Source organism: Limisphaera ngatamarikiensis (assembly GCF_011044775.1).
Taxonomy (GTDB): Bacteria; Verrucomicrobiota; Verrucomicrobiia; order Limisphaerales; family Limisphaeraceae; genus Limisphaera; species Limisphaera ngatamarikiensis.
Genome location: NZ_JAAKYA010000096.1, coordinates 57672 through 115342, shown reverse-complemented (window position 1 = coordinate 115342; position 57671 = coordinate 57672). Strand labels below are relative to the sequence as shown.

Below are 57671 nucleotides of genomic sequence, written 5' to 3'. Positions count from 1 at the left end.
GCCCCAGGAACAGTAGATCCGGCCGCTGGGATGCCGGCAGGATCCAGAGGGCCGTACCGGGATCTCCGAGGAACGCAAATGCAGGGGCCGAGGGAACCGCGGTGCGAGCCGAAGCCGCGACCTTTAGCCACACTTCGTCCGGGTGGAACTCACCCCATTCGTCATGATGAACATGCATTTCCAGCTCACCGTCGGAGAATGCGACGCCCACGTCGGCATGTCCCGTGGCCAACCGTGGCATTTCGGAGGCCTGAAGCACGCCGGCAGCGGCCAGAGACCCTGCCAGTGTCCAGAGCCCACGTAGCGGCCGTGGGCGGCTTCGGGAGATCCCGGGGCCCGTATCCATGCCGGCTTGCGAACGATGGCAGGGTGGAAGGTTCGTTCCAGTTTGTGCTTTGGGGTTTGCGCTGTGTGTTGTTTTTGATGTCCTCATGGATTCTCTCGTGGTTGCTGGGTTTGATGACTTGGAACCCGGACGGGGATGAACCGGCTGCTTCGGGCCGTTGGGGAAGGGCAACCGCCCCCTCACGGCAGCCAAAGCCGGGTTCAAACCCGCCCGGAAAGTGAGTGTGGAGGCTTGCATACGTGACATTTATTGCGGTGGCCGTGCAAAGTTGTCTCCGGCCTCGATGCGCATCCGGAGTACTCGTGCCGGAATGGTCTCCACATGACCGTCGGCAAACAGATAGTTTGCCGACGCACCGTGGCGGTCGGGTTGGATATCGGCGAGGACGTTGCTCCAGGAGCGCCAGTTGCGGGAGTGGGTGTGGTCGTTGTAGATGCTGATGCCGGCCGAATTGGCGATCTCAAAAACGGTGATGGTCTGGGCGGGTTTCGGCAGAGCGTCCAGTTTGCGGAAGCTTTCGACAATGGCTCCAAAGGGGTCTCGCAGATCCACCGCGATGAACTCGTTGAGGGTGTAACTGGTGGTGCGGTTGGCGAGCCGCGGAGCGGCTTTGGGATCTGCCGGGCAAATGCGGATGGCATCCACACGGGCGACGTAGTCGGACAGTTGGTAGATCCAGCAGGCGTTGGTCCCCGATCCGTGGGTGGTCGTGGGCCCGTAGCCGCCGTGGTCATCGGCATACATGCGCAGGGCCAGACCCAGTTGGCGGAGATTGCTGGTGCAGGCGACGCGGTGGGCTCTGGATTTGGCGCGCGCGACGGCAGGCAGGAGCAGTCCGGCCAGGATTGCGAGGATCGCAATCACGACCAGCAGTTCGATCAACGTAAATGCTCGGCGGCTTGGCGACATTGTTTGCATGGACTGTTTGCCAACGGTTGTGACGGGTTGGCCCGTGCGGGGATCGGCGTGCGGTCGGAACCCATACCGGCACGGTTGTGTGCCGGCGGGGAACGGATCGACCGCCGGACGCGGACCCGCCGCGGCTGGTGATGGTTGGCCGGCGGAGGGTGGCCGTGGAGGGTTCAGCGGGGGGATACCGGTGGGGCCCGGTTCCGATGCCGTCCCTTCCACGAGCGGGCGGGAGGAGCTGGATGTGGGGGCGGCGAGGCGGAGAAGTGGTGGGGCGGAGATGGGGCGGCGACGAGGGTGAAGGTGGTCTCGATACCGCCTTGTGACAAAAGGGTGGCCAGGCAGTGATGGTCCGGCGAGAGGGCCCCGGCGCCGTGAAGGTCGTGGTGGAGGACCGGCGAGGCGGCGACGAGCAGGGCCCAGAGCAGGCAGGCCACTGCCGCGAGGGTGGCCGTGTGCGTCCCGGTCAGGGCGTACCCCGGGGCGCTGGTGCAGCGGCCCGGCCGGGCCGTTGTCGCGGGTTGCCACCCGGCATGTTGCAAATGCAACTGCATTGCATTAGCAATAAAGCAGAGGTCGGTCGGAAACGCAAGCCCCGAACAAGAAACCCGTGTGGAGCATCCGCACCGGGCCGAAACGGCGGAATCGGGAGGACCGGGATTCGCCGGCCCGGGGCCGGGCGTTCAGATCGGCCGGCTTTCATATGGGACCGCCGGCCGGCATCTGCACAATGGCGAAGGGAGGTTCCGGCTTTGCCCTCAGTTTCGGGAATCACCGTCGTTTCGTTTGGCCGAAAGTCCAGAAGCGGTGGGAACAGACCGGCGATGGTCAAGCGGTGGGTGGCCGGCTGTTTGGGCGACTCGGGTCGCGACCGGGTCCGGTGGTGCAGAAGTGGGAGGGGATCATTCGGTTCTGACTACTGAGCAGGGCGGCGGCGATCCGGGCGGACCATGGTACCGGGACTGTGCTGCGGAGAGCCCGCTGTGCGGGTGCTTTGACACCGCGGGCAGATCCCGAAAAACTCCAGCCGGTGTTCGATTTCGGTGTAGCCGTGGTCGCGGGCGAGAGAAGCCTCAAAGCGGGAGAGTTCACAACCCTCAACCTTGAGGATACGGCCGCAGCGTTTGCAAAAGAGATGATGGTGGTGATGCGTGTGCTGATCGTCCCCGGCGAGTTCAAATCGGGTTTGACCGTCGCCCAGTTCGACGCGGCGCACCAGGCCCATGTTTTCGAACAGTGCGATGGAGCGGTAGACAGTGGCCAGGTTGCATGCGCGGCGGCCCAGCGACCGGGCGATTTCTTGCGCTGTCGAGGGGCGGCCCAGTTGCGCCATGGCTTCCAGGACGCGCTGTCGGGAACGGGTGACACGTCCCCCCTGGCTGCGCAGGAGGTCCATCCAGTGGGCCGGCAGAGTTTGGGCGCAACAGGTCTGCGGGTCCGGTTCCATAGACAATGCCAGCTTACGTTGGGAGGGAAACCTTTCCAAGAGGCAACCTGCATGCGACGCGCGCCTTTTTGCCGGGTCGGAGTGGTGGGGTGTGAAGGAGTGGCCCCCGGGACACCTCCTGGTCGTCGGTCGACGTAAGGTCCGGCCCTTGGGGAGGGGCGGCGCGAAATGCGCGAGCACTTGTGGCGGTGCAAGCTCGGGCCGGCATTTCCGGGAGAATCAACGGTGTTACGTCAGAACCTGCACGGGTGGCGGGCGCGACCCGGATCGGCGGGGCGCTCAAGGTGGGGCCCCGGTGCAAGCCCTGCCGGAGTCCCACCTTGAACTTGTGCGCCATCCTTTCTGTGAGTTTAATCCCACCGTGTGGTTGGGAGGGGTTGCCGGGCCACCGACTGCGGCGCGTGGCTTTTGAGGTCGGTGCCCGGCAGCCGGCCGCGTGATCATGAGGCCATGAAGATCTGCAGGTGGCTCGTGTGGGATTTTTCGAGAATTCTGCAAGGAGAGTTTTGCCGGCCGCTACTTCAGGCGACCGATGTGAAAGGCGAGTGACAGTGTGTCTGTCGCTCTTCGGCGCTCTGCTCGGCAGCCCCTGCCGCCGCAAGCGGCATTCCATTGCGTTGCTCAAGACAGCGGGCAATGGCGTCATGACATCGCTCCGCCAGCGCTCGCCGCGTTGCCGTTTGGGCAGCGATCGGCGGCAGCACGCAGAGTTCGGCCGTCAGCCCTGACGTGCGAGCGATCGCCCACAGGGACTGCCACAGCGTGATCTCGCCGTCGTAAGCCGGTGCGCGGCTGGGATGGCCCCGCCGGTCGACATAACGCAACATGAGCGGCACGACCGGCGCGGCGGCATCGACCGCGCTCTGGAACAACGCGGCATGAAACGGCAAGACACGGCCGCCGCGGCTGGTTGTACCCTCGGGGAATACTGCAACGGAACCGCCGGCCCGCAGGCGGTCGCTAATCTCTTCACGCGTACGCTGCGCGGCGGCGCGCGAGCCGCGTTTGAGAAAGATCGTCTCGGTATGCGCACACAGCCAGCCGATCAGTGGCCACCGCTTCACATCGTCTTTCGCGACGAAGGCCGCCGGCGCCAGAGCATTGATGACAAAGATGTCGAGCCAGGAGATATGGTTGGACACCAGCAGCCCGCCGGGGAGCGAGGTCTCCCGGTTGACGCTGAGTCTCACCCCCAGTATTTGGAGCAGCTGGCGCGACCAGCACTGTTTGAGCCAGCGCTTCAAGCGCAGGTCTATCCACGGATAGACGAGCGCGACCATCGCCACGCCCCACACCAAGTGCAGACCCACGCGCGTGAGCCGGAAGGCGGCGCGCACCTCCGCGCAAAGCGTCTTCATTTTTGCCGCTCCACGAAATGTTTCGCATAGCGCGCATCGACCCTGCTTATCGGCAGCAAGATCAGCAGGTCGGCCGTGTTGAAGTCGGGATCCCACGCGGGTTCGCCGCAAATCCAGGCCCCGGCGTGCATATAACCCTTGATCAACGGCGGGATGTTGGGATTCGGCGTTCCCACGATGTGATCCAGCGGGAGCGGGTGGCGCGGGAAGACCCGGTATTCGGGCGGCGCACGGTGCGCCGCCAACGCATGATAGACGCCTACAGCATTATGGCCGCCGTCCTTCATGCTGATGCTGGCGCAGCCGATCAGGTATTGATGGCCGTTCTCGCGCATGTAGCGCGCCAACCCCGCCCAGAGCAGGCTGATGGTCGCGCCGGTGCGGTAGTCCGGGTCGATGCAGGAACGGCCGACTTCGACCATATGGGGGCGCAAGGGGGCCAGGTTTGTGAGATCGAACTCGTTTTCCGAATAGTAGCCAACCTTACGTGCCGCCTGCGGCGGCAGGATGCGGTAGGTGCCAACGATGCGGCCATTGGCTTCGTCGCGCACGATCAGATGATCGCAGTAGGGGTCGTAAAAATCCTGGTCGACGCCAGGGGTGCGGCTGGTCAGCTTGGCACCGAGCTCTTCGACAAAGACGCGCCAGCGCAGCTTTTGCGCGGCGAGGATTTCGGAGGCACCCCTCGCCAACGTGACACGCAGATTCGCGCGCGGAAGTCGCTGCAGGCAGGTTTGAACTTGGGTTTCCATGTCCGGTCTCATCTCCGTGGTTAGGGTCTGCCGCAGTGTAGGCCACAGCTGTTACAACGCTGTTACATTCAGGGGTTTTTACGGAGCCGGCCGGGAAAAGAGGAAGAGAAGTCACCAATACGAACCTCTTTGCTTGCTCCTCCCTCCCTTCACCCAAGCGCACTCCGGGTGGTTGGCGGTGCCATGGCATGGTCTGGCATTCCCCGACACCATGGGCAGGCAATGCGCCCTGGCGGTCATGGCAAACCGCCATCTGTTTCCTCGATTGTGCAACCCCTTTTCTTGAATTGTCACGGCAGGTGTCATGACGCCGGGGTTACGTGTTGAGGTTCAGATAGACCTTGCCGGTCATCCATTCGTCGTCGAGCTCAGCAAGCAAGGCGGAAACGAGCTGCAGGCCCGACTCTGGATTGGGAACGATGCTCTCGCCACCCGGGTGCGACGTCGGAGCTCGCGGCTGATCCGCTTCAGGCCGTTGGTGGTGCGCAACCGCACGAGGTGAGAGGCCGGAAAGTGGAAGACGGTCAGGCTCTCGGGAATCGCCTCCTCGGCCCGTTGGGCAAGCTTGGGGTGTTCCTTGTGCCACGCCTCCAGAGCGGTTCGCAAGAGTCGTTCGGCTTCCCTCTTGTCCGGGGTATTGAAGATGGCTCGCATCCGGGCAGCAGCCGTCTTTCGGGTCTCCTTGCGGGTAACGAACTGACCGGCGTTTTGTTGCAGGTGGAACTGGCAGTGCAGTCAGGCACCGCGGGCAACACCGCCCGCCGGGGGGCCTTGAGTCCGGCTGGTCGACGGAAATGATGAGCTTCACCCCCTTCAAGCCACGGGCAAGAAGGCTTTGAAGAAACCGTCGTCAAGTGATTTCCGCTTCGGATGTGACAATCTCGCACCCTACCACGCGGCGCTTACCCGAGGTTTCGATCCCGACGGCAATCAGGACGGCGCAATCGACGATTCTTCCCTCCATGCGCACCTTCTCGTAGCGGGCGCCCAAGAAGAGATAGTGCAGCTTGCCCAAAGGCGGCTCGCGCCAGGCTTTGAGCCCCTCACCGAGCCGGGCGGCGGCGGGGCTGACCCGGGCTGAGGAGAGCTTGACCTTCGACCCCAAGAGCCGCTGTAACTCCTCGATCATCCGCCGGGTGGAGACCCCTTGGACGTACATCTCGGCAAGCGTGGGAGTGGCGAATGGCGAGTGGCGAATGGCGAGTGGCGAATGGCGAATGGTGAATGGCGAATGGTGAATGGCGAATGGTGAATGGCGAATGGTGAATGGCGAATGGTGAATGGCGAATGGTGGAGAAGATTCACCGCCTGATCGGTGCGGGTGCCTTTCTCGAGCGCAGAAGGGTAGAAGTCGCCGGATCGGACTTGCGGCACCTCGAAGGTCAGCTCGCCCAGCTTGGTCAGAACCGTTTTGGGCTTGTAGCCGTTGGCGTAGTCACGCCGGCTTGCTGTGCGGTGGTAGGGTTGGGTGCCGAGGAACTCGCTTCGCTCGATCTTGGAGGCTTCATTGACCACAATGCGCGAGGCTTCGCCCGCGCCATCGAGTTCATGCTCAAGCAACACGGCATAAGCGGCTTCGGGGGTGGTTTCAACTCGCATCGCCATGGGTATGCTCCTTTCTCCAAATCATGGCCTCAGGATCCCACCCCCGGCTGCTGGGCCCCCGACCTCAAACGCTACGCGCCTCGGTCGTTTGCCCAGCAACCCCTCCCAGCCATATGGCAGGAGCGAATTTCCAGAAGAGATGATGCACAACTTCAAGGTGGGGGCCCGGGCAGGGCATGCACCGGGGCCGGACGGGGACAAGGCCACTTGCACTTGACCGGTTCTGCTCCTGATGGGAGTGATAGTTGCATGGATGCACGGGCTGTCTTGGCGCGATTGGAGTTGGTGCAGGGGGACATCACGCGCCAGGAGGTGGACGCGATTGTCAATGCGGCCAATGAGACGCTCCTGGGCGGCGGAGGTGTGGATGGAGCGATTCACCGGGCGGCCGGGCCGGAGCTCCTGGAAGAGTGTCGCAAGCTGGGCGGTTGTCCCACGGGTCAGGCCAAAATCACCCGCGGGTACCGGTTGCCGGCACGGTACGTGATCCATGCCGTGGGCCCGGTATGGCGGGGCGGCGGGCAGAACGAGGACGAACTGCTGGCGGGTTGTTACCGGAACGCGCTACGGCTGGCGGTGGAGCATGGGTGCCGATCCGTTGCATTTCCGGCCATCAGCACGGGTGCCTACCGCTTTCCGATGGAACGAGCGGCGCGGATCGCGCTGCGTGAGATCTGCAATTTTCTGGCACAGGAGCCGAGGCTGGAAAAGGTGCGGGTGGTGTTGTTCAGCCCGGACGCTTTGGAGGTGTATCGGAGGGTTCTTTCCGAGCTGGCCGGACAGCCGCCGGGACGGTCCGGAGAGGGCACGGCTTAAGGGGCGGTTGCGTGCCGGGGCGCCGGGCGCAGGAGGTACTGATCAAACCAATCGGCAAACCGGCGGATGTCCCATGGGAGGGTCCACCAGCCGTGACCGGCGCCGTGCCGGACGATGACCTTCACCGTGGCTCCGAGCCGGGTTGCCTCCTGTTGGAAGCGCAGGGACTGATCCAGGGGCACCAGGGTGTCGGCGTCGCCGTGAATGATGAGCACCGGGGGCATGCCGGGGTGAACGTGGTAGATGGGTGAGACGCTGCGTCCGATCCCGCGCCAGACGGTCAGGTTGGTGGCCTGCGGGCCGAAAGCGCGCACGAAACTCCTGGGCGGCCCGCCGTCGCCGGGGTTCTCCGTGGAATCGCCCAGGTTGAGCAGGTCGGTGACCGGAAAGAAAACCGCCGCGGCGGCAATGGTGGGCGTTGCGTGCCCGGCCCGGGTTGATGCGGCTTCGGCGTTGCCTTCCGGACTGCAGGCGAGCATCAACGCCAGGTGTCCACCGGAACTACCGCCGGTTACGCCCAGGCGGCGGGGGTCTACGCCGTATTCGGCAGCGTGTTCATACACGTGCTGCAGTGCATGCCGGACATCTTCGACGATCTCCATCACCGTGGCTTCCGGCTGGGGCACGTGGTACACGGCGAACACGGTGTATCCGCGCCGCAGCAGGGGTGCGACCAGCCAGGGACGGAAGCTGCCCGGCCGGGATTGCCAGCCACCGCTCATCATCAGGAGCACGCCGCAGCCGTTGGGATGCGCCGGGCGGGCGACGTCGAGGGTGAGCGTATGGCCGTTGCGGGAGCCGTACGGGACACCGCGCTGCAGCTGCACCGGAGGGTGGAAATAGAGCCACAGGAGACCCGAAATGCACGTCAACAGGGCGGCACAGGTGGTTGCGACCCGGAACGCGATTCTGAGAACACTGCGAGGTTTCATGATTCGTGGGATTTCGGGTGGTTGTCCGCCGGAGCAGCCCGGGTGTCCCGGAGGTGAACCTCCGGGCTCAGCCGGGATCTGAGGTTCAGTCGGTGAATGCGGGGTTGTGTTCCGGCCGGGGTGGAGGAGGGAAAGACCACCCATGCGTCGCCGGTGGTCGGGACGAGACAGGCGAGGACGGTCAGGTCGTCCGCAGGGGTGGGCCGGTGAGGGTTGGACAGGAGCGCCTCCACCGTGGGCAGGGGCTCAACCCCGGCAGGGCCCGGGGTGGAGAGACCTGCGTTTTTGAGGGGTTGCCATACGATCGAGCCCGCCAAGGACAGGTCACGGGATGCGTCGAGCGGCCGGACCTCGACCCCGGTACGGTCTGCCGGGCAATCGACAAGGACCGCCGACCCGCTCCGGCCATCGACAAGCACGAAGGTGGAACCTCGGGCCCATGCGGCTGTGCGAAGTTGGTCCATGGCCTCGTCGCAGGTGGCGCAGCTCTCCAGCAACCGTCCCAAGGGCAAGGCCATCGGGGCACGCTGTGACGCGGGCGCCGGCCCGGTTACCCACAGCGCTGCCAGTTGCCGTTCGTTGATGCCCAATCGCCCTGCCCATAGACCGGTCAGTGCGGGGCTGGCCCATGCGAAACCCTGTTCCGGACGGTGCACCAGCCAGGTCAATCTATCGACGGGCACGAAACCGCCGGCATCTTGGAACGCGATCCCGACACACCAGACCTGTCGTCCTTCATGCTCAACAGGGGAGATCCATGGTCGTACCGGCAGTTGGTTGGCCAGTAGTTGCGCTGCGTACACCTCGGCCTCCTGCAACCCTGTGGAGAGGGACAATTCATGGACAACGGCTCCGGCTACGGAGTGCTGCGGATCCTCGCGGCCGGGTTCGAAACCGGCCACAAGGCCGGGCCACCAATGGCCGGTGACCAGCGATTGCTGAATGGCCCAGCCGTACAGCAAGGCACGAAAAGTGGACCGAGCCTGTGCGGTTCCTGCACGTGCCAGGGCCCGGGCGCGCTGTCTGGTGTCCCCTTCCAGCGCCAGGACGCATTCTTCGGCGGGGGAGTCAACGGTTCCCTGGACGGTTTGTGCCGGGGGCCATGCCGTGGGTGGCCGGCGGTGTTCCTCGAGGCCGAAGGGTTTGCCGGAGGGTGTTGTCTCCCACCACCAGTTCCAGTGTTCGGCCAAAATCCGCAGTGGTACGTCCCGGACGTGATGGCTCGGGGGCGCGTGCAGATCCGCTTCCTGTGGGGGTGCCGGGGACCGGATCCACCATTCGCTGCATTGCAGAAGGGCCCGGGCGGATTCATGCGGTGCGATGATTTCGACGCGCTCCGGCAGGCCGTCCAGGCGTCTCAGCCAGAGGCGGACTTCGCCGTCGGGCAGCGCGCCGGCGCGCACGACGCGGGGTTGGGGCCGCACCCGCAGTGCAAGGAGATCGGACGGGGTGTTGGTGATCTCGTGGATGGGGTCCACTTGGAGGGTGAGCACGGCCATCCAGACCTTGCCCGGCGGGACGGGGGAGCGGATGGGTGAAAGTCCAACTGCGGCGGTTGTGTCGGGGGGTGACGGCGGCCATGGGATTTCCTGTCGACCGCGGAATCCCCATCCATGGGTGAGGTTGTGGACTTCGAGCCGGTTACCCTCGCGCAACCACAGGATGTTGGCTCCGCCGGGACCTCGCCCTTCGAGGCGGATTTGGTCGGGTGGCTGAAAGGTCAGTCGGAGATCGGCTCCCTGCCATGGTTTCCAGTGGCCGTGTGCTTCGGGCACCTGGATGCGGCAGGAGATGGTGATGGCGTTGGTGCCGGGGCCGGACTCGAGGAGGCCGACCCATTGGACCATGGCGCCGGCCAGGCGCCGACGCGGCTCCGGAAAGAGCAGGAGGTACAGTGTCAGGGCGAGGATGGCGGCAACGCCGAAAGCCAGGCACACCCAGCCCCAGAGAATCCCGCTTCCAGGGTGTCGTGAGGGTGTGGGCGGCGCTGGTTCGGGACCGTTCTGCGGGGTCATTCGAGGCGCAGTTCGGCACTGCGGGCGTGGGCGGAAAGGCCTTCACGACGGGCCATCTCCTGAACCGTGGGGAGCGCCTTGCGGAGGGCGGTCCGGTCATACGTGACCATGCTGGTACGGCGCTGGAACTGGTCCACGGTCAATCCCGCAAAGGACAGTCCGGCTCCGCCCGTCGGCAACGTATGACTGGGCCCCGCCACGTAATCGCCCAGGACCGTGGGTGACCACGGACCGAGAAACAGAGCCCCGGCCGTGCGGATGCCCTCGGCGACGCGGGCCGGCTGCCGGGTGTGCACCTCGCAATGTTCGGGTGCCAGGCGGTTGGCCACCGCCACCGCCGACTCCAGGTCCCGCACCTGGATCAGCCAGGTGTTCTTTTCCAGCACCTTTTCGATCCATTCGCGGCGTTCCAGGGCCTTGACCTGTTTGCGCAGTTCCCGTTCCACCGCCCGCAAAACCCGGCCGGAAGTGGTCACCAGCCACACCCGCTCTTCTCCCGAGCCGTGTTCGGCCTGGGCCAGCATGTCGGCCGCGGCCAGGCGCGGATCGGCTGAATCATCCGCCACCACCAGCACCTCGCTGGGGCCCGGCAGAAGGTCAATGGCGACCTGGCCGACCAGCAACCGCTTGGCCATGACCACGTAGGCGTTGCCCGGTCCGAAGATCTTTTGGACGGGCCGGAGGGTGGCGGTGCCGTATGCCATGGCCGCGATGGCCTGGGCGCCGCCCACCCGATAGATCTCGGTGGCGCCCGCCACGGTGGCAGCGTACAGCAGGGCCGGATCAATCACGCCCTCCCGATTGCACGGGGTGCACACCACAATTTCGGGGCAACCCGCCACTTTGGCCAGGGGGATGGTCATCAGGGCCGTGGAGATCAGTGGCGCCCTGCCCCCGGGGATGTAAATGCCCACCCGCTGGAAAGGGTCAAACTTTTCACCGACGACCGCGCCATGCGAGTTGCGCATTTGCCAGTTGCGCCGCTTGGAACGGCGTGCAAAGGCGGTGACATTGCGGAGCACCTCCCGCACGGCATTGCGCAGGGCTGGATCGGCTTGGAGGGCGGCGGTCATGCGCTCGGCATCGGTCACGGCCAGTTGGTCCGCCCTCAACCGGGCGCCGTCGAACCGCTCGGTAAATTCCAGCAGGGCAGCGTCGCCGCGGTCCCGAACCGCGTCGAGGATCTCGCGGGTTCGCCGTTCGATTTCAGGGTCAAACAGGCTGGATGCCGCGCAGGCTTCGGCCAGGCGCAGGGCAAAGTCCGGGTCCCGATCTCGAATGATTTGCATCGCCGGACAGCCTAAGGGAATCCATGGCAGCGAGTCAAAACGACATGCCGGCCGGCCGTTTCACTTGGGGACTTGCTTGCAGGGCAAGAGCGCCCAAACGCAGGGCCGGCAGAGCCTTGGGAGGATGTGCCCGGGAAGCTCCGGGCCATCGACTTTTCATGGACAGGGCGATGCGTTCCACAGGTGGTGTGCCAGGGTGGCTTTTGCGTGAAACTGACGCCGCTGGCGCGAATTTTTTGCATGGGAACGACGTGGGGTGGGGTGGCGCGGTGGGGAAAACCTGCGAAAACAGGCTGAAACCTGCGATTTGGGCATGGGAATGGAAGTTGGCCCGGGATTTGCTATGTATGGAGGTGCTTGGTGATTGGTTGGGTTTACAACCCGGCCGATGACCGAGCCAGGGTTGGTTGTTGAGGTGCTCTTTGAGTGCTGCCACGGAGGAATGGTGGGGTAAGGAGCACAGGCGGGCGGATGGTTTCAGTCGGGTTTTCCATCGTCAGCCCGCCGCCGGGTCGGCGGTCGTCGAACCGACTTGCTCGGGGCTGACGCCGCCGGCCCGAACTCCTCCGCCGGATTTGTTGGTGGGGAGCCACGGGTCGGTCCGCGGGGATGACCCGTCCGCGCAAAGCAGTGGGCTCGAAGGAACAGGTTGCCGATTGCGCTTTCGCGCGCTGACACGCCTGCTGCAATCCCCGCGCAATGACGGGGAGCCCAAATCTGGGTGCAATGCCCTTGGGTTCCCCGTCTTTTTTTGAGACGCGCAGTCAGCGGGTGCTGCCCGGATTTGCACCTCCACAGACGCGTTTTTGCTCCCTTTTCGTTCCGGAGGCTGGCCGGGGCTTTGGGCCGGGAGGAGGTGTGCGTGGCGGATTCGGATTTGCCATTCCGGCAGTTGTCTGGCACATGAAGGCCCGTTTATGCACCGGTACATCTGCATCGGGCTTGCACTTCTCGGGTTGAGCGGGTGCGGCAAGCGGGACGAGGTCAAACCAACCCGGGTACTCGTGCACTGGCATTTTGCCGGCCCGCAAACCCTCCAAACCCTGCAACCGACCGAGTCCGCCCGGTTGTGGGCTCAACCGGAGACCCGGGCGCTGTGGAACCAGACGTTGGACAAGCTGGCGCGTGCGCCACGTCGCTGGGGGCTGGATCCGGATCAATCGGCGGAGTTGGTCCGGCCTCTGATGGCGGATCTGTTCCGGACGGAACATGCTTTCCAGTGGCAGGAGACCGGCGGCACGACCACCGAATGGATTCTTGCAGTTCGTCTGGAGCCGGGCTCGATGGGGCTTTGGCAGACCAACCTGCATCGCCTGTTCCTGGGTTGGACCCGCCAGGAACCCGTGCCCGAGCCTGAGTGGGGCGGTGTTCGGTGGCCGGCGCCCGCCGGCACCGGTATCCGGCAGATTTTGCTGGCCCGGGGCGATGGCTGGCTGGTTTTGGCCGGCGGCCCGGACGAGCTGCCGTTGGCCCGCGGCTGGCTGCGCGAGATTCAAACCAGGCATCGGCCACTGCCACAGGCCACTCAACACTGGGCGCGATTGCGGGTGGACTGGCCCGCGCTCGAGCGGCGACTGCCCGCTTGGTTGAAGGAGTTGGGGCTGCCTTTGACCGACACGTTGGCGACGGTCTCGGGCCAACAGATTCAATTCCGGACGGAACTGCAGTTCTCCAAACCGCACGGTTGGGAGCCGGTGCCATGGTTGTTCCCGTCCAACCTCATTCGCGAGCCGTTGGTTGGTTTCTGTGCGGCGCGCGGGCTTGCGCCGCGGCTTCGACCCTGGTTGGAACGGGCCGGCCTCAAGCTGTCGCCGGTGCCCAACCAGGTTTGTGCCTGGTCACTGGGGGCCGCACCTTTCCAAATCTTCCTGAGCGTGCCGGTCAGCGACGCCACCAACACCATGCGCGAGCTGTGCCGGGTTCTGCCCCCCTGGTTCAACACCAACAGCCAGGGCCGCGCCCTCGGTTGGTGGGTGGTTCCCACCAACCTGCCGGCCATCACCTGGGAAGGCATGCCCTTCTTTGGCGCGTTTTGTCGGCCGGCATTCGAGGAGCCGCGCCAGGGCTTCATTTTTGCCGGCTTGTTTCCCAACAGCCCGGCCCGGCAATCCCCGCCGCCCGAGCTTTATCACCAGATCCTCAGCCGAACGAACCTGGTCTATTATGACTGGGAACTGGGCGGGGAACGGGTGAGGAGCTGGCAACTGTTGAGCCAGGTGGTCCTCCTCTTGGCGGACCGCCGCCAGCTGGATCCCTCCACGCCCGGGGCCCGCTGGATGAGCATGCTCAGCACCAATGTCGGAAACGTGGGAACCTCCCTGGTCGTCACGGGCCCCGACCGGATGTTGCTGACCCGCACGGCTCCCCTGGGCCTGACGGGATTGGAGACGGTTCTGTTGGCCCATTGGTTGGAGGCACCGGGTTTTCCTTGGGGTTGGGATTGGCCGCCCATGCCGCAACCCCGGCGGCACCCCGCTGCGACGGGCCCGCAAAAGGGATCGTGAGACCATGCTGAAGCTCGGCGTCAACATTGATCACGTGGCCACCTTGCGTCAGGCCCGGTATCGAGGGCGCGACCACGGCGAACCCGATCCCGTGGAGGCTGCGCGCATTTGTGAAGAGGCCGGCGCCCACGGGATCACCTGTCACCTGCGGGAAGACCGTCGGCATATCGTCGACCGGGATGTGTACGCCCTCCGACGGGTCGTTCGAACCCGGTTGAACCTCGAGATGGCCAACACACCGGAGATCGTGGCCATCGCGCTGAATGTCAAACCGGACATCGTTTGCATCGTGCCCGAACGGCGCGAGGAGGTGACCACCGAGGGCGGCCTGGACGTGGTGGCCCAGGAACCCGTCCTCACGGAGACCCGGCGCCGAATGAACGATGCGGGGATCGAGGTGAGTCTCTTCATCGCGCCGGATCCGCGTCAGATCGAGGCCGCGGCGCGCGTTGGTGCCCAGTTTGTGGAATTGCACACCGGACAGTTTGCCGAGGCATTCGCCGATCCGCACCGACGCGAGGTGGAACTGGCCCGGCTGATCGAGGGGGCCCGCATGGCCCATCAGTTGGGCTTGCGGGTGAACGCCGGCCATGGACTGAACTACGAAAACGTGCGCGCCCTTTATCGCGTGCCGTACCTGGTCGAGCTGAACATCGGCCACAGCATCATCAGCCGGGCGGTGTTCACCGGTCTGGCCCGGGCCGTGCGCGACATGCTGGAGGCGATGGCCGGCTATCCGGAGCACAACCCTGAAACCTCGTGACCCGTCGCAATGGCCCTTCGAGCACAGCCATGATTCTGGGCGTTGGCATTGACCTGATTGAAGTGGACCGCATCCGTGCCAGCCAGGCCCGGTTCGGCGACCGGTTTTTGCGCCGGATTCTGTTGCCCGACGAGATTGATTATTGCCTGGCGCAGCGTGATCCCGGGCCTTTCCTGGCCGCGCGCTTTGCTGCCAAGGAGGCCATCTCGAAGGCTTTCGGCACCGGCATCGGCGCGCAGTTGGGATGGCTCGACATGGAGGTGCGGCATCGCGACAGTGGCGAGCCCTTTGTGGTCCTGCATGGCAAGGCCGTTTCCCTGCTGGAGCGGCGCGGCGGCACGGCGGTGCTCCTGAGCATCAGTCACACCCGGCAACATGCCACCGCCGTGGCCGTGCTGATCCGTGAATGACAAGGCCGGCCGACTCCCTCACCGACCCTGCTCGAACCGCACCTGATCCAGTTGCCGGAGCACACGGCACAGCGCATCCAGGTGGGGGGTGGGAATGCCGGCCTGCCGGGCCAGGCGTCCGGGTTCCTCGAACAGGCTTTCCAGCTCCAGTGGCAGGCCCTTCTCGAAATCCAGCAACGTGGACGCCTTGTACGGGCCCATCGCCCGGGTCCGGCTGATCATCTCTTCCACCAGAGAATCCTCGAGCGGGTGCCCCAGCGCGCGCGCCACCGCGATGACCTCCCTCATGAGTTGCTGCACGCGTTCGAGCCCCACCGGATTCGACAGCAACTCCTCCGTGGTGACACAATCCCGCCGCTGCAAGGCCACCGGCCCGCGGTATCCGGGTTCCAATGCTTTCCATCCCGCCGCTGCCGCCACCCCCAGCCCGTTGAACGGGATATTCCAGACCAGCTTCTCCCAGTGGGCACGGTCGAGGTCATCCGTCACCCGGCAGGGCACGCCCACCATGCCCCAACGGTGGGCCAGGGCGTGAAGGCGCGGTCCTGCGGGTCGGCGGTATTCCCCCAGCACGACAAGGCCGTGGGCGATGTGTCGTATCACGCCCGGTTCGATGCGGTTGAGACAGACGAAACACAGCCCGCCCAGGACCTGTTCCGGCTTGAAAAGCCGGGCCAGGGCCTCCTCATTCCCCAGGCCGTTCTGCAGGGTCAAGATCGCCGTCTCCGGTCCCACCAGAGGGGGCAACAAGCGCGCAAACTGATCGTTGGCGGTCGTTTTCAACCCAATCAGCACGAGGTCCACCACGCCGATCTCGGCCGGATCCCGCGCGCACAACGGTCGCGCTGTGAAGTCCCCCAGGGGGCTGAGGATTCGGACGCCGCGGGCGCGGACCACCTCGTAATCCGATCGCAGCAAAAAGTGCACTTCCGCACCCGTTTGCCACAGACGCGCCCCGTAGTAGCTCCCCACGGCCCCGCAGCCCACAACCGCCACTTTCCAGGCCCGATTAAGTCCGCCGCGCTCCGACATGGTCCTTCACTGCGCCGCAAAAACAAAAAGGCACTCTGAAGATCCAGAGTGCCCGCGCAACATGTTCCCCAAAACCTTACTTGGCCCCCAGAATCGCGTCCTTGGCTGCCTTGGAAACCCGGAACTTCACCACGCGCTTGGCCGGGATGTTGATGATTTCGCCCGTGGCAGGGTTGCGGCCCTTGCGAGCCTTTCGGTGGACCAGCACCAGCTTGCCCAAGCCCGGCAGCGTGAAGGAATTCTTCGCCTGCTTGTAGGCCAGTTGAGCCAGTTCATCCAAAAACAGCGCGGCCTGCTTCTTGGTGATTCCGACCTTTTCGGCCAAGGTGGCTGCGATCTGGGATTTCGTGAGTGCCTTTGCCATATGAATCTTCCCGTGTTGTTTGTTCGGTTGACGATGTGTCCGACTTGCGCGGCCTATTAAAACCCGTCTGCCGGGTCCTGCAAGAGGAAAATGCGCGAAAAACCGCGTTTTTGGGGCGTTTCATGGATGCCAACACCGCCTACCAGCGTTGGACCGTGAAGAATCTCCGGTCGTCCAGCCTGGGCAATGTAACCTCCGACCAGGCCCCCTGACCGAACGCGAATTGTTCCAATCTCCATGCGCGGGAGCCAAGGTCCGCAGAGCCCAGGATCGCGTAGCGGGCCCCGGTGCAGGCCGGAAAGCGCAAGACCAGCTCCCCTGCCCGCAACGTTGCCGTGACGGGTACCGGTGGCGCCGGCTGGGGTACGCATTCCAGGTTGTCCCATAGCACGCCACCGGTGCCTGCCGCGGGGCGGGTCAGAACCACTCGAATCCTCAGGCTTTCAGCCCCTGTCGGCGCCTCCGGTTCTTCCTCCACGGCCGTGACCGCGCCGGACAAAGGGTCCACCCGGTTCGTCACCTCCAGTCGCATCCAACGGCCGTTGGTGGCGCCGGCATCGAGGAACGCCGAACGGTAAACCGCCAGCACACTGCCGGCGGCGTCTCCAAACTGCGCCTCCAACCATGTCCGTTGCCCCGACGTGAGGCCGCCCTGGGTCGGGGTCATCACCCAGCCGGCAATCCGGAACCGCCGGCCCGATGTCACGGCGAACTCCTGAAAAGCCCCTTCGGTCGCAAACGCGCCCCCGGCGGACGCCGTCAAACGGAGGGCATACGCGCCCACATGGGCCTCGGGGGACGGCCCCACCACGGAAATGTTTCCGCTCGTGGCCACCCAACCGGTGAGACGACCCTCCTCGAACCCGCCGTTCCAGAGCACGTCACCGCCGCAGCCGGCCCGAGCCGGATCCTCCCGTTGGTAGACCCGTACGTAGTCCACCAGCATGGCTTGGGGGAACACGGTGGTTTCGTCGGGACTGCCCGGCCAGTTGCCGCCCACCGCCACGTTCAGGATGAGGAAGAACGGCTGGTCGAACACCCAGGATCGCCCCGATGGCAACGAGGCCGGCGTCACACTGAAAAACAGCGTGTTGTCCACGAACCAGCGGATCCGTCCCGGGTCCCATTCCACACCGTACACATGAAAATCGTCCGCCAGTGCGCCACCGCCGGGCAGGACGTACCGGCCACTGATTCCGTTTGCGCCCGAGTAACCCGGCCCGTGGATGGTTCCATGTACCGTGTCCGGTTCCCGGCCGATGTTCTCCATGATGTCAATCTCGCCGCAGGCCGGCCAACCCACGACGGGAAAGTTGGTCCCCAGCATCCAGAACGCGGGCCACAAACCCTGACCCCGCGGCAACCGGATTCGGGCCTCGATGCGCCCGTATTGCCAGGACAGCCGCCCCTGCGTCTTCAAGCGGGCCGAGGTGTAGTTCCGCCGAGTACCGTCCGTGCCCGTGTACGTCTCCCGATGCGCCTCGATCACGAGGCAACCGTTTTCGATCCGGCAATTGTTCGTGCGATCCGTGTAGGTTTGCAGTTCGTTGTTGCCCCAGCCTCCGCCGCCCAGGTCGTACGTCCACCAGGCCGGATCCGGTCGGCTTCCCGGGGGGCCGTCAAACTCGTCCGCCCAGACCAGTCGCCAACCGGGCTTTGTCTGGGCCCACAGATCTTTGTTGCCGGGCCCGATCCAAAGCAGGGCGAGCAGGCCCGCGGCAGCCCACCGCAGGAGTCGTCGCGCAGACCTGCCCGCCCTGTGCATTCGCTCCACCGAATCGGCCGGGCTCAGAGGGTCAGGACCATGAAGAATCGGGGCTGCGACCCCAGCGGCACGGTGACAGTGCGGACCGAGCCGTCGCCCTCCAGAGGTTCACCCACCGGTGTCCATGCCGGCTGACCCAGGTCCTCCGTCGCAATGATCTGGTACTGCGTTGCGCCCTGAGTGGGCCACGACAGTTCCACTTGATTCCCCACCCGCCGCGCCGTGATGCGGACCCGTTCCTTCTTCATCAGGCGCAATGCGTCGGCGTAAACGTTGCCGGTGCCACCACCCTGATTGTGCAGCGTCAGTTGGAACCGGACTGTTTCGGTGCCCGGAGGCGCCACCAGGTACCGCGCGTTTTCGGTGCTGATCTGCGTCCAACCCGCCGGCACGCCGTTGGTGACCTCGAGGAACAGCCACTGGTCCTTGGGCGAATCCGGTGTTACCGGAGAGGAAACCCACATGGCCAGGGGGGTCGGACCGGCCCGGAACTGGACTTCAATCTGCAGGCTGGTGTTTCCTTCCAGCGCATCTGCGCTCGACAGCCAGAACCATCCGTCGGCGGTGAAGATGTCACCCGGGGCGGCGGGTTGATCCTGGAACACGCCGTTCCACTCCCCGGCGTTGTAGATACGGACCACGTTGGTTCCTTCGCGGGCCTGCACCGGGTAATCCCACTGGTTTCCGTAGAAATCGTTGGTGCTGGCCAGGGCCGCCCCCGAGAAATTGAACCATGGTGGCGGCACCCGGGTGGGCAACTCCACGTCGAGTTCAAACCCGGGGTTGTCCAGCCAGTTGGCATATTCGGCGGGCGCCAGCACCCGCAGCCGGGCCGGTTGGGAGTCTTTCGACCCTGCGGCGGAACTGACGGTGACGTTGTACAGCCCCGCGTCCTCCGGCTGCGCATTCACAATGGTCAGCGTGGCCGTGCGAACCCCCTGGAATCGCCCGCCCTCGCTCAACGGCACGCCGTCCCGGTTCCATTGATAACTCAGCGGCGAGGAACTGACCGCCGTTACCGAGAAACGCGCCGTGCTGCCGATCAGCACCCGTTGGGGTTGCGGTTCTGCCGTGATGGAAGGATCCTCGTTATCCACCACGATGCTCACCCCCGCCCCGGCCTCGGGGGATCCGGGCGCGGCATTCGGCCCGTACAGGAGGAAACCGTACTGGGTAATGTTGCCCGGGCGGATGTACCGCGTGACGGAAAACTGCCAGCCCTCATACAGCTCGGCCCGGGTGTCCCCGAGGTAGGCGTAACCGGGGGCGAACTCCTTGATCACCGCCACGGCCGTCCAGCCCGCAGGGAGCGAGTTCGACTCCACAAAGCCCGTGAAGGTCACGTCCTGCCCGCCGTACTGCGTGCCCACGTCCACGTAAAAATTCGCTTCCAACAGCTTGTTGGGCGTGCCGTCCGGCAGGTTCCAGTAGCCGTCGGTGTTGAACGTGTTGGTGTTGATTCGCAACACCACCCGGGTGGCATTGCTGCGGGCCGGTTCAAACGCCGCCCGCAGGTCTGCCGGTGCCCACGCCTGGCCGAAGGCGTAGCTGTTGTCCATGTTGAACACGTTCATCCAGCCCAGCCAGTTCTTGGTGGAATCCACCTTGACGGTGATCTGAGCGGGTGCCATCGGGCTGGCGACCAACCAGGTAATGCCCGCCAGGATGAGTGCGGTGTATTGAGGACTGCGTTTCATGGCGATGTCTCGTGCATGGTCCTGCCCGGCCGACTCCCGGCTCCGCCCCTTCCCGGAGCCTGTCCCTGCGAGGAGGTCGGCACCGACCTGACCAAGTGTCCCATTGTGTCGCAGCATAGAGTCGGATGCGGTGACTTGTCAAACCCGTGGCCGGGAGTTCCTCCGCCCGTATCAATCCCGCAAGTTGCCGGAGGTTCACAAGGCGTCCGGTTGGGGCCGTTGTGGGCGCCTGATCTCCCATATGGTCCCAAAAGCGATCTGCGGGTGGGGGCCGGGCGACCGAAAGCGCAGGGAGCCATCGTTTGAACGGCCGGATGGGGCTTCGGGGCACGTGAGATGGAACCCAGCTTCGCCGTGGCGGATGCGGCCTCAATCTGTTTCCGGGGCGTGGAGCTGAGAGGATCGTTGATGCGGAGAGGGCCGGGCGGACAAGGTATCGCAACCGGCGATGATGCGGTTTCCCTTGCCAAGCGACGGCGCCTGTGTGTATGACAAAATGCATGCAACGTATGACACCATCAGGCACTGCAGCCCGCCCACAGAGAGTGGGGCGGGTGAACGGGGACGGTGAAGCGACCGGTACCCTTCCACCTCAACCCTTGCGCAGGAGCCGGGCCTGGCTTCTCCGTCGCGCCCGGGCGTTCTTGTGCGCCACTCTGGGTGTCGGCCTGGCCGGTGGATGGGCGCGGGGCCAGGCCGCGCCGCCCGCGGTCACATTGCCGCCGGTGGTGGTCATGGGTCGGGCGGAAGACCTGGTGGGCACGGCCGATGCCGCGAGTGTGGGTTATGTGGGTGCTGCGCAGCTGGAGTTGCGGCCCAAGCTGCGGCCCGGCGAGGTGCTCGAGACGGTCCCGGGGCTGATCGCCACCCAGCACAGTGGTGCGGGCAAGGCCAATCAGTATTATCTGCGCGGATTCAACCTGGACCATGGCACGGACTTCGCCGTGAACCTGGAGGGTATCCCGTTGAACCTGCCCACTCATGCGCATGGCCAGGGCTATCTGGACATGAACCCCGTTATCCCCGAGCTGATCGAGTCCATGGAGTTCCGGAAAGGGCCGTATTATGCGGAGCTGGGCGATTTTTCCTCGGCTGGTGCCGCGGAGATCCGGTATTCTCGGCGGTTACCCGGGGCGATGGCGCGTGTGGAGGCCGGCAGCTTCAATTATTGGCGGGGGCTGTGGGCCGATTCGATGGCCGTGGGTTCCGGGCACTTGTTGTACGCCATGGAAGGCCTGTACAACGACGGGCCCTGGACGGAGGCGGAACATTTTCGCAGGGGCAACGCCGTGGTGCGGTGGTCGGATCAGAGGGAGGGCACCCAATGGAGTGTGATGGCCACGGCATATGCCGGCGATTGGGATGCCACGGATCAGATCCCGGCCCGGGCCGTAGGACCCGAATTCAGTGTTTGGAATTCCATGGATCCGACCACCGGCGGGGAATCGCAACGGTTGAATCTGGTGGCCGGCTGGCAGAGGGACGGGTTCCAGAGTCGCACGCGGGCCAGCCTGTTTGCCTCCTACTACAAACTCGACCTGTTTTCGAACTTCACCTATTTCCTGGACCATCCGGACCTGGGGGATCAGTTTGAGCAGGTCGACCAGCGCCGGATCCTGGGAGGAAAGATCGAACATACCCGGCTGTGGTCCGACACGGAACTGGGCTTGGGTCTGGATGTCAGGGCCGACTGGATTCGGAACGGATTGCATCGGACCCAAGCCCGAACGCGCTGGGACACCGTGCGCACGGACCGGGTGAATCAACTGATGGTGGGCACGTATACCCATGTCCGTCACCAGTGGTCTGACTGGTTTCGCAGTTATGCCGGACTGCGCATGGACTCCGCATGGTATGATGTGCACAGTGACAGGCCTGAAAACAGTGGGTCCGAGTCGGATGCTCTTCTGAGTCCGAAAGCGGGGCTGGTGTTTGGCCCTTGGGCACGCACGGAGTTTTATCTTAACGCGGGGTTCGGCTTTCACAGTAATGACGGCCGGGGCGCGACCACCCGGGTGGATCCCGTCACGGGCGAGCCCGTGCAACGGGTCGATCCGCTCGTGCCCACCAAGGGAGCCGAACTGGGTGTGCGAACGACCTGGATCCCAGGGCTCCAAAGTTCGGTATCCTTCTGGTGGCTGGATATTGACAGTGAGTTGTTGTTCCTGGGAGATGCCGGGACCACCGAGGCCAGCCGGCCGAGCCGGCGTTATGGAGTTGAATGGGCGAACTATTACGTCATGACTTCCTGGCTGGTGTGGGACCTGGACGTGGCATGGTCGCACGCCCGGTTCCGGGATGGCGATCCCGCGGGGGATCACATTCCGGGGGCACCCGAATGGGTACTCGCAGCAGGTGTGACGGTTCCCCGGATGGGCCCGTTCTACGGCAGTGTGCGGTTCCGATACTTTGGTCCCCGACCGCTGACGGAGGATGGCTCGGTGCGCTCGGATGGCACGGCTCTGGTCAATGTGGAGGTGGGCTGGCGAATCAACCCACGCTGGAATCTGGCCCTGCAGTGCTTCAACCTTCTCGACCGCCGGGATCATGACATCGATTACTATTACGTCTCGCGCCTGCCGGGTGAACCGGCGGAAGGGGTCGCGGACGTTCACTTTCATCCGATGGAGCCTCTTGCCATCCGGGTGGTATTGACGGGCCGATTCTGAAGGGCGGTGGAGAATGACTGTAGTCCCCGATGAGGAACCGCTCCGGCTCGGGTTTGTTGTTGGAAGCCCTGCCCCGGTGGAGGCCGGTTGAGATGACGCGGGCACGTATTTGAGCCCAAGGAACCCTTCGGGAGTGTGCATCGGAAATCCCAGCTGAGCTGACTGCCTAGCGATGGCCGGACGAAGCTTCCGCCCGGAACTATTGGGTGCTGTGGAGCGGTGTCTGGTTGAACGGTTTCTTTACCGGGGCCTGATGGATCGGTGAGGAGGATTAGACGGGAGCACACGCAGCAGCGAGAGAGGGGCTCGGGCGGTCACGGGCCCGGGTTCGTGTTGCCGATGTCCGCCTCGAAGATCCTCGGGCCACTCCGGGCTGTGGCAGCCGATCTGCCAATGTCTGACCCTTGAACCTGCAGGGGGGACCGGCGAGCGTCGACCGGATCTTTCCACTCCGGGAAGTCAGGGGTCGGAGAAAACTTGCCGGGTAGGGAGTGTTGAGTGTCTTCCTGCGTGTGTTTACGGAGGGTCAATGATGCCGAGGGCTGGTTGACTCGGGGACCACCCGGGGTAAATTGAGGCCGGTGGTTGGTTTGAGAGCCATTGGGTTACTGGGATTGCTGCTGGCCTGGTTGTCCGCCACGGCCCATTGTGCGCTGGAGCGGGTTTTGGAGCCGGTGGACGAGGGCTGTTGTTGTGCTGTGGACGATGGTCTGCCCGGCCCGGCCAACTGCCCGCGACCTGTTTGCAGCCATTTGGAATCGGGTACATCGCTTCCGCCCGGGTCCCGTGACATTGACCTTCATTTTCCGCTGCTGTTGGTTTGCGCGGACACTGAGAGGCCGGAGGCCGGGGTCAACCGGACGCGGGTTTTCTATTTGGCCACGGTGCGACCCTGGGTTTCGGTCTGGCAGTTTCTTCATCGGGCCACGGGTGAACCAAGGGCTCCTTCCCTAGCTTCCTGATTCTTCCGGTTCGGTGCTGCGGGACGGGCTTCGTCCCGGCGGCGAAGGTTTGCATTCCAGGTTGTAGTAGGTAGCACCCGCTTGCAGGGTGCCGGCCGATTCATTTCCGAGCGGTGCAGTCTTGGGGGGACGAATCATGAGATGGAGGTGCATTGGAGCGCTGGGGTTTTTGACGTCCATGGGGATGGCGTTGGTGGCCGTGGGAGAGGAAGTGGTGGATTCGGCGGATTCCGATGTTTCGCCGGCGGGAGTTGTTCTGACGCTGGAGGAGGCTCTGCGTTGGGCGTGCAAGCACGGGGCCGAGGTGCGGTTGGCCATGGCCCGATTGCAGGAGGCGCAAGCCCGATGGGGCGAGGCGCGGTTGTGGCCGGATCCGGCGTTGGAAGTGGCGGTCGAGGACGGGCCCGTGGATCGTGGTCGGTGGGGTGAGGAATCGAAGCAGACCGTGGGTGTATCCCAGACCATACCTCTGGGTGGTAAGAAACGGCTCGATGTGACCCTGGGGAGGGTGGGCGTGGAACTGGCCGAGCAGGAACGGCGAATGGCAGTGCGTGCGCTGGTGCGGGAGGTGAAGCTTGCATGGGTCCGAGCGCTGGGATCGGAGGAGGTGCTGGCGGCGGCGGCCGAGACCGTCCGGGTGGCCGAGGCCGTGGTGAAGGCGGTGGGCGAGCAGGTACGGGCCGGCGCGGTGGGGGAGACGGACCTGGTCAGGGCGGAAATGCAACTGGAGCGGGCACGGATGGAGCTGGAGGAGGCCCGGCGCGAGAGGTCCCGAGCCCGAGCGGTGCTGGCCATTCTTGTGGGTGGGCCCGGCCAGGGGGAGTTTCGATTGGTTGGAGAGCTTCGGGATGGCCCGGATGCGGCTCTCCTGGCTTGTGCGCCGGATGAATGGCTCGAGCAGCACCCGTTGATGCAGCGGGTGAAACTGGAGGTTCGGCGGGCGCAGGTGGCGACCGCACGCGCCGCCCGGGAGAAATGGCCGGATGTGACCCTTTGGGTCAGGGGCGGTCGTGCCGGGCCGGCGGATGAGAGGTTGTTGGAGGCCGGGGTTACCGTGCCGGTGCCGTTGTGGGGGCTCACGCGTTGGCGGATCGAGCAGGCCCGCGCCCGGGAGCTGGCAGCCGGGTTGGAATGGGAGGTGCAACGCCGGCAATTGCTGCTGCGGTGGGAGCAGGAATGCCGTCGGGTGGAGGGAGCGAGCGAACGGTTGGAACGTCTGCGCCGCGAGATGATGCCGCGGGCCGAGCGGGCGGTTTGGCAGGTGCGCATGGCTTACGAGGCGGGCAAGTTGGACCTGCTGGCTCTTCTGGACGTGCAGAGAACCCTGGCGGAGACGCGGCTGGCCGTGGCCCGGGCCCGCCTTGAGTTGAATGAGGCGCATGTAGAGCTGGAGGATTTGGCCGGTGCCATACCGGTGCCGGAGGTTGAAGCGCCGGGGTACGAGGCGGGTGCCGGGCGGAACGGAGATGGGAGGTGATTGGGACCATGAGAGCGGTGAGGGAGCCAAGGAATGTGTCGCAAGGTGTGTGGTTGGTCCGGGTGAGTTTGCTGGCTCTGGGCCTGTGGCTGTTGTGCGGTTGTGGTCCGGGGGAAAGCTTGAGAGAGCCCGGCGTGTCGTCTGACGGAGGGGCGCAGCCGATGGGTCATTCTCAGGATGGGGCCCGATGCACACGTCATGGTGCACCGGTTGCGTTGTGTTTCCTCTGTGAGCCGGGGCTGCGTCAGGCGGGGCGGCTCTGGTGTTCGGAGCATGAACGGTATGAGGATCGGTGTTGGTGGTGTCATCCGGAGCTGCGGGAAGAGGGGCGGGATTACTGCGAGTCGCATGGTTTGTACGTGGACGAATGTTTTTTGTGTCTGCCGGAGCTCGTGCGGTCGGACGGACCCGGTCCGGGGGATGGCGTGGAGGCCCTGATGTGTGGTGAGCATGGCGTGCCGGAAGTCGAGTGCGGGATTTGTCGTCCGGCCATGTTGCGCGAGTTGGGGCCGGGGGCGTCCTTGAAGGTACGTTTGCCGGCGTCGGACTCGGCTCTGCGGGCGGGCGTACGTACGGCTCCGGTGGAAGAGGGACCGGTGGTGGAGCGGATTGCCTGTGTGGGCGAACTGCGGTTTGATCCGCTGCGGCAGTTCCGGGTGGTGGCTCCGGTGGATGGGATTGTGAAGGAGGTTCGGGTCGGTTGGGGTGACCGGGTGGAGGCGGGTCAACCGCTGCTACGGATCTGGTCCGCGGCTATGGAGGAGGCTCTGGCCCGGGCGGTGCTGAGTTATCAGGCGTTGGAGCGGGAACGGAAGTTGCGCGGGGCGGGCGTGGGTGCGGCGCGTGATTTGCAGCAGGCCGAGGCGGAGCATCGGGCGGCCTGCCGGCACGCGATGAGTTTCGGTTTCACCGAGGCTGAGATTCATGAGCTGGCGAATCGGGGGGATGCAGCCGTGAGCCTGGAGTTGCGCGCGCCGTTTGGGGGGATTGTGTTGGAGCAGAAGGCGGTTGTGGGGGCGCGGGTGATCCATGGGGAGGAGCTTTGCAAGGTGGTGGATCCCTCCGAGTTGCGGGGCTGGTTGTATGTGCCGGAGTCCGTGGTGGACCAGGTGAGGCCGGGCCTGCGGGTGGAATTGCAAAGTGAGCCGGGTTCCGGCCGGACGTTTGCGGGGCGTGTGGCGTGGGTGAGTCCGGAGGTGGACGAACGGACCCGGCAGGTGCGTGTGATGGTGGTGGTGGAGAATCCGGAGGGTCGGCTGCGCGCCAACGGATTTGTGCGGGCGTGGATTGTGGTGTCCGGGAGTGGCCCCGGGGTCCGGGTACCGGAATCAGCGGTGCAATGGGTGGAGGGGCGTTCGATTGTGTTTGTGGAGCGTAGTGCGGATCTGTACGAGGCCCGGGTGGTGGCGTTGGGCGGGCGTTCGGAGGGATGGTGGCGGGTGTTGGATGGGCTGGACGTGGGGGAACCCGTGGTGGTGGAGGGCGGATTTGCGTTGAAATCCCAGCTTTTGATTTCGCGGTTGGGCGCGGCTTGTGTGGATGAGTAGAAAGGGTCGCTCATGCTGGGCTGGATCATCGAAGCATCTTTGCGGCACCGTTGGGTGGTGTGTCTACTGACGGGGGTTTGGGTGGTGGCGGGTGCGAGCGCGTTGTGGCGACTCCCGGTGGATGCATTCCCGGACACCACGCCGGTGCAGGTGCAGATCAACACCGTGGCGCCCGGACTCAATCCGGTGGAGGTGGAGCATCAGGTGACGCAACCGATTGAGCTGGCCCTGGGAGGCCTGCCGGGGCTGCAAAACGTCCGGTCGGTGTCGCGGTTTGGGCTTTCGCAGGTGGTGGTGACATTTGGGGACGCGGTGCCGGTGTCTTTGGCCCGCCAGGTGGTGTCCGAGCGATTGCAGGCGGTGGAACTGCCCGAAGAGGTGGGCCGGCCCGAGCTTGGGCCGATGTCCACCGGCTTGGGTGAAGTGTTGCAGTACGTGGTGTACTCGACGGATCCGGGTCGGAGTTTGACCGATTTGTGGGAGTGGCACGAGTGGGTCCTCAAGCCGGAGTTGCGCAAGGTGCCGGGCGTGGCCGAGATCAACACCTGGGGCGGTTTGGCGAAGCGTTATGAGGTGGTGGTGGATCCGGAGCGGTTGTTGCGGTATGGCCTGACCTTGCGGGACGTGGTGGAGGCATTGCGGGCCAATAATCGGAACGTGGGTGGGGGGCGGGTGGATCGTTCGGGCGAATCGCTGCTGGTGCACGGGGTTGGCGTGTTGACCTGCGCGGAGCAGGTGGCCGGTGTGGTCATGGAGAGTCGGGGCGGTGTGCCGATCCGGGTTGGAGATGTGGCGGTGGTGCGCCCGGGGCATGACATTCGGCTGGGAGCGGCGTCGGCGGATGGTCGGGGCGAAGTGGTTCTCGGGCTGGGTTTCGTGTTGATGGGCGAAAACAGCGCCGCCGTGACGCGGGCCTTGAAGTCCCGGTTGACGGAGGTTTGCCGGAACCTGCCGCCCGACCTACGGGTGGAGGTGGTGTATGACCGGACGGAGTTGGTGGACCACGTGCTGCGGACGGTGCGGCACAATTTGTGGGCGGGCGCGTTGCTGGTGATTGCGGTGTTGTTTGCACTCCTGGGCAATCTGCGTGCGGGATTGATCGTGGCGCTGGCGATCCCCCTGTCTCTGTTGTTTGCGGGTCAGATGATGTTACAGGCGGGCATTGCAGCCAGTTTGCTGAGCCTGGGCGCGCTGGACTTCGGGCTCATTGTGGACAGTTCGGTGGTCATGGTGGAGAACTGCGTCCGACGCGCGGCGGAACGCGGTGACCGGCCATGGCTGGATCAGATCCGGGATGCGGCCCTGGAGGTGCGCAAGCCCACGATGTTCGGGGAGTTGATCATCCTGATCGTATTTCTACCCGTGCTGACCCTGGAGGGGGTGGAGGGGAAGTTGTTCCGGCCGATGGCGTTGACGATGATCTTTGCCCTGCTGGGGTCGTTGGTGTTGTCGCTGACGGTGATGCCGGCGCTGGCGAGTCTGGTGCTGGTGAGGGGGCGCACCCCGCATGGGGATCCGTGGCCCATTGTGCGGCTGCGTCGGGCTTACGAGCCGTTGCTGTGCCTGGCACTTCGGCATCGTGCGGCGGTCCTGTGGGCTGCGGTGATCCTGGTCTGCGCGGCCGGTTGGTTGGTGACACGCCTCGGGGGCGAGTTTGTGCCCCGGTTGAGTGAGGGGGCGTTGGCGATCAGCACGGTGCGCCTGGCGGGTGTGTCGGTGGAGGAGGCTGTGGCATGGAACCGGCGGATTGAGCGGCAGTTACAGGCTGCATTTCCGGATGAGATTGCGCGGGTGTGGTGTCGATTGGGCACGGCCGAGGTGGCCACGGACCCCATGGGAATCGAGGTCACGGACGTTTTCGTGACCTTGCGTCCGCGAGAGCAGTGGCGACAGGCCCGGACCCAGGCCGAGCTGACGGAGCGGATCCGGGAGGAGCTGGCCCGTCAGCCCGGGATGTCGGCGACGTTCAGTCAACCCATCGAGATGCGGGTGAACGAGATGACGGCCGGGGTGCGGAGCGACGTGGCGGTGAAGATATACGGGGACGACCTGGTGGTGTTGGGAGAGCTGGCCCGGCAGGTGCAATCCGTGCTGGCACGGATTCCGGGGGCGGCGGATGTGACCGTGGAACAGCTGACCGGCCAACCTGTGCTTGAGGTGCGGGTGGCTCCCGAGGTGGCCGGTCGGTACGGGATTTCGGTTCAGGAGGTGCTGGACTGGGTGCGAACGATTGGGGGCCTGCGGGTGGGGGAGGTGCGGGAAGGCCAGCGCCGGTTTCCCCTGGTGGTTTGTCTGCCGGACTCTCATCGTCGGGAGGTTGAGGTGTTGAGAGAAACCCCGCTTCCGACGGTTGGCGGGGCGGTGATTCGCATGGGAGAGGTGGCACAAGTGGTTGAGACCGAGGGGCCGGCTGCCATCCAGCGCGAATGGGCGCGCCGGCGGGTGACGGTTCAGGTGAATGTACAGGGTCGTGACACGGCAGGGTTTGTGGACGAGGCGCGGCGTCGGATCGCCGAGAGCGTGGTGCTGCCGCCGGGTTACACGATGGAGTGGGGCGGCCGGTTCGAGCATATGGAGAGGGCGCGGCGGCGTTTGATGGTGGTTGTACCGGTTGCGTTGGGTTTGGTCCTGGGTCTGTTGTATTTGAGTTTGGGCTCGGTGCGGGACGTAGCCATCGTGGCCACGGGAATCCCACTGGGGGCCGTGGGAGGCGTGGCGGCGCTCTGGTTGCGGGGGATGCCCATGACAGTGAGCGCCGGTATCGGTTTTGTGGCCTTGAGCGGCGTGGCGGTCTTGAATGGGCTGGTGCTGGTGACGTTCATCCGGCAGCTGCGGGAACGCGGCCGTGCGCTGGAGGAGGCAGTGCGAGAAGGATGTTTGGTTCGATTGCGGCCGGTGTTGATGACCGGGTTGGTGGCGGCGCTGGGTTTTGTGCCGATGGCCCTGAGCACCGGCGTGGGTGCCGAGGTGCAGCGTCCGCTGGCCACCGTGGTGGTGGGCGGGGTGCTGACCAACATGACCCTCACGTTGGTGGTCCTGCCGGCCCTGTACACGCTCTGGCATGGGAGAGGAGAGGTCCGCGCCGGTGCACGCGCCGTTCAGAACGGGACCGGGGGATGACCGGTGCCGGCCGGGCGGCGGCTCCGGGGGTGACAGCGCTCAATTGCGCTGCGCCGGAAACAATTGGGGATCCATCAGGACCCGGAGGAACTCCTGGCGGCAGGCCGGGATGTCGGTGGCGTCTTTGGGGATCACAAGAAGGTCGGCTTCTTGAGGAGTGGAAACGGACTCGAACGCGACGGAGGGATGGGTGCCTTCGACATAGACGGCGCGGCGTGGTTCGGCGCGTCGCCAGCAGCTGTGTTGGAAGAGCCAGACCAGCGGCGCGCCGTCGCCGAGCTGGTTGGCTCGGCCAAGGTCCGTTCGGATGAATCGTTTCATTTCGCGGGTCATGGGATTGTCCGGCAGGGGGTCGAAATCGGCGGGGCGAAACACGGAGTCGGGGTCCCAAAAGGCTCCGCCGCCCCAGTCCACGTAGCGGGCCAGCTTGCACACGATGTAGACGGACCATGCGTCCTTGCCGTTGTAGCCGCCGTTGACGGTGAGGTTGAAGACGAGGATGCGGTCGGCGATGTCCGGGTCGAGCAGGAGGGCGTTGGCCACGGTGGTGAGGGGGCCACCGCAAATGATGAGCAGGGGTTTTTGGGGGGTGGCCCGTCGGGCCGCTTCGATGATGAGCCGGGTGCCGGGGGAAGTTTGCGGCACGGTTTCGTGGATTCGGCGGGAAGCGGGAGGTTGCAAGGCGCGGTCGGCGCCGCGGACGGGTTCGGGTATGTTGCGGAGTCCGGCTGCGCGGGCGCGGTCGATGGCTTTGCGGGCGTCCTCCCAGCATTGTTCGAATGTGTAGAGGTAGCCCTTTTGCCAGTCCCACATGTCCCGGGTGACGATGAGTCCCTGGAGGCGGATGGTGCCGAGGCTGGCACGGGCGAAGAGGTAGTCCTTGTCGAAGACGTCCGACCACCAGTCGTTGTCGTAGATGATCGGATTGTCCGGTCCCACGCCTTCCAGGTGGACGGCGTTGGTGATGAGGTGGAAGGCGGGCGCGCGGGCGGTGGCCTGCTCGAAAGTGCCGGCCCCGAAGAGCAGGACGAATGCGAGGATGCGGTTGCGGCTCATGGTTGTCCCGGGGGCGGATAGTTTTTACTGGCGTCGTCGAGGACGAGGATCCAGTCGAGGTGTTCGCCGGGATCGGGCGGTGTGAAGGTCTGTTCACCCCTGGCGGGGAATTGGCCCGCGGGTTGGGCCTGACCGGTTCGGGGATTGAACCACCAGGCACGGATTTCCCGGGCCTCTAGGGTGTTCAGGCGCACACGGAAGGGCCGTCCCACGGGGGCATAGACCATGCCGTACGAGCCGGCGGAGTCGCGTGTGGCGACGAACCGGTAACGCCCCGCACCGGGGACGCTGGTGGGGACCCGGTCCGGAACGAGGAGTGCGTCATCCGGGACGCGGGTGAGGAAGGGACGGGACAGCAGCAGTCGTTTGGCATGGACCATCTGGCGGGCGCCGGGTTGTTGGAGGGCTTCGCGCCACGGGAGCAGCGGATGGTTGATGGGCTCGCGGTTCGGTGCCCACATTTGCCAGACGGAGTGGTGCCCGTAGGTGTGACCGAAGGCGCCGCTGAACAGGTCCCAGTAGGCGGCCCGGCGGACATCGGCGGCGATGGAGTGGCCCTGGCGGGCGGGGTCGAAATGGACCGGGTGATCTTCGTAGATCGGCTCGCCGTCGAGGACGGGTTTGACGGGTGTGCGGTTGTAATCGGCGCGGGTGAGTTCGTAGCGGCCGTTGTATTCGGTGCCGTGGCCGTTTTGGCGCATGTTGAAGTCCAGCCAGGGTTCGTCGTGGAACCACTGGGCCGAGCCGGCTCCTCCGACGGGGTGGAAGGTGATGAGATGGGCGCCGCCGTCGCCACGGCGCAGGCCGCGGGCCATGGCGCGGATGATTTCGCGGTGGGCATCCGTTTCGATGGGGCGATCGCCTCCCAGGATCCAGACGACGGCTGCGTTGCGGTATCTACGCCCCAGCCATTCGCCGTAGACCTCGGCATTTTGGGGTGTGAAAATCTCGGGTCCGGTGCCCCACTTTTTGTTCCATTTGTCGCCCCAGGTGGGCAGCAGACCGATGTAGAGACCCCGCTGGTTTGCCGCCTGCACAATGAAGTCCACATGGTCCCAATAATCGTTGTCGGGGCCGGGTTTTTCGTCGGGGCGGGTGGGATCGTTGTCCAGCAGGGGCCGATGACCGTAGGGGTTGGGGGTGTTCAGGCCATCGAGTTCGGCCAGGGCGACCGCCTGGATGAGGGTGAACCCTTGTTGGGCGCGGGTATCGAGGTAGTGGAGTGCTTCTTCGCGGTTGAGTCGGTGAAAGAGTTCCCAGGCGGTGTCGCCGAGCCAGAAGAAAGGTTGACCGGCTTCGGTGACCAGGAATCTTTTATTCTCGCTGACCCGGAGTTTCGGAGGGGCGGCGGCGTGTGCGTCCGGGGTTTGGGCAAGGGACAGGAGCCAGAGGACGAGGCCCAACGGGACTAATGTGCCGGCGGACGGGCGGCGGCTGAGGAGGGTCGGTGATCGCGTCTTCATAGGCCAAGGATTGGACGATGGAGGAGGTGGGGCCATTCGGCGGGGCGGATTTGCGAGGGGCGGTCCCGGGCGGTATTGGCTCCGGTTGGTGAAAGGGTTGAACGGGTTCAACTTTGCGGGAAGAGCTGTTGGATCCTGGTGCGGACGGTGGGGTCCATTTCGATCAACGGCGGCCAGGGGCGCGGAAATCCTTCGCCGGCGAGTTTGCGGGTGGCGTCGATGCCGAGTTTGGTGCCGATGCCGATTTGCTGGGTGGCGTGGTCGAGGACGTCGGCCGGGCCGCGGGTGAAGAGGCAGTCGCGTTGGGGATCGGTGTTGGCGCAGAGGTGGAAGAGGACCTCGCTGGTGTTGTGGACGTTGACGTAGTGGTCCACGACGACGATGTACTTGGTGAACATCATCTGGCCCATGCCCCAAAGGCCGTGCATGATTTTGTAGGCCTGCATGGGGTAGGTCTTGCGGATGCTGACGAAGACGAGGTTGTGGAAGACGCCTTCGGCCGGCAGGGCAATGTCGACGATTTCCGGGAAGTTCATTTTGAAGACCGGGAGGAAGAGTTTGACCGAGGCGCTGCCGAGGTAGAAATCCTCCATGGGCGGGATGCCGACGATGGTGGCGGGATAGATGGCGTGCTTTCGATGGGTGATGGCGGTGATGTGGAAGACGGGATAGGGTTCGGGCAGGGAGTAATAGCCGGTGTGATCGCCGAAGGGTCCTTCTTCGCGCAGGGGCTCGCAGGGATCGACGTAGCCTTCCAGAACGAAGTCGGCATCGGCGGGGACCTCGAGGTCGACGGTTTCGCATCGGACCAGTTCGACGGATTTTTTTCGGAGGTAACCGGCGAGGAGGAACTCGTCCAGGCCGTCGGGGAGGGGCGCGGTGGCGGCGAAGGTGTAGACGGGGTCGCCGCCGAGGAACACGGCCACGGGCATGCGTTCGCCTTTTTCGTAGTAACGACGGCCGTGGCGGGCGGCGACTTTTTGGAGCTGCCAGTGCATGCCGGTGGTGGTGGGGTCGTAGACCTGCATGCGGTACATGCCCAGGTTGCGTTCGCCGGTGTCGGGGTCGCGGGTGACGACGCAGGGCAGTGTGATGAAGCGGCCGGCGTCGAGTGGCCAGCATTTGAGGATGGGCAGGTTCAGGAGAGTGGGGAGGGGCGCGTGCCGGGCGGCGTCGGGGTCGCGGAGGATGTCGGGCGCCTTGGGCCAGGGCTGGGTGCGGCGCGGGGGCGGGTCGAAACGGTGGATGACCTCCTTGCAGGGGCCGTCCTGGACCAGGCGGGGCCGGGCGTGGCGGAGGTCGAGTGCGTGTCCCAGCAGGCGGATGGCTTCCCGGAAGGACATGGGCGGTTTGGCCCTGAGAAGCGAACCGAGTTCGGCGGCCACGGCGTCCACGCTCTCGGCATTCAGGGCCAGGGCCATGCGTTTCCAGGAGCCCATGGTGTTGATGGCCAATGGAAAGGGTGAGGGTTGGCCGTTGACGGTGGGTTGTTCGAACAGGAGGGCCTTGCCGCCGCCGGGCGCTTTCATTTGTCGGTCGGCCAGTTCGGTGATTTCGAGTTCGGTGGCGACAGGTTGACGGATGCGGATCAGTTCCCCTTCCGCTTCCAGCCGTTGGACGAAGTCACCGAAAGAGGCGTATGCCATGCGCGCAGGCTACCAGAGTGAAGGAACCAGCCAAGCACGGTTCGCGCGAATGGGACCGGGGCGGAGCGGAGGGCGGTCCGGGGGCGCGGAGTGGGTGGGGTCGGGCCGGTGGGGCCGGGGGATCTACTTCCAGGCGTGCACAACGATGCGGTCGGTTCGTGCGAGTGACCAGAAGGCGAAACCGCGGCGCCAGCGGAGCCAAGCGGCGCGGGCCCAGCGCCACCACCAGGGGCGGACGCCGGAGACGATTTCCACGCGACGGAATCCCGCGGTGCGACACATGGCCACCACGGCGGCCGGGTTGGGTCCGCACCAGTTGGTGGCGTCGCGGCCGACCTCGTCGCCCGGGTAGAAGGCAATGGCGGGTCTGCGGAGGTGGAGCAGGTCCACCATGGTTTCGAGGATCATGAGCTCGCGGGTGACGCTGGCGACGCGTTCCAGCGCCAACAAGGGATGTTTCATGTGGTAGAGCACGCCGAGGAACAGGACGACGTCGAACATGCCCACGGTGTCTGGTGAGAGCTCGAGCACGTCGATGAGTTTGTCTTCGACCCTGCTGCCGAGGACCTGGCGGGCGAGGTCGAACCCTCGTTTGGAGCCCCATTCGTGGGAACCGTTCCAGCAGTAGGAATCGGTGGCCAGGACGCGTGCGGCGCCGCGGCGTTCGGCTTCAAAGGAGAAGAAGCCGTCCCAGGCGCCGACGTCGAGGACGGTTTTGCCCGCGAGCGTTGCGGGCAGTTTCAGTCGGGCCAGTTTGCGCGGGCTGTTGTCCTGACCGGGCGTGACGATGCCATGGCCCAGGTCAATGGTGTGGTGCCATCGGATTTCTGCGACGCGGGCGCGGAGTTCGTCCGGGCTCATGCGGCCGGCATGGTAGGGAGCCTTGGTGGCTGGTCAAGATGAGGGAATTTGCAGCGTTGCGGGTTTCACGCCGGGCGAGGAGACACCCGGGCCGGCAAGAGGTCGGGTCTGTTGCGGCCCGGTGTGTTGGGTCCTCCCGCCTTGGCGCGCAAGCGGAAGAATCGTACGGGTTGAGAAGCTTCGGCGGTGAACTCCTCCCGCGCCCGGATTTCAGCGGGTCCCCCTGGTGCCTGCGGTGTAGGTGCTGTTTCGAGGATCCCGTCCTCGGCGGGTGCCCAGAGGAAGGTCCAATGTTCGGCCTGCGTATGCCAAGCCAGTAGGGAACCGGCTTGGGGTGGGAGTTGGCTCATGGCGATTCCGCCCGGCCGGTTGGGCATTCCTTGTTCGGTGGTGACCAGGAGCCGATCGTGCCAGAGTGTCAGGGCGTCGGCGTTGAGACTCAGTGAAGGGTTGCGTGGGGTGGTGATTTCCGGGCTGTCGTTGACGATGCCTCCCCCGAACCCGTAACCGGTTGGGCCGCCTTCTTGAGAGAGGCAGAGCTGTGGCCCGTGTTGGGCGACCATGGCCCGTACTTTGGCGCCGAGCAGGGCGGCATTGAGAATGAACCCGGACCGAACCTGGCGGTGGTTGGGCGTACGCAGGTTTGGAGTGGTGAACGTGTGCTTCAGGGGCCGGAATGAAGGGGTTCCGGTTTTTGGGCCTCTGTTGGGTTGGGGCGTGAGATGGGCGGGGTCTGTGTCTTGCGGAGGGCGCTCTGTTGTTTGCGCACGAGCAGGGGCTTCAGCCAGACGTAGAGGCCGGAGACCGTCAGAAACATGAGCAGGGCGCCGGCCAAGGTCATCAGGGCCTTGCCCCATTCCCCGGCGATTTTGCCGGTGTGAAGGTCGAGCAGGACCTTGCCCCAGTCGGTTTGCCGAACGATGGCTCCAGTGGGATCGGAGCGGACGACTTTTTCGTACCGACCTTTGACATAAAACTCGCCGGTGGCGGCGTCCATGAGGAGTTCGGCGCCGTCAGGATGCTTGATCTTCCACGTCCAGCGACCGTCCTCCGTTTTGAGTTCAAGTTTTTCGAGTCGGGTGTCGCCCCAGAGGGTTTGTGCCATGGCGAGGGCCGTTTGGGCCGACACGGGCCATTGGTCCAGGTGAGTGGCCGTGGTCAGGTGGAGGTTGGTTTGCTGGCCCGCACCGCGCACGGCGTGGGTGGTGGGATTGGCGCCGAGGTTGGTAAAGGGTGTTTTCTCCGTCTTCTGCGATCCGTCCTCTTTTTGGGCCCCCGGGAGGAGACCCAGCGTGCCGAGGATGGGTTTCTTGTAGTTGAGGATGATCCCGGTGGTGCTGAAGATGAGCATGAAAAGGGCGGCGACCACGCCAATCCAGCGATGCCACAGACGCATTCGGATGAGCCACCGGTGTTTGGGTTGCAGGGGTGCGTTCATGTTTTACCGGGCTTTCGATCAGAGGTCGTTCTTGGATTCTTTGTCCTGCTCCTTGGAGGATAGAGTGATGACCCGGCCGTCCCCCATGACCTTGTTGAAGAACCGGGCGTGCCATTTCACGGGGCCGAGCTCGCCCTTGGCCAGCTTTTCCATGACTTTGAGGGGGTCATCGGAATCCCATGGTTTGAAGAGGTCGCGCGCGATGTCGACGTTATTGGCGTAGGAGAAGCGGTTTTTGTGCTGGTCCTCGGGTTTGCGGCCCAACTCCGAACCTTCCACCTGATAACTGGAGCCGCGGCGGTCGAAAACGGGCGTGCGGTCGGAGGCGTCGCCGCGGTCGGAGGGGCATTGGAACACTTTTGCAGCCGGGAAACTGCCGGCGGCGGCTGCGGCTTCCGGGGAGACACCGAGGTAGGGGGCCAGGAGAATGTGGATGCCGTCCTCAAGCGTCTGGAGTCGTTTGCCCTTGGCCAGGTCGTCGGGTTTCAGGGTGGTCTTTTTGAGCTCGTACTTCCAGGGAAGCCGGTCGTTGTGGTCTTCGGCGTACAGGGCGACAGCGAGGTGGATCTGGCGCAGGTTGGACGCGCAGGCGATGCGGCGGGCCCGTTCCCGGGCGGACGCCAGAACGGGGAGGAGCAGGCCCGCAAGGACGGTGAGGATGGCGATGACGACCAGAAGTTCCACGAGCGTAAAGGCCGTCGTGCGACCGTGCCAGAGAGGGCAGGGTTGAGTTCGCCCCTGCACGGTGTTGATCTGAGTGGTTTGCGTTTTCATACCGGGCCGCAGCGTACTGTGTTCGTGAATGCGGAGCTTTCGGTGGCTTGCGAATTCTTGTCGGCGACTTGCAAAAATGTGTCGGCCGGTTGCGATTCTTGTCGGTGGATTGCCGTTGGGCCGGCGTCTGGGCGCACGGTGATTGAAACCTGGTGGGCCGGACAATGCCGTGGTGGGGAGGCATCACGGTTGCCCCCTGCGGTCACAGCTCTGCGGTGCCTCGACCAATGGCTTGCGGGAGGCGGAGTTGCCAGCCCGGGGGCAGAGGGGTGCGGAAATCGGGGGGCGGACCGAGAGGTGAAACCTTGGGGCTTCCGGCGACGTCCAAGGGGGTGGGTACGCGACTCGTATGGGATTCAGTGCCGCAGAATCGGAGGGGAGCCGGGGGACGAGTGGAGGGGCGCTCGGCCGGCCGGCGGGGCGTTGGGCGATGGGAGTGGCGCGGGCCGCATCCCGGGTTTCCTGGGCTGGTGGGATTTATGCCTGGGCGAGCGTGTGTCCGGTGGGCGGGGGGAGCCTGATTTCGGAGGCATTGGCGGTGATGGAGACGTTGCGGAAGCTTTGTGCCGGGCCGGATTTGGCGATGCGCCCCGTGGTGTTGCACTGGTTTTTGAGGGACGCGGCGGACCGGGAGCTGTGCGAGGCACTGGTGGGGTCGGCGGATTGGTGTCGGCCGGCGGTTTGTCATTTTTCCGTGCAACCTCCGTTGGAGGGGGCGCATATGGCAGTGGAAGCCTGGTGGGTGGGCGGTGGAGACATCTCGGTCCGGAGGGTAAGCGGGTGGAGTGTGGAGACGGCGCATGCGGGTTTGCGGTGGTTGCACGTGGCCGGGTTGGAGGGTGCGGAGGCATCGGCCCCGGTGGAGCAGCAGACGCGGCATTTGTTTGGGCAGCTGGCGGGTGAACTGGCGTTGGCGGATCTGGAGGTGACGGACCTGATGCGCACATGGATTCAGGTACCGGAGATTTTGGGCACGGAAGGCAGGGGCTCCCGTTACCTTGCGATGAATCGCGGCCGTGCGGCTGCTTTCGAGGGGGTATGGCCGGGGCGGGGGCGGTTGAGCGGGGATGCTACGGCGATTCGGTTCCCCTATCCGGCCAGTACGGGAATCGGGGCGGGACCTGGTGGCCCTGTGCGACTGGCGGCGGTGGCTTTGAAGGGAGCGGACGGGGCCCTGGAGCGACTGGCCCTGGAGAATCCGCGGCAGGTTCCGGCCTACCGGTACACAGCCGCGGACGGCTGGCCACAGCCATTATTTTCGCGCGGGATGGCGGTGCGGGGTTTGGGCGGGCTCTGGGTCTGGGTTTCCGGCACGGCCAGCATTGTGGGCGAGAAGGTGGCACATCCCGGGGATGTTCAGGCTCAGGCGGAGGAGACATTCGACAACATTGCGGCGTTGCTGGACGGTGAGAATTTTGCCCGGCATGGCTGGCCGGGTGTGAGTGCCGGTCTGATGGACATGGTGTGTGCGCGTGTTTACGTGAAGGATGCGGGCATGGGGGAGATCTGCCGTGCGGTGTGTGAGCGACGGCTGCCGCCGTGTCCCACGGTGTATGTGCAGGCGGACATTTGCCGGCCGGAGTTGCTGGTGGAGGTGGAGGGGCTGGTGTTCCGGCGGTTGTCCGGTCCGGAGGGAACATGAGAAGGTGTTGGATTGCGGCGGTTTGGGTGGCGCTGTTGTGCGGCGGGGCACTGCGCGCGGTGGAAGATCCGTTCACGGGTCCGGGCGGGGTGCAGGCCCGCAACGGGGTGGACGAGGCGGTGTTTGCGCGTCTGGCCGAACTGGGGCTTCGGCCGGCTCCGTTGTGTTCGGATGCGGTCTTTTTGCGGCGGTTGTATTTGGATGTGACGGGCACGTTGCCCGGGGAGCAGGAGGTTCGGGAGTTTCTGGCGGACGGGCGGCCGGACAAGCGCGACGTGTGGATTGAGAAGGTGCTGGCGCGGGAGGAATGGGCGGACTACCTGGCGCTGAAGTGGAGCGAGCTGTTGCGGGTGAAAGCGGAATACCCGGTGAATCTGTGGCCCAATGCGGCCCAGGCGTATCACCGCTGGATTCGGGACGCGTTCCGGCGGAACGTTTCCTACGATCGGTTTGTGCGGGCGCTGTTGACATCCAGCGGGAGCAATTTCCGCGAACCGGCGGTGAATGTTTATCGGGCGGTCCCGTCGCGGGATCCGGTGGGGATTGCCCGTGCGGTGGCGTTGACCTTCCTGGGGTTGCGATGGGAGCACTGTCCCTCCAACCAGTGGGCCGGGATGGCGGCGTGTTTTGCCGGGGTGGCGTACAAGCCGACCGGCGAGTGGAAGGAGGAGATTGTTTACCACGACCCGCGCTCGCCCCGGATTCGGGAGTGGTGGGGGCCGGAGGGACGGGTGCGGATGCCGGACGGTGCGGAGCTGGTACTGGAGCCGGGTCGGGATCCGCGTGAACTGTTTGCGGACTGGCTGATTCGGCCCGAAAACCCGTGGTTCAGCGCCTGTTTGGCCAACCGGGTTTGGTCGTGGTTGATGGGCCGGGGGATCGTGCATGAGCCGGATGACTTTCGGCCGGACAATCCGCCGTCGAATCCGGCCCTATTGCGGTATCTGAGCTCGGAGCTGGTGTCCTCGGGGTACGATTGGAAACACTTGTTTCGCGTGATTCTCCGGTCGCATCCGTATCAGCAATCGTGTGTACCGGCGGTGCCGGGTCCGGAGTCTGCGGTGAACTTTGCCTGTTATCCGGTGCGGCGGCTGGAGGCGGAGGTGTTGTTGGATGCGTTGAATCAGGTGACCTCGAGTGGTGACTCCTACACCAGCGCGATTCCCGAGCCGTGGACGGTGTTGCCGGCGGGGACGCGGGCGGTGTTGATCCCGGATGGGAGCATTTCGAGTCCGTTTTTGGACCTATTGGGGCGGTCTCCGCGGGACACGGGGCTGGAGTCGGAGCGGAACCTGCGGAGCACTCCGGCGCAGCGGCTTCATTGGTTGAACGGTTCCCAGGTGTTGCGGAAAATAGGGCAGAGCCCGCTGGTGGCCTGGGGTGCTGAGCGGGGCCGGAGTCCGCAGGAGGTGGCGGAGCGATTTCATGGGGTGGTGTTGTCCCGGTTGCCGACGCGGGAGGAGTTGGAAGTGGTGGAACGGCTGTTTGCGCGGGCGGCGTCGCGGCGCGAGGCTGCCGAGGATTTGCTCTGGGCACTGATCAACACTGCGGAGTTTGTTCATCGACACTGACGTGAGGCGGAGAGAAACGTATGAACCCGGAAGGATCTGACCCCGGGCGCTCTGTGCGCCGGGATGCGATGCGGTTGTTGGAGCGGCTGGGCGTCCCGATGTCGCGTCGGGAGATGTTGCGGCGGTGTTTGTATGGGGCGGGCGGGTTGTTGCTGCTGAATGGTTGGGGGTTGCGGGCGGCGTCGCCCTCCCGGACCCCGCGGGCGCGTTCGGTGATCCAGGTCTGGTTGTGGGGGGGGCCGTGTCACATTGATCTGTTTGATCCGAAGCCCGAGGCCGGGCGGGATTATTGCGGACCCTTGAACTCGGCGTTGGAGACGAATGTGCCCGGGATTCGGATCGGGCAGTTGTTGCCCCGGTTGGCGGGGCAGGCGGACAAGTATGTCCTGATTCGGAGCCTGACCCATGGGAGCAATGCCCACGAGACAGCTTCGTACATTGTGCAGACGGGGCATAATCCGGGCGGGCGCGATGTGTTTCCGAGCGCGGGGGCGGTGGTGGCGCATTTCAAGGGACGGACGGGCGGGCCGGGCGGCCTGATTCCGCCGTACATTGTGTTGACGGAACCGCAGGGGCGGTTTTCGGAGGCGGGGTTTCTCGGATACGGTGCGCGGCCGTTTGTGACGGGCGGCGACCCGGCCCGGGCGCGATTCGAGGTGGAGGGGATTGTGGCGCCCGGGGTGAGCGACGAACGCCAGCGTCGGAGGCGCGCCCTGTTGGCGGAGTTGAACACGTTGGGCCGGGTATTGCCCGGGGATGCGACCCTGCAGAGTTTTTATGCTTCGGAGGAGCAGGCGTATGAACTGATTCTTGGGGAGGCGGGCCGGTTGTTTGATTTGACCCGTGAGCCGGACGCGGTGCGGGACCGGTACGGCCGGAACACCTTCGGACAGAGCTGTCTGATGGCGCGCCGGCTTGTGGAGCAGGGCGTGCCGTATGTGACGATCAACTACAAGGGCTGGGACACGCACAAGCAACACTTCCAGGTGATGAACCGGAAACTGCCGGAACTGGACCAGGGGTTGTCGGCACTGCTGGAGGATCTGGCCGGACGTGGTCTGTTGGCCGAGACCATCGTCTGGGTCTCGGGCGAGTTTGGTCGGACGCCGAAGGTCCAGTGGGATCCGCCGTGGAATGGGGGCCGGAACCATTACGGGCGCGCGTTTTCCGCGCTGCTGGCTGGTGGCGGATTCAAGGGCGGGCAGGTGCTCGGGGCCACGAACCGCACGGGTGAAGAAGTGGTGGAACGGCCCGTTCATCCGGCCGAGGTGTTGGCCAGCATCTATACGCTGCTGGGGATTGATCCGGGTGCCACGCTGCCGCATCCGGAGGGGCAACCGGTGCGGGTGTTGCCGGAGACGTCGGAAGCGGGCTCGGGCCCGCGCCTGTTGCGCGAGATCATGGAGACGGTATGACCCGTTGGGTTGCGTCGAGTGGCGACGGGTTTCGTCGGGGCCGGCTTTCCGGAGCTGGCTTGTTGCGGGCGCGGCTTCGGTTCGCGCTGGGGCTGGGGTGTGTCCTCGGGCTTGTGAAGGCCGCGCTGGTATGGGCTCAGCCGGTGGCGCCGCGGATTGGTTATGTCCATCCGGCCGGCGGACAAATCGGGACGACGGTGGAGGTGACGGTGGGTGGACGCGGGTTGGCACGGGTGGACCGGGTTTTGTGGGACCGGCCGGGGGTGGAGGCCGAGGTGCTGGAGTACCATCGGCCCATGTCGCCAGCCCGGTTCAATGAATTGCGGGATGAGTTGCGGCAACTGGCGGAGAGGCGTCGTGCGTGGATGAATGCGCGCCGTTCCGGCGGATTGGAGTCGGGAGCCCCCCATGCCTGGACCAACGCCGATGAGGAGCGTTGGCAGCAGAGTGTGAACGAGATCCTCGCCAATCCACCCAATCGGAATGCCACCCCGGCATTGGCGGAACGGGTCCGGCTGCGGGTGCGGATCGCGGAGACGGTGGTGCCCGGAGAGATGGAGCTGCGGCTGGCGGGTCCTGCCGGGGTGTCCAATCCGTTTCGGTTTTTTGTCGGTGTATGCCCCGAGCAGTCCGAGCCGGCCGCGGAGATGCCGAATCCGGAGTTGGAACGGTTTTTGGCTCGTTTGGGCCGGTTGCCGGAGACGGGTCGGGACGCCTCGGGGCCGGTGCCGGTCGAACTACCGGTGGTGTTGAACGGGCAGATCCTGCCCGGGACGACTGACCGTTACATTTTCCGGGCTCGTCGGGGGCAACGGTTGGTGGCGGCGCTGCAGGCGCGGGCACTGATTCCGTACCTGGCGGACGCGGTTCCGGGCTGGTTCCAGGCGGTGCTGGTTTTGCGGGACGTACAGGGGCGGGAACTTGTGGCGTGCGATGATTTTCGATTTGAGCCCGACCCGGTGTTGTTTTGTGAGATTCCCGAGGACGGGCTATACACGCTGGAGGTGCGGGACGCGTTGTATCGCGGTCGGGAGGATTTTGTGTATCGGCTGACGGTGGGTGAGATCCCGTGGGTGACGGATGTGTTTCCGTTGGGCGGGCGTGTGGGCGAGCCTTTGACCCTCGACCTGAGCGGTTGGAACCTGCCGGTGGAGCGGCTGACGATCCCGACGGAGGGCTTGGATCCGGGCTTGCAACGGATCCGGTTGAAGGCAGGGTCGGTTGACCTGGGCAGCGTGTGGCTTGCGCTGGATACGTTGCCCGAAGCCGGTGAGAGCGAGCCGAACGATGGGCCTGCCGGGGCGTGTCGGCTGGACCTTCCGTGTGTGGTCAATGGCCGGATTGAAAAACCGGGGGACGAGGACGTTTACCGGTTCGCCGGCAGGGCGGGCCAGGTTGTCGTGTTGGAGGTCCTGGCCCGGCGGCTGGGATCACCCCTGGACGCGCGTTTGGAATGCGGACGGGGCTCAGACGAGGTCCTTGCTTCGGCCGATGATGTGCCGGACCCGTCCTGTGGCTGGCTCACGCATCAAGCCGATCCGTGGCTTCAACTGACCATCCCCGAGGATGGCGAGTACTGGGTTCGGTTGACCGACACCCAGGGCAAGGGCGGTTCCGCGTACGGGTATCGCTTGCGATTGAGCCAGGCGCGCCCCGGTTTTGCCGTGTACTGGACGCCGTCTGCGCTTGCGGTCCGACCCGGCGGCACGGTGACGGGCATGGTGCATGTGGTCCGCAGGGATGGATTTGACGGTCCGGTTACCCTCAGCCTTCGCGAAGGCCCGCCGGGAGCGACCTTGGTTCCGGCTCGTGTGCCTGCGGGTACCAATCAGGTTCCGGTGCAGCTGCGTGTGCCCGGGGGAACGCGGCGCGGAACGTGGCGCGTGGTTTTGGAGGCCCGTGCAGAGTTGGCGGGCAGTGTGGGGGTGCAGACCGTGCATCCGGCGGAGGAATGGATGCAGGCGTTTTTCTACCGGCATCTGCTTCCGGCGAGCGAGTTGTGGCTGACAGTGAACGGCGGGCCGCTGGGTGTTCGGCCTCGTCAAGGGGCGGCAGTCAGGCGGTAGGCCCGTTGTGCCGGGAGCCCGGTCGGGCGGCGTGGGAGGCCGCCGGGCGGGTGCATGCCCGGGTTCCAGGGGAGCCGTCTGGATTTGGGAGGGGATGGTGACGTGAGCCGGGATCGGGGTCGGTCGCTTGTGGTGATCGGTCCCGGTCCGGCTTGTCACCGGGCCTTCACTGAGCCGTCCAGCCGCCGTCAATGCGAATGTCCGTTCCGGTGATCCATCCCGCCTCGTCGGAACACAGGTAGAGGGCCAGGGCGGCGATTTCCTCCTCCGTGCCCCAACGTGCCATGGGGATCCTGGCTGTAAACTCGCGGTGCAGCTCGGGGTTTTCCAGCAAGGGACGGTTCATCTCGGTGGCCACCGGTCCGGGGCTGATGCCATTGACGGTGATGCCCTCGGGCGCAAGTTCGAGTGCGAGGGCCCGGATGAAACCGAGCAGACCCGTTTTGCTGGCCGCGTAAGCGGTGCGACCGGGCAGCGCCACATGACTCATGATGGAGGTGAGGTTGAGGATCCGCCCGTAACCCTGGCCGCGCATCAGGGGGATCAGGGCCCGGCACATGAGGAACACGCCGGTGAGGTTGGTGTCCAGTACGCGATGCCATTCCTCCAGGGTGAAGTCGGTGATGGGCTTGCGGATGTTGATCCCGGCGGAGTTGACCAGGATATGTACGACGCCGAAGGCCTTGCGGATTTCCCCGGCAGCTGCGGCGACGTCGGATTCGGACGAGACATCGCAGGGCAGGGGCAGGGCACGGCGACCGCGCTGCCGGATTTCTTCGGCAACGGAAGAGAGCCGTTGGACGTCCCGGGCCAGCAATGCCACGTCGGCCCCGGCCCCGGCCAGTTTCAGGGCGATGGCGCGGCCCAGTCCACGACTGGCTCCGGTGACCACCGCCACCCGGTTGTGCAGGTGGATCCCGTTCATGGCCGGCATTGTGGTGGCGCAGGCGGGCGGGAGCCAGAGGGAAGTGCCCGGGGACCTTGGGGGAGCGGCCTGCGCGCGTGCGGTTCCTGCCGGTCCGGCCGCTCCCGGGAACGGCGGGTTGCGTGTGCGATTGTTTGTCCCGGTCGACCTGTGCAAGACGTGCTGCAGGCGTGAGCCGCGGCGCTGCCACCGTTTCCACGGGCGCCGAGGTGCGCCCGGCAGATGAATCCGGCGGGAATTCGCAGGCCAGCGATTTTGGGAGCGCCGTGGTGCTCGGGTGTGACGTGCTGCAGCGGCGGGACGGGTTGAGCCGGGGCTGTTGCGAACCCGCAGTCCGGCAAGCGGCCGGGAATGCTGCGGCAAAGAAGGGCGCGCCCGGGTGTGTGGCAGGCGACCTCGGGCCGTGGCGGTGCGATCAGAGGGTGCCGGGGATCCAAAGGGCGTCCTGCGGGACCCAGCCGGATTGGATGCCGTCGGGGGTGACCCGGAGCCAATTGTCCTTGCGTTCCAACACGAGGACTTCGGCGCCGTCGTGGAGTTGCAGCAGCACGGGAGATTCTTCGAATGGACCGTTGCGGAGCGGCGCGGTGGCGGTGATGACGACTGCCGGGCGACGGTATTGCCAGAGGAGATGGGCCGCCAGCGTGAGTGCGGCCAGGAACAGGGTGAGGAGGCCGGTGCACCAGAGGAGGCCCTTGAATCGGGCCCTCCATGCCGGACGCACCTGACTTGCCATCAGAAGGAGCAGAGAGATCCAAAACGGCACGGCGGCTGCCAACGTCCATTCGTTGACGGTGAGCCGGGTGAGCCATTGTTGAAGAGTGCCGGGTTTGAAGGATGGGGGTCGGACCTGTTCACGGACGAACTGGAGGTTGGCCCGGATTTCGGGATCGCGCGGAGCCAGTTCGAGGGCTTCGTGGTAACTTGCGATGGCGCGGCCGAGGTGGCCGGCTTTGAACCAGGCGTTGCCGCGGTTGTAGAGGACGGCCGCGGTGCGGATGCCCTGGTGGAGCAGATCTTCGTAAGTGCGGACCGCCTCCTCGTAGTGGCCCTGTTCGTAGAGGTGGTTGGCCTGGTCGAATGCGGTCGCCGCAGCCGCTGGTGCCGCGGCGGCCGTGGCGAGGGTCAGCAGCCAGAGGCCGACGACAACGCAGGCATGTCGCGCAATCCCGGCCCGCTCGCCGGCGAGGCGGGTTGTTGCACAGGATTTGCGGGAATCCGGGGGCTGGTGCGCGCTCATGGTCCGAAGTTTTGGAGGCGTTGCACGGCGGCTTCGGCCCGGGCGCGGACGCGATCGAGGTTGGCCTCCACCATGCCGGGTGCGTAGCGGGCCTGGTTGCAGAGCTGGAAGAGGGCGTGCAATTCCTGGCAGAGGTCATCGGGCAGGCCGGCCGGGCGCAGGCGTTCCTCGATGACGGCCTCGGTAATGGCGGAGGCGGGCAGGTCGAGCCGCTCTGCGATCTGCTCCTGGAGCAGGCGGAACAGGGCGGCGTAGAAGGCATCCGGGGGTCCGGCAGGGGCCAGTTTTTGCAGTTCGTACAGGGCGTGGCGGACGCGGCGGCGGGCGGCGCGCTGACGCTGTCGGCGGGGGTCGGCGGCCAGGGCTTCGGCGCGTCGGCGCCAGGCCAGCAGACCCAGCCATGCTGCCACGGGGAGACTGTGCGCAATCCAGAAGGACCCGCGAGTGATCCATGGCGGTGCCGTGGCGACGATGGGCCCGAGCTGTTGTTTGAGGCCGCGGATGTCCCGGGCGGGCGCGGGTGGGGTCCGGGGTTGTGGCGGTTCAGTGGCCAGGGCGGGCAGCGGGGTGGCGGCACCGGCGCGCACCTGCAAGGGGATCGGTTCGCTGGCCAGCTGCCGATAGGTGCGGCTTTCGGGGTCAAAGTAGGCGAACCGGAGGGGAGGGAGGGCACGAATTCCGGCCGATTGAGGGACGACGATGAGTTCGAAAGTTTTGACACCCTCGAGTCCCAGCGGGTCGGAGGTTTGGACATTCTCGGTGGGCGGATAGGTTTTGAAGGCCTGCCAGTCCGACTGTTCGGGGAGTTTGAGTGCGTCGAGTGCACCGCGACCGCGGATTTGCACGCGGACGGTGACGGGGTCGCCGACGGCGACGTTGGTGGGGCCGGCGACGACGGAGAGGCTGAAGCGGCCGATGGCGCCGTTGAACTCCGGGGGCCGACCCTGTTCGGGCAGGGGCAGGACCTGAAGTTTTTGGGCGTCGGCGCGCAGGGAGATGGGCCGGGTCTCGCCAAATCGGAATACGCCGAAACCGAATCCGGCAAATGGATCGCGTCGGCCTCCTTCCGGAATCACTTCTGCGACGAAGCTGCAGTCCACCGGGCCGATCGTGAGCGTGCCGGGGCGCGCGGCCACCAGGGTGTAGACCATGGGGATGACCGTGAACTGGCCGAATTCGTTGCGTTCGGTTTGTTGGGGGAGCCGGGACTGTTTGAGCTGGGTGCAGGATTCGACCTGGAGCGGGGAGAGCTGGACATTGGCGATGTTTTCGATGCGGTCGCGCAGGCACAGGTCCAGTTTCACCGTGAAGACCTCGCCTGCGTAGACCGGCCGCTCCGGGATGGACAGTCGCAGATAAGCCAGTTGCGTGCGCGGGTCGCTGCGGACGATGCGGAGGGAGACGGGATCGCTGGTGAGGGTTTGCCCGTTGACGCGGACCTGGAGAGCCGGGATGGTGTAGTCGCCGGGTTCGAGTCCGACCACCGTGTAGGTGTGGGTGGCGGTGGAGCTGATGCGGTTGTTGACCATGATGAACTGGGTTGAGCGGCCCGCGTAGGTGATTTGCAGGCCGGGAATATCCGGCACCCGGGGCGGTTCTTCCGGTTCACCGCCCGAGAACGTGAGGTTGAGGGTGACGGGCTCGCCCACGGGCGCGACCCCGCGGTCCACGGAAGCGGTAAAGGTGGCGCCGGCGGCGGTGCAGCACAGGAGGACTGCGAACCACCAGCCCAGGAGCAATAGTCCCGGTCGGAACCGGTTCGGTTGGACCTCCGGCAAGCCGGGCCCGGGCATGTTTCTCCACGTCTGCATGCTGCAAGGGTGCATTCTGCCCGTGAGCATGGGCGATGCAAGAACACCCTGTTTCCGAGGATTGGATGGCGGACGGGCGGATCGGTTCAAACTTTGCGGCGGGCGGGCCGGTTGTCGGTCAGGTTTTCGGGCCGGTTGTCGTGTAAGCGGGGTGGGGTGTGAGACCCCGGGTTTGGACGTGCCATTGTCCTGCGCACCGCCCGAGGACAAGGGCTTGGAGGTCGGGCCATTGCCGGGCCAGCAGGTTCAGGCCCTCGGCACCCAGGACCAGCAATGCGGTGGAAAGGGCGTCGGCTTCGGTGGGGGATCGGGTCACCACCGCGGCCAAAACGGCGCGGGAAACGGGTTGGCCGGTCCGCGGGTCGATGACGTGGCCGTGGAGGCCCTCGGCGTCGGTGAATGCCCGGCCCCAGACGGCCGAGACCGACAGTGCGCGGTCCCGGAGGGAAACCACGGCCAGTGGTGGTGCGTCGGGCCGGCGCAATTCGGGGGGCGGCTCGATGGCGACCTGCCATGCTTCGGCTTCGGGCGGTGCGCCCAGGCCGTAAGCGGTGCTGGTGCCGCCGTGGATGAGGGCGGATGTGACGCCGGCGTCGCGGAGGATTTCCACGGCCTGTTCGATGGCGTAGCCCTTGCCGATCCCGCCCAGGTCCACGCGCATACCGGGTTTTTCGAAGCTGACCGACCAGGTGAGGCGGTCGAAGCGCAGGTATTGCAGGCCGACACGATTCCTGGCTGAGTGGAGGGTTTCGGGGTCGGGTCGGTGTCCCGTGCCGCCCGCGAACCCCCACGCTTCGAGCAGGGGTGCCACGGTGATGTCGAACGCACCGTCGGTGGCCCGGCCGAGGGCCACGGCCCGTTCCAGGAGGGTCCATACCTCGGGCAAGATTCGAACCGGTTCGGTGCCGCCGCGCTGGTTGAGCCGGGCGATTTCGCTGTCCGGTCGATAGAAGCTGAGGCGGGACTCGAGTCGTCGGACCTCGGCCAGGGCCTCCTCGGCGGCGGCGCGCAGGGCGGGCGGGTGTGTTCCGTACACGAGGATTTCGAATCGTGTGGCCATCGCGTCGATTGCGGCGCGGACGGCCACGGGCGATTCGAAAGGGACGGCATCAGCGGTTTGGGTCATGACGGCTGCGACGGGATCAATGGTGGCGCAGACCGGCCAGTTGCCAGGCGATGTGGGCCCCGTGGATGGCGGCCAGCAGGAGCAACACCACACCCGAGGCACGTTCCATTTTCAGGAGGGCGGGTTCACTGAGCCGGCCCATGCCGCGCGAGGCGCCCCAGCTCAGCGCGGTAAACCAGCCGAGCGTGGCAGCACCGACCCCGAGCAAACAGGCCAGTTTGCCCGGCCAGCCGGGGTCCACCCAGCCCCTGGCCATAAAGTTGCCCGCGAGGATGATCCAAAACAGCAGGACGCCCGGATTGGCCAGCGTCCGGATCCAACCGATCATGAAGGCCGAATGGGGGTGGAACCGCGCCTCCAAGCGGGCTTCCAGCCGCTGCTCCAACCGGCTGCCCCGGCTCACGCGTGGGGCCGTTTCCACCGATCGGGTGAGCAGGAACTTCAAACCCAGGAAAACCAGGAACAGGAAGCTGAACACCTCCATGAAGCTTTCCACCAGGGGCTGTCCGAAGAAGGAGGAGACGCCGGCGAAGGCGAGGCCGCAGTAGATCACCTCCATGCAGGCGGCTCCCAAGCCGATGAACCAGCCCCGGCGAAACCCCCACCGGGCGGCTTCGTTCATGATGGTGAGATTGACCGGGCCGACCGGGATGGACAGCAGCAGTCCGCTGATCCAACCGGTGAGCCCTGAGAGGATCACCTCCCGCATGGGTTGTCACCTCCCCCGGGCGGGTCCGGTTCGGGCGTGCCCCGGGCCGGTTCATTCCAGTCCTCTTCGTCTTCGATTTCCCGCAGCAGGGCCCGGGACAATTTGGGTCGGATGAATCCGTAGATCAGGTAGGCGGTGAAGAACCCCGGCAGCACATAGAAAAGCACTTTTTCCCGCAACACCAGGAGCATGCCGAGGAAGAGCGCAGCACCGATGGCCTTGGTGAAGGTGCTGGTGGCGCGCAGGCCCAACGATTTGAAGCTCGGGTACCGCACCGTGCTGACCATCATGATCGAAAGAAAGACCAATACCACCGCCGGAATGTACCGCCATCGGCCCAGGCTGCGTTCATTTTCGTTGAGGTGGATGATCAGCAGGGTGAGAGACACGACCAACCCGGCCGCCGAGGGTATGGGAAAGCCGACGAATTCAGTGGTACCACGGTCGCCCCGGGCGGCCAATACGTTGAACCGTGCCAGCCGGAACGCCCCGCACAGCAGGTAGATGGAGGCGATGAACCAGCCGATCTGGGGATGATTCACGAAGACATCGGCCAGCACCACCCGATGCACCAGAAACGCCGGAGCCACCCCAAACGAGATCAGATCCGCCAACGAATCGAACTCGCGTCCAAACGGGCTGTCGATTCCGCCCATCCGCGCCACGCGACCGTCGAACAGGTCGAAGATGCACGCCAACAGGATGAACGCCATGGCGACCTTGATCGGTCCCCAGTTGATCACTCCTTCCGGCGAGGGTGTCAGGTCGGCCTCCACGATCTTGGTCAGGGCCACAAACCCGCAGAAGAGATTTCCCGCGGTGAGAAGGTTGGGCAGGAAATAGATCTGCAGCCCGGCGTCGGGATCGGATGGGTTTTCTGGGCGCCTGCCCTGGAGAGTGGATGGTGCGCGTGCCATGGGGTCGGGGCCTCCTCTATTCCCAATGGGCCACAATGGTTTCGCCGCCGCGGACGCGGTCACCCACCTTCACCGTCACCCGCGCTCGCAAGGGCAGGTACAATTCCACCCGGGAGCCGAACTGGATGAGGCCGATCCGGTCGCCCTGGTCCAGTTCCTCCCCCGCCTCGACGAAGGGCACGATACGGCGTGCCACCACACCGGCGATGAGCCGCACCGCCACGCGTTCACCGGCCGGCTCGTTCACCTCCAGGCCCAGCAACACGTTTTCATTGTAGCTGCTGCTCTCGGTGCGGAGGGCACTCAGGTACACGCCGGGCGTGTGTTTGCGGATGGCGACCCGGCCGGCCACAGGGGCGTATTGCACGTGGACGTCGAAAACGGAAAGAAAGATCGAAATGCGGTGGCACTCGCCGCCCAGGAACCAGGGTTCAGTGGTGCGATCCACCACGTCCACCCGTCCATAGGCCGGGGCCACGATGAGGCCGCGGCCCCGGGGTACCCGGGGCGTGGGGTCGCGAAAGAAAAACAGGGTAAACAGCGCGAACGCGGCCCAGATGCACACGAACAGGGTGGACAACATGAGGACCAACGAGCCCAGCAGCCAGGCGCATAAAGCCCCGAGCAACACCAGGGCCAGCACACCCAAGGTCCAACCCACCATGCGCAAAGCCGCGCGACGCGCCTTGCCGGCATGTTTCATGCCGCCAGCTTACGTTCCCCCGGGACGCCTTCAAGATCCAAACGGGCGGAGCCGCCGGCTTCTAAACGCCGGGCGGCCGGGTGGCCGGGCTATAGAACTGGCGCGCTCCGGTCCCGGGACTCCGGGCCCGGCAAACCCTTCCCGGACGCTTGGGAACCTGCCTGGAGAGGACTTCCCCGGCGATCGCCTCGGCGGGCGACCTGGACAGGTTGGACCGGTGATTCGAATCCATCAGGGTTGGTCCGTGATGAGACGCGAGATTTCGGACTTCAGCAGGGGGCGGACTGAGCCCTCATTCGAGCGCGCGCGGCCAGGTCTTGGAGTTCCGAATTCTTCAGGTGAGCTCCGCCACAGGGCCCCTCGCGGGCGCATAGCAACCAGATGGCGTTATCCACAAACACAAACACGACCTTCTCTCCCACTGCCCGGGCGAAGTCAGCCACGGCGATCATAATTTCCCTGCACTTGGCCGGATTGGAGTTGCTTGGTGCGGCATAGTCGCTGGTACGTCCCGTGTCGGCAGCGGAAGAAGATGCGGGGTGGGCCTTTTCCGAGCACGTCTGCGAGCGGGCAGACTTCCCGCGGCGCCGATTCTCGGGAAACTGAACCAGACCAAAATTGGCGACGGCCCGCAGGATGTGCCGGTCCGGTTTGGCGATGTCGAACCCGAGATTTCGCAGGGCTTCGGCGGCGAGGGGCACGCCAAAGCCTGGAAGTTTGTATTGTCCGGGCGTGCCCAACTGGATGGCAGCCTCGACGGGGTCGTCCCCACAAGAGCGCACCAGTCCCAGAAAATACGACTCCGCGGACTTTGATTCGGCGCGAAGCCCCACGAGTTTCCGGCATGTCTCCCGGAACTTGCGGAGCTGGATTCTTTGTTGTGGTGCGCCGGCTTTCTTTGTTTTAAGCCACTCGGCGATTTTATGGATATCGGCGTCTTCGAGGTTCGCGTACCGGTGGAAGTCAAAGTTGCAAAACATCTGTTGGAGGTCGTCTTGAACCTTCGCCACATTCGACCAATCAATATTACCGCTCAGGAGGGCCCGTAGGAGGGCTTCAAAAACTTGGGGGTCACTCCATGTTTCGCCCCTGAGGCGGCGTTCCACGGCGATGACTTGTTTCAACTTTATGATGCGGTCCTCCCAATTGGGCAGCTCGGAGCCGAGTTTATTCCGGATTTCTTCCCAGAGTGCGCGGAGGAATGCGTGCTGTTCCATGGGTGGGTTGACGCTGCACACCCGCGGCAGCGTAAGAGGGAGGGCGTCGGCGGTCAACGTTTGCGGGCCCGGGCTTCCGCGTCGCTCTTGCGCCGGGGAGTGCTTTGCCGTTCCCTCGGCCGTGGATGACAAGGGACGGGCCGGAAAAGGTGGATGAGCCCGGTGCCGGTGCGACGGGGAGGTCGGGGTGGCTGTTTTGCCCCGGTCCGCGTGTGCTGCTGGCGCTGGTGTTGGCGACCGCTTCTGTGGCCGGCTGGGCGTTGGCGTGGAGTGCCTCGCGTGTTCTCACGCCGGTGGTTCGTGTCTGCCTGGATGCGTGGGAACATCCGCTGCGGTGTGAGGGTGGGCGTTGGGCTTTCCCGGACGCGCGGCCGCATTTGGTGGCCGAGACGCGGGACCTTGCAATTGTGGTGGACCCGGAGCACAGCGGGGGCCTGCGCTCGCCCGCGATGTTCCAGATTCAGTGGGGTCGGCAGAGCCTGCGCGTTTATGGTCCGTTGGGCTGGCGGGAATGGTCGTTTCCGGCGGATTGGACGTTCGAGTTGGATCCCCAGGTGATGCGGGCCCGTTGGGAGGCGTGGCGACCGTTTGTGTGGCTGACGCTCGGTGTGGGAACGGCCCTGGGGCTGATGGGGATTTGGTTTGCTTGTGCGTGTGTGTACGGGCTCGGGCTGGCTGTGATGGCGGTGTGTCTGGGGCGGCGTGGTTCGGCGGGTTTGATCTTTCGGTGCGGCTGGGCCGTGCAATTGCCGGGGGCGTGGTTGATGACGGTGGCCGTGGCCGGCTACGGTCAGGGCTGGCTGGACCTGGCGGATCTGGTGGTGGCATGGGTATGGCACTGGGTTGTGACGGTGCTACTGGTCCTGGTGACGCCGTTGGGTTTGCCGCGGCGAGCCGGGAAGCGCGGGGAAGAAAATCCGTTTCTGGCATGAGAATCCGCGCTCTGCGCCCCCGAGACGGTGACCCGGCCCAAACCGTGAGTGGGGTGTCGGCATGGTGAACCGGTTCCGGTGAGCCGGGCGGGCGCCGGGGGCGGGGGACAAGCCCGCATTTGGCAAGGGGAGATTCCGCGGGTAGAGTGAGTGGGACCGAATCTATGCTGCTGGTCATCGATAATTACGATTCGTTCACGTACAACCTGGTGCAGTACCTGGGCGAGATGGGGGTTGCGATGAAGGTTGTGCGGAATGACGAGGTCACGCTGGAGCAGATCGAGGCGTGGCAGCCGGATCGCCTGCTGATTTCGCCGGGGCCCTGCTCGCCGCGGGAGGCGGGGTTGTCGTGCGAGGTGATCCGGCGGCTGGGGCCCAGGATTCCGACGCTGGGGGTGTGTCTGGGGCATCAATGCATCGGCCAGGTGTTTGGCGCGCGGGTGGTGGTGAACTATCGGATGATGCACGGCAAAACCTCGATGATTCATCATGACGGGCGCGATCTGTTTGCGGGGCTGCCGAATCCCTTTCGGGCCACGCGGTATCATTCGCTGGTGATTGAGCCCGGCAGTCTGCCGGACTGCCTGGAGGTGACGGCGCGGACCGACGAGGGCGAGATCATGGGGGTGCGCCACAAACAGTATCCCATCTGGGGCGTGCAGTTTCATCCGGAGAGCATTTTGACCGAGTACGGTCGTGAGCTGCTGCGGAATTTTCTGCAGTTGGGTCCGCGGGCGGAGGTGGTGGGGCCGGCGGCCGCCGGTGCGATGGAAACCGGTTCCTGATCCGGCGGATGGGGGCTGGTGAGGGCGCAGTTCAGGCGGTCTGAAAAAATTTTCAAAAACTTCTTGCAATGGGCTGCGATTGGGGCAAAGTGTCGGGCGTCTGGACGGTGGACCGGCCACTTTCCAGGACTTGGTGAATCTTCAGGTGAACGGTTGTTGTTCGGTGATGATTCGAAACCCGGCGGTTCGGGAACGGTCTTGGTGAAGTTGCGGGAAATCGCGGACAAAAACATCACATGAACAACAAACTGTTTGTCGGAAACCTCTCCTACCAAACCACGGAGAACGATCTGCACGATGCCTTCAGTGCGCACGGGCATGTCGTTGAGGTGAATCTTATGACGGACCGTTCCACGGGGCGGTCGCGCGGGTTTGCCTTTGTGACCATGAGCACGGATGCCGAGGCGCAGGCGGCGATTGAGGCGTTGCACGGAGCGTCGCTGGATGGGCGGCCTCTGACGGTCAACGTGGCCCGGCCGCGGGAGGAGCGGTCCCATGGTGGTGGTGGCGGCGGTCGCCGGCCCTACTCCGGCGGCGGGCGCAGTCGCTATTAAGTATGGGTTTCCGTCTGACGACGGAGTTTCCTCACGAGGGCGGCGCTTTTCAGGGCGCCGCCCTTTTTTGTCGGTTGGCCGGGCGGGCTTTCCTGTCAGGGATGGCCATACCCGCCGGGTTGTTTCCGGACCCGGGGGCGGAGGTTTGGGCGGGCCGGTCTGGGGGCCGGCTGGCGGGGTGCGGGGTCTTTGACACCGTGGGGCCGGCCGGGTAGTGTGATGGGCATGGAGCTGCTGTATGCCCCGTGGCGGATCCGGTACATTCTGGCACCCAAACCGCCGGCCGGGGACGGTTCGTTGTTCACCCGGATCGCGCAGTCGAACGATGACGAGGCGAACCTGGTGGTTGCCCGGGACAAGACCTGTTTTGCCCTGTTGAATCGGTACCCTTACAACGGGGGGCACCTGATGGTGGTGCCGTATCGGCAGGTGGCCGAGCTGGGAGACCTGACGGTGGAGGAGCTGACCGACCTGATGCGTCTGACGCAGCGGTGCGTTGCGGCGTTGAAGCGGTTGATGAATCCGGACGGATTCAACATCGGGCTGAATCAGGGGCGCGCGGCGGGTGCGGGGATCGAGGAGCATTTGCACCTGCACATTGTGCCGCGCTGGGTGGGCGACACCAACTTCATGCCCGTTCTGGCGGATACGAAGGTGTTGCCCGAGGCGTTGACCGAGACGGCGGCCCGGTTGCGAGAAGTTTTGCAAACCCTGCCTGCCTGACAGCCGAACGATGCCCACGGAAACCCTGCACTTCGAGAGCGCCCGGGTCGTCCAGCACCTGTACAACAATGACCCGCGCAACCTGCGGGCGCTGAGTGATCAACTGGGGGTCAAGGCGGTCTGTCGCGACAACTGGATCCGGCTGGAAGGTCCGGCCGAGGCCATTGAACGGGCGCGGCAACTGTTCCTGATGCTGGAGAGCAACCTGCGCAGCGGGGCGCCCGTGCGCAGTCGCGATTTTGCCCATGCGCTGGACGTGGTGCAGCGCGAGGGGGTGGCCACGCTGCGGGCCCTGATGAGCGACCGGATCGTAACCTCGGATCGGAAACCGCCGGTGATGCCGCGAACGCCGGGGCAGAAGCGTTACGTGGACGCGGTACGGGCGCACGATGTGACGTTTGGCATCGGCCCGGCCGGCACGGGGAAGACCTATCTGGCGGTGGCGCTGGGGCTGGCGGAACTGCGGGAGAACCGGGTTTCGCGCATTGTGCTGACGCGGCCGGCGGTGGAGGCGGGGGAGGCCCTGGGTTTCCTGCCGGGCGACCTGTACGAAAAGATCCTGCCGTATTTGCGGCCGCTGCATGATGCCCTGCATGACATGTTGCCGGCCGAGGAGATTGAACGGCACATGCAGCGGGGCGTGATCGAGGTGGCTCCCCTGGCCTACATGCGGGGGCGCACCCTCAACAATGCGTTCATCATTCTGGATGAGGCCCAGAACGCCACCACCGAGCAGATGTTCATGTTTCTGACCCGGTTGGGACACGGGTCCCGGGCGGTGATCACCGGGGACGAGACCCAGATTGACCTGCCGCCGCACAAGCAGTCGGGCCTGCTGGAGGCGCATCGGGCGCTGGAGGGCGTGCCCGGGATTGCCATTGTGGAACTGGGCCGGGCGGATGTGGTGCGACATCCGCTGGTGCAACGGATCATTGCGGCGTATGAGGAACACCGGGCGCGACATCGGCCGGCCCGGTAACCGTGGGGCCCGTTTTGGGACGGATGCGGCGGCCGGGGCGGGGGCGGGCCCGGCGGAGGACGTGACGGGGGGACCGGGCTGGCAGATTTCGGTGGTCAACCGGCAGCGGCAGCGGGCCGTGGATACGCGGCGTTTGGCCGGGTGGGTACGGCTTGTGCTGACGCGGTTTCCGGACCTGCGCGGTGCGGAGCTGAGCATCTGCCTGCTGGGGGACCGGGAGATGACCGGACTGAACGAGTCCTTCGTGGGTCATGAGGGGCCGACGGACGTGATCACGTTTGACTACAGCGAGCCGGGGTCGGGAAGTGGGGTATTGGCGGGTGAGATCTGCATCGGGGTGGAGGAGGCGGCCCGGCAGGCGCGCCGGTACCGAACCGACTGGTCGCGCGAGGTGGCGCGGTACGTGATTCACGGGATTCTGCACCTGCGGGGGTACGACGATGCGGATCGGGAGGCGCGTCGTCAGATGAAGCGGGTGGAGGATCGGCTGTTGCGGTGGCTGGCTCGGAAGGCGGGCGGCCTGTGGCTGGGCCGCGGAAAGGGCGGGCCCGTGCGTGCGCCGCTTGTGAAGGGGGGTCCGGGAACCTAGATTGGCGGCCGTGCGGAAGACATTGATGACGCGGTTGCGGGCGGATTTTCTGGCCGGGCTGGCGGTGGTGATGCCGGTGGCCCTGTCGCTGGCGGTGGTGGTGTGGTTGTTCGGGACGGTTGCGAACTTCACGAACACGCTCCTGTTTTTCCTGCCGCGCTCGCTGACCCATGCCCAGGGGGGTGAGGGTCCGATGTTTTGGCACTGGCAGGTGGTGGCGTTGTTGCTGGCGGTGGCGCTGGTGATCGGAGTGGGCCGGATCACGCGACATTACGTGGGCCGGCGGCTGATCGCCTGGGTGGATCAGGTGATTCTGAGCGTGCCAATTCTCAACAAGATCTACTCGGTGATCAAACAGGTGAACGATGCGTTCTCGATGGGCAAGAAGGGGGCGTTCCAGACGGTGGTGTTGGTGGAGTTTCCGCGGCCGGGCTTGTATGCCATCGGCTTCATCACGGGCGAACACGAGACCATCCTGGATCGTGCGGTGGGGGATCGGACGGTGAGTGTGTTCATACCAACCACGCCGAATCCGACCTCGGGGTTTCTATTGGTGGCGCCGGAGTCGCAGGTGCGGCCCTTGCGGATGTCTGTGGCGGATGCGGTGCGTTTTATTGTGAGTGTGGGTTCGATTTCTCCGGCCGGCGGGATGCCCGCCGGGGGGATGTTGCCGTCCCGGCCCGCCGAGGGGGATGCATCCGTGGGCACGGGGCCGCTCCCGCCTCCCTGATCATGCAGGAGCGTGCCGAG

Annotated in this window: 47 protein-coding genes and 2 pseudogenes (2 of these 49 cut by a window edge); 20 read left to right on the top strand and 29 right to left on the bottom strand. The window is 65.2% G+C overall.

Going from position 1 to position 57671, the window contains the following annotated elements; all coding sequences use genetic code 11:
• From G4L39_RS14475 to G4L39_RS15505, 7 genes and pseudogenes are all read right to left on the bottom strand, one after another.
• Window positions 1-232, bottom strand: the 5' portion of a protein-coding gene (locus G4L39_RS14475) for a choice-of-anchor M domain-containing protein (RefSeq protein WP_205881049.1). Its footprint begins 1730 nt before the window's first position; 232 of the gene's 1962 nt are visible here — the first part of the coding sequence; it begins with the start codon at window positions 230-232; its stop codon lies beyond the left edge, outside the window.
• Between the two features lie 360 nt (window positions 233-592).
• Window positions 593-1255, bottom strand: a complete 663-nt coding sequence (locus G4L39_RS14470) for a prepilin-type N-terminal cleavage/methylation domain-containing protein (protein WP_165109328.1) — start codon at window positions 1253-1255, stop codon at window positions 593-595.
• 916 nt (window positions 1256-2171) lie between these two features.
• Window positions 2172-2702 carry a Fur family transcriptional regulator gene (locus G4L39_RS14465; protein WP_165109326.1) on the bottom strand — a complete coding sequence of 177 codons (531 nt, stop codon included), beginning with the start codon at window positions 2700-2702 and terminating at the stop codon, window positions 2172-2174.
• Between the two features lie 521 nt (window positions 2703-3223).
• Window positions 3224-4060 carry a lysophospholipid acyltransferase family protein gene (locus tag G4L39_RS14460; protein WP_165109324.1) on the bottom strand — a complete coding sequence of 279 codons (837 nt, stop codon included), beginning with the start codon at window positions 4058-4060 and terminating at the stop codon, window positions 3224-3226.
• On the bottom strand, window positions 4057-4812 hold the full coding sequence (locus G4L39_RS14455; protein ID WP_165109322.1) for a GNAT family N-acetyltransferase: 756 nt from the start codon (window positions 4810-4812) through the stop codon (window positions 4057-4059). Before G4L39_RS14455 ends, G4L39_RS14460 begins: the two co-directional genes overlap by 4 nt.
• A gap of 316 nt (window positions 4813-5128) precedes the next feature.
• Window positions 5129-5983: pseudogene (locus G4L39_RS14450) on the bottom strand (IS256 family transposase); the annotation flags it as partial.
• A gap of 125 nt (window positions 5984-6108) precedes the next feature.
• Window positions 6109-6417 (bottom strand): annotated as a pseudogene (locus tag G4L39_RS15505) (transposase); the annotation flags it as partial.
• A gap of 267 nt (window positions 6418-6684) precedes the next feature.
• On the opposite strand from G4L39_RS15505, the gene G4L39_RS14440 reads away from it, so the two are divergent.
• Complete coding sequence (locus G4L39_RS14440; protein WP_165109356.1) at window positions 6685-7233, top strand: O-acetyl-ADP-ribose deacetylase; 549 nt, start codon at window positions 6685-6687, stop codon at window positions 7231-7233.
• On the opposite strand, the gene G4L39_RS14435 is transcribed toward G4L39_RS14440, so the two are convergent.
• From G4L39_RS14435 to hisD, 3 genes are read right to left on the bottom strand one after another with little or no spacing between them, the layout of a single operon-like run.
• Window positions 7230-8165: an alpha/beta hydrolase fold domain-containing protein gene (locus tag G4L39_RS14435; RefSeq protein WP_165109320.1), complete on the bottom strand. Its 936-nt coding sequence runs from the start codon at window positions 8163-8165 to the stop codon at window positions 7230-7232. The two genes, G4L39_RS14440 and G4L39_RS14435, sit on opposite strands and share 4 nt — an antisense overlap.
• On the bottom strand, window positions 8162-10180 hold the full coding sequence (locus G4L39_RS14430; protein ID WP_165109318.1) for a C45 family peptidase: 2019 nt from the start codon (window positions 10178-10180) through the stop codon (window positions 8162-8164). The genes G4L39_RS14435 and G4L39_RS14430 overlap by 4 nt, the downstream gene beginning before the upstream one ends.
• Window positions 10177-11469 (bottom strand): histidinol dehydrogenase, encoded by a 1293-nt coding sequence (gene hisD, locus G4L39_RS14425; RefSeq protein WP_165109316.1) that lies wholly within the window; start codon window positions 11467-11469, stop codon window positions 10177-10179. Before hisD ends, G4L39_RS14430 begins: the two co-directional genes overlap by 4 nt.
• A 917-nt stretch (window positions 11470-12386) precedes the next feature.
• Between hisD and G4L39_RS14420 the strand changes: the two genes are divergently transcribed.
• The 3 genes from G4L39_RS14420 to acpS are packed head-to-tail and all read left to right on the top strand — an operon-like array spanning window position 12387 to window position 15146.
• Window positions 12387-13973, top strand: coding sequence for a hypothetical protein (locus G4L39_RS14420; protein ID WP_165109314.1), 1587 nt, complete (start codon window positions 12387-12389; stop codon window positions 13971-13973).
• Window positions 13974-13977: 4 nt separating this feature from the next.
• Window positions 13978-14736: a pyridoxine 5'-phosphate synthase gene (locus tag G4L39_RS14415; protein ID WP_165109312.1), complete on the top strand. Its 759-nt coding sequence runs from the start codon at window positions 13978-13980 to the stop codon at window positions 14734-14736.
• Window positions 14737-14768: 32 nt separating this feature from the next.
• Window positions 14769-15146 carry a holo-ACP synthase gene (gene acpS / locus G4L39_RS14410; RefSeq protein ID WP_343203343.1) on the top strand — a complete coding sequence of 126 codons (378 nt, stop codon included), beginning with the start codon at window positions 14769-14771 and terminating at the stop codon, window positions 15144-15146.
• Window positions 15147-15164: 18 nt separating this feature from the next.
• Here acpS and G4L39_RS14405 read toward each other — a convergent pair whose 3' ends face one another.
• From G4L39_RS14405 to G4L39_RS14390, 4 genes are all read right to left on the bottom strand, one after another.
• Window positions 15165-16178: a 2-dehydropantoate 2-reductase gene (locus G4L39_RS14405; protein ID WP_165109309.1), complete on the bottom strand. Its 1014-nt coding sequence runs from the start codon at window positions 16176-16178 to the stop codon at window positions 15165-15167.
• Between the two features lie 76 nt (window positions 16179-16254).
• On the bottom strand, window positions 16255-16542 hold the full coding sequence (locus G4L39_RS14400; RefSeq protein WP_165109307.1) for an HU family DNA-binding protein: 288 nt from the start codon (window positions 16540-16542) through the stop codon (window positions 16255-16257).
• A 139-nt stretch (window positions 16543-16681) separates the two neighbouring features.
• The gene (locus G4L39_RS14395; protein ID WP_165109305.1) at window positions 16682-18307 is read right to left on the bottom strand and encodes a family 16 glycosylhydrolase; all 1626 of its coding nucleotides are present in this window, start codon (window positions 18305-18307) and stop codon (window positions 16682-16684) included.
• Between the two features lie 23 nt (window positions 18308-18330).
• A complete protein-coding gene (locus G4L39_RS14390; protein WP_165109303.1) occupies window positions 18331-20004 on the bottom strand; it encodes an immunoglobulin domain-containing protein in 1674 nt (557 codons plus the stop codon).
• Window positions 20005-20558: 554 nt separating this feature from the next.
• Between G4L39_RS14390 and G4L39_RS14385 the strand changes: the two genes are divergently transcribed.
• From G4L39_RS14385 to G4L39_RS14370, 4 genes are all read left to right on the top strand, one after another.
• Complete coding sequence (locus tag G4L39_RS14385; RefSeq protein WP_165109301.1) at window positions 20559-22673, top strand: TonB-dependent receptor domain-containing protein; 2115 nt, start codon at window positions 20559-20561, stop codon at window positions 22671-22673.
• 1098 nt (window positions 22674-23771) lie between these two features.
• Window positions 23772-25112 carry a TolC family protein gene (locus G4L39_RS14380; protein ID WP_165109299.1) on the top strand — a complete coding sequence of 447 codons (1341 nt, stop codon included), beginning with the start codon at window positions 23772-23774 and terminating at the stop codon, window positions 25110-25112.
• A gap of 215 nt (window positions 25113-25327) precedes the next feature.
• Window positions 25328-26659 carry an efflux RND transporter periplasmic adaptor subunit gene (locus tag G4L39_RS14375; RefSeq protein WP_165109297.1) on the top strand — a complete coding sequence of 444 codons (1332 nt, stop codon included), beginning with the start codon at window positions 25328-25330 and terminating at the stop codon, window positions 26657-26659.
• Window positions 26660-26671: 12 nt separating this feature from the next.
• Complete coding sequence (locus G4L39_RS14370; RefSeq protein WP_165109295.1) at window positions 26672-29779, top strand: efflux RND transporter permease subunit; 3108 nt, start codon at window positions 26672-26674, stop codon at window positions 29777-29779.
• A gap of 39 nt (window positions 29780-29818) precedes the next feature.
• Here G4L39_RS14370 and G4L39_RS14365 read toward each other — a convergent pair whose 3' ends face one another.
• The 7 genes from G4L39_RS14365 to G4L39_RS14335 all read right to left on the bottom strand — a co-directional run bounded on the left by G4L39_RS14365 (window position 29819) and on the right by G4L39_RS14335 (window position 37017).
• Window positions 29819-30835: a hypothetical protein gene (locus G4L39_RS14365; RefSeq protein WP_165109292.1), complete on the bottom strand. Its 1017-nt coding sequence runs from the start codon at window positions 30833-30835 to the stop codon at window positions 29819-29821.
• Window positions 30832-32298, bottom strand: coding sequence for a glycoside hydrolase family 140 protein (locus tag G4L39_RS14360; protein ID WP_165109290.1), 1467 nt, complete (start codon window positions 32296-32298; stop codon window positions 30832-30834). The genes G4L39_RS14365 and G4L39_RS14360 overlap by 4 nt, the downstream gene beginning before the upstream one ends.
• A 107-nt stretch (window positions 32299-32405) precedes the next feature.
• Window positions 32406-33944 (bottom strand): UbiD family decarboxylase, encoded by a 1539-nt coding sequence (locus G4L39_RS14355; protein WP_165109288.1) that lies wholly within the window; start codon window positions 33942-33944, stop codon window positions 32406-32408.
• A 123-nt stretch (window positions 33945-34067) separates the two neighbouring features.
• Window positions 34068-34805: a class I SAM-dependent methyltransferase gene (locus tag G4L39_RS14350; protein ID WP_165109286.1), complete on the bottom strand. Its 738-nt coding sequence runs from the start codon at window positions 34803-34805 to the stop codon at window positions 34068-34070.
• 65 nt (window positions 34806-34870) lie between these two features.
• Window positions 34871-35368, bottom strand: coding sequence for a hypothetical protein (locus G4L39_RS14345; RefSeq protein WP_165109284.1), 498 nt, complete (start codon window positions 35366-35368; stop codon window positions 34871-34873).
• A gap of 101 nt (window positions 35369-35469) precedes the next feature.
• Window positions 35470-36243 carry a PepSY-associated TM helix domain-containing protein gene (locus G4L39_RS14340; RefSeq protein WP_165109282.1) on the bottom strand — a complete coding sequence of 258 codons (774 nt, stop codon included), beginning with the start codon at window positions 36241-36243 and terminating at the stop codon, window positions 35470-35472.
• Between the two features lie 18 nt (window positions 36244-36261).
• Complete coding sequence (locus G4L39_RS14335) at window positions 36262-37017, bottom strand: DUF1559 family PulG-like putative transporter (protein WP_165109280.1); 756 nt, start codon at window positions 37015-37017, stop codon at window positions 36262-36264.
• Window positions 37018-37366: 349 nt separating this feature from the next.
• Here G4L39_RS14335 and G4L39_RS14330 point away from each other — a divergent pair, with 349 nt between their 5' ends.
• From G4L39_RS14330 to G4L39_RS14315, 4 genes are read left to right on the top strand one after another with little or no spacing between them, the layout of a single operon-like run.
• Window positions 37367-38659: a RidA family protein gene (locus G4L39_RS14330; protein ID WP_165109278.1), complete on the top strand. Its 1293-nt coding sequence runs from the start codon at window positions 37367-37369 to the stop codon at window positions 38657-38659.
• Window positions 38656-40230, top strand: coding sequence for a DUF1553 domain-containing protein (locus tag G4L39_RS14325; RefSeq protein WP_165109276.1), 1575 nt, complete (start codon window positions 38656-38658; stop codon window positions 40228-40230). Before G4L39_RS14330 ends, G4L39_RS14325 begins: the two co-directional genes overlap by 4 nt.
• A gap of 20 nt (window positions 40231-40250) precedes the next feature.
• Window positions 40251-41645, top strand: coding sequence for a DUF1501 domain-containing protein (locus tag G4L39_RS14320; protein ID WP_205881047.1), 1395 nt, complete (start codon window positions 40251-40253; stop codon window positions 41643-41645).
• Window positions 41642-43711, top strand: a complete 2070-nt coding sequence (locus G4L39_RS14315) for a COG1470 family protein (RefSeq protein WP_165109274.1) — start codon at window positions 41642-41644, stop codon at window positions 43709-43711. Before G4L39_RS14320 ends, G4L39_RS14315 begins: the two co-directional genes overlap by 4 nt.
• 166 nt (window positions 43712-43877) lie before the next feature.
• Here the strand turns inward: G4L39_RS14315 and G4L39_RS14310 are convergent, their stop codons facing one another.
• The 8 genes from G4L39_RS14310 to G4L39_RS14275 form a co-directional block, all read right to left on the bottom strand.
• Complete coding sequence (locus G4L39_RS14310) at window positions 43878-44636, bottom strand: SDR family NAD(P)-dependent oxidoreductase (protein WP_165109272.1); 759 nt, start codon at window positions 44634-44636, stop codon at window positions 43878-43880.
• A gap of 415 nt (window positions 44637-45051) precedes the next feature.
• Window positions 45052-45876, bottom strand: a complete 825-nt coding sequence (locus G4L39_RS14305; RefSeq protein WP_165109270.1) for a tetratricopeptide repeat protein — start codon at window positions 45874-45876, stop codon at window positions 45052-45054.
• Window positions 45873-47687, bottom strand: a complete 1815-nt coding sequence (locus tag G4L39_RS14300; RefSeq protein WP_165109268.1) for a BatD family protein — start codon at window positions 47685-47687, stop codon at window positions 45873-45875. Before G4L39_RS14300 ends, G4L39_RS14305 begins: the two co-directional genes overlap by 4 nt.
• Window positions 47688-47805: 118 nt before the next feature.
• Window positions 47806-48813, bottom strand: a complete 1008-nt coding sequence (locus tag G4L39_RS14295; RefSeq protein ID WP_165109266.1) for an FAD:protein FMN transferase — start codon at window positions 48811-48813, stop codon at window positions 47806-47808.
• A gap of 16 nt (window positions 48814-48829) precedes the next feature.
• Window positions 48830-49522, bottom strand: a complete 693-nt coding sequence (locus G4L39_RS14290) for a LysE family translocator (RefSeq protein ID WP_165109264.1) — start codon at window positions 49520-49522, stop codon at window positions 48830-48832.
• Window positions 49510-50439: a CDP-diacylglycerol--serine O-phosphatidyltransferase gene (gene pssA / locus G4L39_RS14285; protein ID WP_165109262.1), complete on the bottom strand. Its 930-nt coding sequence runs from the start codon at window positions 50437-50439 to the stop codon at window positions 49510-49512. Before pssA ends, G4L39_RS14290 begins: the two co-directional genes overlap by 13 nt.
• A gap of 16 nt (window positions 50440-50455) precedes the next feature.
• Window positions 50456-51142: a phosphatidylserine decarboxylase gene (locus G4L39_RS14280; protein WP_165109260.1), complete on the bottom strand. Its 687-nt coding sequence runs from the start codon at window positions 51140-51142 to the stop codon at window positions 50456-50458.
• 269 nt (window positions 51143-51411) lie between these two features.
• Window positions 51412-52359: an HhH-GDP family DNA glycosylase gene (locus G4L39_RS14275; protein ID WP_165109258.1), complete on the bottom strand. Its 948-nt coding sequence runs from the start codon at window positions 52357-52359 to the stop codon at window positions 51412-51414.
• A 125-nt stretch (window positions 52360-52484) separates the two neighbouring features.
• Here G4L39_RS14275 and G4L39_RS14270 point away from each other — a divergent pair, with 125 nt between their 5' ends.
• From G4L39_RS14270 to recO, 8 genes are all read left to right on the top strand, one after another.
• A complete protein-coding gene (locus G4L39_RS14270) occupies window positions 52485-53291 on the top strand; it encodes a hypothetical protein (protein WP_165109256.1) in 807 nt (268 codons plus the stop codon).
• Window positions 53292-53455: 164 nt separating this feature from the next.
• A complete protein-coding gene (locus tag G4L39_RS14265) occupies window positions 53456-54076 on the top strand; it encodes an anthranilate synthase component II (RefSeq protein WP_165109254.1) in 621 nt (206 codons plus the stop codon).
• A 236-nt stretch (window positions 54077-54312) separates the two neighbouring features.
• The gene (locus tag G4L39_RS14260) at window positions 54313-54630 is read left to right on the top strand and encodes an RNA recognition motif domain-containing protein (RefSeq protein WP_165109252.1); all 318 of its coding nucleotides are present in this window, start codon (window positions 54313-54315) and stop codon (window positions 54628-54630) included.
• A 225-nt stretch (window positions 54631-54855) separates the two neighbouring features.
• Window positions 54856-55353 (top strand): HIT family protein, encoded by a 498-nt coding sequence (locus G4L39_RS14255; protein WP_165109250.1) that lies wholly within the window; start codon window positions 54856-54858, stop codon window positions 55351-55353.
• A gap of 10 nt (window positions 55354-55363) precedes the next feature.
• The gene (locus G4L39_RS14250) at window positions 55364-56332 is read left to right on the top strand and encodes a PhoH family protein (RefSeq protein ID WP_165109248.1); all 969 of its coding nucleotides are present in this window, start codon (window positions 55364-55366) and stop codon (window positions 56330-56332) included.
• Complete coding sequence (gene ybeY / locus G4L39_RS14245; RefSeq protein WP_165109246.1) at window positions 56295-56921, top strand: rRNA maturation RNase YbeY; 627 nt, start codon at window positions 56295-56297, stop codon at window positions 56919-56921. The genes G4L39_RS14250 and ybeY overlap by 38 nt, the downstream gene beginning before the upstream one ends.
• A gap of 10 nt (window positions 56922-56931) precedes the next feature.
• Window positions 56932-57651 carry a DUF502 domain-containing protein gene (locus G4L39_RS14240; protein WP_165109244.1) on the top strand — a complete coding sequence of 240 codons (720 nt, stop codon included), beginning with the start codon at window positions 56932-56934 and terminating at the stop codon, window positions 57649-57651.
• A 2-nt stretch (window positions 57652-57653) separates the two neighbouring features.
• Window positions 57654-57671 carry the 5' end (the start) of a DNA repair protein RecO gene (gene recO, locus G4L39_RS14235; RefSeq protein WP_165109242.1) on the top strand. 681 nt of this gene lie beyond the right edge of the window, so only the first 18 of its 699 coding nucleotides appear in the window; its start codon is at window positions 57654-57656; its stop codon lies beyond the right edge, outside the window.

Coding starts and splice junctions, on each gene's coding strand:
- G4L39_RS14470 (WP_165109328.1), bottom strand. CDS start 1,255: ATGTCGCCAAGCCGCCGAGCATTTACGTTGATCGAACTGCTGGTCGTG.
- G4L39_RS14465 (WP_165109326.1), bottom strand. CDS start 2,702: ATGGAACCGGACCCGCAGACCTGTTGCGCCCAAACTCTGCCGGCCCAC.
- G4L39_RS14460 (WP_165109324.1), bottom strand. CDS start 4,060: ATGAAGACGCTTTGCGCGGAGGTGCGCGCCGCCTTCCGGCTCACGCGC.
- G4L39_RS14455 (WP_165109322.1), bottom strand. CDS start 4,812: ATGGAAACCCAAGTTCAAACCTGCCTGCAGCGACTTCCGCGCGCGAAT.
- G4L39_RS14435 (WP_165109320.1), bottom strand. CDS start 8,165: ATGAAACCTCGCAGTGTTCTCAGAATCGCGTTCCGGGTCGCAACCACC.
- G4L39_RS14430 (WP_165109318.1), bottom strand. CDS start 10,180: ATGACCCCGCAGAACGGTCCCGAACCAGCGCCGCCCACACCCTCACGA.
- hisD (WP_165109316.1), bottom strand. CDS start 11,469: ATGCAAATCATTCGAGATCGGGACCCGGACTTTGCCCTGCGCCTGGCC.
- G4L39_RS14420 (WP_165109314.1), top strand. CDS start 12,387: ATGCACCGGTACATCTGCATCGGGCTTGCACTTCTCGGGTTGAGCGGG.
- G4L39_RS14415 (WP_165109312.1), top strand. CDS start 13,978: ATGCTGAAGCTCGGCGTCAACATTGATCACGTGGCCACCTTGCGTCAG.
- G4L39_RS14405 (WP_165109309.1), bottom strand. CDS start 16,178: ATGTCGGAGCGCGGCGGACTTAATCGGGCCTGGAAAGTGGCGGTTGTG.
- G4L39_RS14400 (WP_165109307.1), bottom strand. CDS start 16,542: ATGGCAAAGGCACTCACGAAATCCCAGATCGCAGCCACCTTGGCCGAA.
- G4L39_RS14395 (WP_165109305.1), bottom strand. CDS start 18,307: ATGCACAGGGCGGGCAGGTCTGCGCGACGACTCCTGCGGTGGGCTGCC.
- G4L39_RS14390 (WP_165109303.1), bottom strand. CDS start 20,004: ATGAAACGCAGTCCTCAATACACCGCACTCATCCTGGCGGGCATTACC.
- G4L39_RS14380 (WP_165109299.1), top strand. CDS start 23,772: ATGAGATGGAGGTGCATTGGAGCGCTGGGGTTTTTGACGTCCATGGGG.
- G4L39_RS14370 (WP_165109295.1), top strand. CDS start 26,672: ATGCTGGGCTGGATCATCGAAGCATCTTTGCGGCACCGTTGGGTGGTG.
- G4L39_RS14365 (WP_165109292.1), bottom strand. CDS start 30,835: ATGAGCCGCAACCGCATCCTCGCATTCGTCCTGCTCTTCGGGGCCGGC.
- G4L39_RS14360 (WP_165109290.1), bottom strand. CDS start 32,298: ATGAAGACGCGATCACCGACCCTCCTCAGCCGCCGCCCGTCCGCCGGC.
- G4L39_RS14355 (WP_165109288.1), bottom strand. CDS start 33,944: ATGGCATACGCCTCTTTCGGTGACTTCGTCCAACGGCTGGAAGCGGAA.
- G4L39_RS14350 (WP_165109286.1), bottom strand. CDS start 34,805: ATGAGCCCGGACGAACTCCGCGCCCGCGTCGCAGAAATCCGATGGCAC.
- G4L39_RS14345 (WP_165109284.1), bottom strand. CDS start 35,368: ATGGTCGCCCAACACGGGCCACAGCTCTGCCTCTCTCAAGAAGGCGGC.
- G4L39_RS14340 (WP_165109282.1), bottom strand. CDS start 36,243: ATGAACGCACCCCTGCAACCCAAACACCGGTGGCTCATCCGAATGCGT.
- G4L39_RS14335 (WP_165109280.1), bottom strand. CDS start 37,017: ATGAAAACGCAAACCACTCAGATCAACACCGTGCAGGGGCGAACTCAA.
- G4L39_RS14330 (WP_165109278.1), top strand. CDS start 37,367: ATGGGATTCAGTGCCGCAGAATCGGAGGGGAGCCGGGGGACGAGTGGA.
- G4L39_RS14325 (WP_165109276.1), top strand. CDS start 38,656: ATGAGAAGGTGTTGGATTGCGGCGGTTTGGGTGGCGCTGTTGTGCGGC.
- G4L39_RS14320 (WP_205881047.1), top strand. CDS start 40,251: ATGAACCCGGAAGGATCTGACCCCGGGCGCTCTGTGCGCCGGGATGCG.
- G4L39_RS14315 (WP_165109274.1), top strand. CDS start 41,642: ATGACCCGTTGGGTTGCGTCGAGTGGCGACGGGTTTCGTCGGGGCCGG.
- G4L39_RS14310 (WP_165109272.1), bottom strand. CDS start 44,636: ATGAACGGGATCCACCTGCACAACCGGGTGGCGGTGGTCACCGGAGCC.
- G4L39_RS14305 (WP_165109270.1), bottom strand. CDS start 45,876: ATGAGCGCGCACCAGCCCCCGGATTCCCGCAAATCCTGTGCAACAACC.
- G4L39_RS14300 (WP_165109268.1), bottom strand. CDS start 47,687: ATGCAGACGTGGAGAAACATGCCCGGGCCCGGCTTGCCGGAGGTCCAA.
- G4L39_RS14295 (WP_165109266.1), bottom strand. CDS start 48,813: ATGACCCAAACCGCTGATGCCGTCCCTTTCGAATCGCCCGTGGCCGTC.
- G4L39_RS14290 (WP_165109264.1), bottom strand. CDS start 49,522: ATGCGGGAGGTGATCCTCTCAGGGCTCACCGGTTGGATCAGCGGACTG.
- pssA (WP_165109262.1), bottom strand. CDS start 50,439: ATGGCACGCGCACCATCCACTCTCCAGGGCAGGCGCCCAGAAAACCCA.
- G4L39_RS14280 (WP_165109260.1), bottom strand. CDS start 51,142: ATGAAACATGCCGGCAAGGCGCGTCGCGCGGCTTTGCGCATGGTGGGT.
- G4L39_RS14275 (WP_165109258.1), bottom strand. CDS start 52,359: ATGGAACAGCACGCATTCCTCCGCGCACTCTGGGAAGAAATCCGGAAT.
- G4L39_RS14270 (WP_165109256.1), top strand. CDS start 52,485: ATGACAAGGGACGGGCCGGAAAAGGTGGATGAGCCCGGTGCCGGTGCG.
- G4L39_RS14265 (WP_165109254.1), top strand. CDS start 53,456: ATGCTGCTGGTCATCGATAATTACGATTCGTTCACGTACAACCTGGTG.
- G4L39_RS14260 (WP_165109252.1), top strand. CDS start 54,313: ATGAACAACAAACTGTTTGTCGGAAACCTCTCCTACCAAACCACGGAG.
- G4L39_RS14255 (WP_165109250.1), top strand. CDS start 54,856: ATGGAGCTGCTGTATGCCCCGTGGCGGATCCGGTACATTCTGGCACCC.
- G4L39_RS14250 (WP_165109248.1), top strand. CDS start 55,364: ATGCCCACGGAAACCCTGCACTTCGAGAGCGCCCGGGTCGTCCAGCAC.
- ybeY (WP_165109246.1), top strand. CDS start 56,295: ATGAGGAACACCGGGCGCGACATCGGCCGGCCCGGTAACCGTGGGGCC.